The organism is Sphingopyxis sp. (genome assembly GCF_035250425.1).
GTDB lineage: Bacteria > Pseudomonadota > Alphaproteobacteria > Sphingomonadales > Sphingomonadaceae > Sphingopyxis.
This window is the reverse complement of sequence record NZ_DATFFD010000095.1, coordinates 1-54,908: the sequence shown is the minus strand read 5'-3', so window position 1 is coordinate 54,908 and position 54,908 is coordinate 1. Positions and strand designations below refer to the sequence as shown.

The 54,908-nt window shown below is 64.9% G+C and carries 49 protein-coding genes; 27 read left to right on the top strand and 22 right to left on the bottom strand.

The genetic code is table 11. From position 1 onward, the window contains the following. Positions 1-497: 3-isopropylmalate dehydratase small subunit (leuD, locus tag VJ811_RS05785; protein WP_324071320.1), on the bottom strand; the 497-nt coding region annotated here is incomplete at its 3' end. A 191-nt stretch (positions 498-688) separates the two neighbouring features. Between leuD and VJ811_RS05780 the strand changes: the two genes are divergently transcribed. Next, positions 689-1,195, top strand: a complete 507-nt coding sequence (locus VJ811_RS05780; protein WP_324071319.1) for a MarR family transcriptional regulator — start codon at positions 689-691, stop codon at positions 1,193-1,195. A 66-nt stretch (positions 1,196-1,261) separates the two neighbouring features. Further along, complete coding sequence (locus tag VJ811_RS05775; RefSeq protein WP_324071318.1) at positions 1,262-1,837, top strand: NAD(P)H-dependent oxidoreductase; 576 nt, start codon at positions 1,262-1,264, stop codon at positions 1,835-1,837. Here the strand turns inward: VJ811_RS05775 and VJ811_RS05770 are convergent. Further along, complete coding sequence (locus VJ811_RS05770) at positions 1,778-2,278, bottom strand: MarR family winged helix-turn-helix transcriptional regulator (RefSeq protein ID WP_324071317.1); 501 nt, start codon at positions 2,276-2,278, stop codon at positions 1,778-1,780. The two genes, VJ811_RS05775 and VJ811_RS05770, sit on opposite strands and share 60 nt — an antisense overlap. A 144-nt stretch (positions 2,279-2,422) precedes the next feature. Here VJ811_RS05770 and VJ811_RS05765 point away from each other — a divergent pair, with 144 nt between their 5' ends. The 6 genes from VJ811_RS05765 to VJ811_RS05740 all read left to right on the top strand — a co-directional run bounded on the left by VJ811_RS05765 (position 2,423) and on the right by VJ811_RS05740 (position 9,318). Continuing rightward, entirely contained in the window at positions 2,423-4,057 is a 1,635-nt protein-coding gene (locus VJ811_RS05765; protein WP_324071316.1) for a long-chain-fatty-acid--CoA ligase, read from the top strand. Positions 4,058-4,301: 244 nt separating this feature from the next. Then, positions 4,302-5,435, top strand: coding sequence for an alpha/beta hydrolase (locus VJ811_RS05760; protein ID WP_324071315.1), 1,134 nt, complete (start codon positions 4,302-4,304; stop codon positions 5,433-5,435). Between the two features lies 1 nt (position 5,436). Then, on the top strand, positions 5,437-6,414 hold the full coding sequence (locus VJ811_RS05755; protein WP_324071314.1) for an aminoglycoside phosphotransferase family protein: 978 nt from the start codon (positions 5,437-5,439) through the stop codon (positions 6,412-6,414). Continuing rightward, positions 6,411-7,709 carry a phosphopyruvate hydratase gene (gene eno / locus VJ811_RS05750; RefSeq protein WP_324071313.1) on the top strand — a complete coding sequence of 433 codons (1,299 nt, stop codon included), beginning with the start codon at positions 6,411-6,413 and terminating at the stop codon, positions 7,707-7,709. Before VJ811_RS05755 ends, eno begins: the two co-directional genes overlap by 4 nt. Then, positions 7,706-8,626 carry an NAD(P)-dependent oxidoreductase gene (locus VJ811_RS05745; RefSeq protein WP_324071312.1) on the top strand — a complete coding sequence of 307 codons (921 nt, stop codon included), beginning with the start codon at positions 7,706-7,708 and terminating at the stop codon, positions 8,624-8,626. Before eno ends, VJ811_RS05745 begins: the two co-directional genes overlap by 4 nt. A gap of 47 nt (positions 8,627-8,673) precedes the next feature. Beyond that, positions 8,674-9,318 (top strand): alpha/beta fold hydrolase, encoded by a 645-nt coding sequence (locus VJ811_RS05740; RefSeq protein ID WP_324071311.1) that lies wholly within the window; start codon positions 8,674-8,676, stop codon positions 9,316-9,318. A gap of 27 nt (positions 9,319-9,345) precedes the next feature. Here VJ811_RS05740 and VJ811_RS05735 read toward each other — a convergent pair whose 3' ends face one another. Continuing rightward, on the bottom strand, positions 9,346-10,404 hold the full coding sequence (locus VJ811_RS05735) for a 5-methyltetrahydropteroyltriglutamate--homocysteine methyltransferase (protein ID WP_324071310.1): 1,059 nt from the start codon (positions 10,402-10,404) through the stop codon (positions 9,346-9,348). Between the two features lie 79 nt (positions 10,405-10,483). Between VJ811_RS05735 and VJ811_RS05730 the strand changes: the two genes are divergently transcribed. Then, complete coding sequence (locus VJ811_RS05730) at positions 10,484-12,049, top strand: long-chain-fatty-acid--CoA ligase (protein WP_324071309.1); 1,566 nt, start codon at positions 10,484-10,486, stop codon at positions 12,047-12,049. 522 nt (positions 12,050-12,571) lie between these two features. On the opposite strand, the gene VJ811_RS05725 is transcribed toward VJ811_RS05730, so the two are convergent. Genes VJ811_RS05725 through VJ811_RS05695 form a run of 7 tightly spaced genes read right to left on the bottom strand, consistent with a single transcriptional unit; the run spans position 12,572 to position 18,003 of the window. Then, the gene (locus VJ811_RS05725; RefSeq protein ID WP_324071308.1) at positions 12,572-13,165 is read right to left on the bottom strand and encodes a VOC family protein; all 594 of its coding nucleotides are present in this window, start codon (positions 13,163-13,165) and stop codon (positions 12,572-12,574) included. Positions 13,166-13,183: 18 nt separating this feature from the next. Beyond that, positions 13,184-13,801 (bottom strand): glutathione S-transferase, encoded by a 618-nt coding sequence (locus tag VJ811_RS05720; RefSeq protein ID WP_324071307.1) that lies wholly within the window; start codon positions 13,799-13,801, stop codon positions 13,184-13,186. 47 nt (positions 13,802-13,848) lie between these two features. Next, positions 13,849-14,763, bottom strand: a complete 915-nt coding sequence (locus tag VJ811_RS05715; RefSeq protein WP_324071306.1) for an SMP-30/gluconolactonase/LRE family protein — start codon at positions 14,761-14,763, stop codon at positions 13,849-13,851. Beyond that, a complete protein-coding gene (locus VJ811_RS05710; protein ID WP_324071305.1) occupies positions 14,760-15,407 on the bottom strand; it encodes a carboxymuconolactone decarboxylase family protein in 648 nt (215 codons plus the stop codon). The genes VJ811_RS05715 and VJ811_RS05710 overlap by 4 nt, the downstream gene beginning before the upstream one ends. 10 nt (positions 15,408-15,417) lie before the next feature. Beyond that, positions 15,418-15,813: a nuclear transport factor 2 family protein gene (locus tag VJ811_RS05705; protein WP_324071304.1), complete on the bottom strand. Its 396-nt coding sequence runs from the start codon at positions 15,811-15,813 to the stop codon at positions 15,418-15,420. A gap of 10 nt (positions 15,814-15,823) precedes the next feature. Further along, positions 15,824-16,711 (bottom strand): SDR family NAD(P)-dependent oxidoreductase, encoded by an 888-nt coding sequence (locus tag VJ811_RS05700; protein WP_324071303.1) that lies wholly within the window; start codon positions 16,709-16,711, stop codon positions 15,824-15,826. After that, complete coding sequence (locus VJ811_RS05695) at positions 16,708-18,003, bottom strand: MFS transporter (protein ID WP_324071302.1); 1,296 nt, start codon at positions 18,001-18,003, stop codon at positions 16,708-16,710. The genes VJ811_RS05700 and VJ811_RS05695 overlap by 4 nt, the downstream gene beginning before the upstream one ends. Before the next feature lie 69 nt (positions 18,004-18,072). On the opposite strand from VJ811_RS05695, the gene VJ811_RS05690 reads away from it, so the two are divergent. Next, a complete protein-coding gene (locus VJ811_RS05690) occupies positions 18,073-18,879 on the top strand; it encodes an SDR family oxidoreductase (protein ID WP_324071301.1) in 807 nt (268 codons plus the stop codon). A gap of 31 nt (positions 18,880-18,910) precedes the next feature. Here the strand turns inward: VJ811_RS05690 and VJ811_RS05685 are convergent, their stop codons facing one another. Both VJ811_RS05685 and VJ811_RS05680 read right to left on the bottom strand, forming a co-directional pair. Then, positions 18,911-19,621: a glutathione S-transferase N-terminal domain-containing protein gene (locus VJ811_RS05685; RefSeq protein WP_324071300.1), complete on the bottom strand. Its 711-nt coding sequence runs from the start codon at positions 19,619-19,621 to the stop codon at positions 18,911-18,913. A 98-nt stretch (positions 19,622-19,719) separates the two neighbouring features. Beyond that, complete coding sequence (locus tag VJ811_RS05680; protein WP_324071299.1) at positions 19,720-21,984, bottom strand: TonB-dependent receptor; 2,265 nt, start codon at positions 21,982-21,984, stop codon at positions 19,720-19,722. Positions 21,985-22,105: 121 nt separating this feature from the next. Between VJ811_RS05680 and VJ811_RS05675 the strand changes: the two genes are divergently transcribed. After that, positions 22,106-22,612 (top strand): DUF3237 domain-containing protein, encoded by a 507-nt coding sequence (locus tag VJ811_RS05675; RefSeq protein ID WP_324071298.1) that lies wholly within the window; start codon positions 22,106-22,108, stop codon positions 22,610-22,612. 1 nt (position 22,613) lies between these two features. After that, positions 22,614-23,339 (top strand): glutathione binding-like protein, encoded by a 726-nt coding sequence (locus VJ811_RS05670; protein WP_324071297.1) that lies wholly within the window; start codon positions 22,614-22,616, stop codon positions 23,337-23,339. A gap of 204 nt (positions 23,340-23,543) precedes the next feature. Here VJ811_RS05670 and VJ811_RS05665 read toward each other — a convergent pair whose 3' ends face one another. Together VJ811_RS05665 and VJ811_RS05660 are read right to left on the bottom strand one after the other, a co-directional pair. Then, on the bottom strand, positions 23,544-24,248 hold the full coding sequence (locus VJ811_RS05665) for a glutathione S-transferase family protein (RefSeq protein ID WP_324071296.1): 705 nt from the start codon (positions 24,246-24,248) through the stop codon (positions 23,544-23,546). A gap of 4 nt (positions 24,249-24,252) precedes the next feature. Beyond that, positions 24,253-25,416 carry a CoA transferase gene (locus VJ811_RS05660; RefSeq protein ID WP_324071295.1) on the bottom strand — a complete coding sequence of 388 codons (1,164 nt, stop codon included), beginning with the start codon at positions 25,414-25,416 and terminating at the stop codon, positions 24,253-24,255. Between the two features lie 118 nt (positions 25,417-25,534). Here VJ811_RS05660 and VJ811_RS05655 point away from each other — a divergent pair, with 118 nt between their 5' ends. Next, positions 25,535-26,437 (top strand): hydroxymethylglutaryl-CoA lyase, encoded by a 903-nt coding sequence (locus VJ811_RS05655; protein ID WP_324071294.1) that lies wholly within the window; start codon positions 25,535-25,537, stop codon positions 26,435-26,437. Here the strand turns inward: VJ811_RS05655 and VJ811_RS05650 are convergent. Next, a complete protein-coding gene (locus VJ811_RS05650) occupies positions 26,434-27,345 on the bottom strand; it encodes a DMT family transporter (RefSeq protein WP_324071293.1) in 912 nt (303 codons plus the stop codon). The genes VJ811_RS05655 and VJ811_RS05650 overlap by 4 nt on opposite strands. A 207-nt stretch (positions 27,346-27,552) precedes the next feature. Here VJ811_RS05650 and VJ811_RS05645 point away from each other — a divergent pair, with 207 nt between their 5' ends. Further along, a complete protein-coding gene (locus VJ811_RS05645; RefSeq protein ID WP_324071292.1) occupies positions 27,553-28,575 on the top strand; it encodes an acyl-CoA dehydrogenase family protein in 1,023 nt (340 codons plus the stop codon). On the opposite strand, the gene VJ811_RS05640 is transcribed toward VJ811_RS05645, so the two are convergent. Together VJ811_RS05640 and VJ811_RS05635 are read right to left on the bottom strand one after the other, a co-directional pair. Next, complete coding sequence (locus tag VJ811_RS05640) at positions 28,572-29,702, bottom strand: acyl-CoA dehydrogenase family protein (RefSeq protein WP_324071291.1); 1,131 nt, start codon at positions 29,700-29,702, stop codon at positions 28,572-28,574. The genes VJ811_RS05645 and VJ811_RS05640 overlap by 4 nt on opposite strands. 49 nt (positions 29,703-29,751) lie before the next feature. Then, a complete protein-coding gene (locus VJ811_RS05635) occupies positions 29,752-30,498 on the bottom strand; it encodes a helix-turn-helix transcriptional regulator (protein WP_324071290.1) in 747 nt (248 codons plus the stop codon). A gap of 151 nt (positions 30,499-30,649) precedes the next feature. Between VJ811_RS05635 and VJ811_RS05630 the strand changes: the two genes are divergently transcribed. Beyond that, positions 30,650-33,091 carry a TonB-dependent receptor gene (locus tag VJ811_RS05630; protein WP_324071289.1) on the top strand — a complete coding sequence of 814 codons (2,442 nt, stop codon included), beginning with the start codon at positions 30,650-30,652 and terminating at the stop codon, positions 33,089-33,091. Positions 33,092-33,105: 14 nt separating this feature from the next. After that, complete coding sequence (locus VJ811_RS05625; protein WP_324071288.1) at positions 33,106-34,002, top strand: oxygenase MpaB family protein; 897 nt, start codon at positions 33,106-33,108, stop codon at positions 34,000-34,002. Here VJ811_RS05625 and VJ811_RS05620 read toward each other — a convergent pair. Beyond that, a complete protein-coding gene (locus VJ811_RS05620; protein ID WP_324071287.1) occupies positions 33,999-35,696 on the bottom strand; it encodes a D-aminoacylase in 1,698 nt (565 codons plus the stop codon). The two genes, VJ811_RS05625 and VJ811_RS05620, sit on opposite strands and share 4 nt — an antisense overlap. Before the next feature lie 24 nt (positions 35,697-35,720). After that, on the bottom strand, positions 35,721-36,344 hold the full coding sequence (locus tag VJ811_RS05615) for an XRE family transcriptional regulator (RefSeq protein WP_324071286.1): 624 nt from the start codon (positions 36,342-36,344) through the stop codon (positions 35,721-35,723). Positions 36,345-36,486: 142 nt separating this feature from the next. Between VJ811_RS05615 and VJ811_RS05610 the strand changes: the two genes are divergently transcribed. The 10 genes from VJ811_RS05610 (at position 36,487) to VJ811_RS05565 (ending at position 49,147) form a co-directional block, all read left to right on the top strand. Then, complete coding sequence (locus tag VJ811_RS05610; RefSeq protein ID WP_324071285.1) at positions 36,487-38,466, top strand: serine hydrolase; 1,980 nt, start codon at positions 36,487-36,489, stop codon at positions 38,464-38,466. Further along, a complete protein-coding gene (locus VJ811_RS05605; RefSeq protein ID WP_324071284.1) occupies positions 38,466-39,473 on the top strand; it encodes a dipeptide epimerase in 1,008 nt (335 codons plus the stop codon). Before VJ811_RS05610 ends, VJ811_RS05605 begins: the two co-directional genes overlap by 1 nt. 150 nt (positions 39,474-39,623) lie before the next feature. Then, the gene (locus tag VJ811_RS05600) at positions 39,624-40,766 is read left to right on the top strand and encodes a dipeptidase (protein WP_324071283.1); all 1,143 of its coding nucleotides are present in this window, start codon (positions 39,624-39,626) and stop codon (positions 40,764-40,766) included. Between the two features lie 34 nt (positions 40,767-40,800). After that, positions 40,801-42,957, top strand: coding sequence for a TonB-dependent receptor (locus VJ811_RS05595; RefSeq protein ID WP_324071282.1), 2,157 nt, complete (start codon positions 40,801-40,803; stop codon positions 42,955-42,957). 20 nt (positions 42,958-42,977) lie between these two features. Continuing rightward, positions 42,978-44,018: a DUF1611 domain-containing protein gene (locus VJ811_RS05590; protein WP_324071281.1), complete on the top strand. Its 1,041-nt coding sequence runs from the start codon at positions 42,978-42,980 to the stop codon at positions 44,016-44,018. Positions 44,019-44,020: 2 nt separating this feature from the next. Further along, the gene (locus VJ811_RS05585; RefSeq protein WP_414711916.1) at positions 44,021-45,154 is read left to right on the top strand and encodes a hypothetical protein; all 1,134 of its coding nucleotides are present in this window, start codon (positions 44,021-44,023) and stop codon (positions 45,152-45,154) included. Further along, complete coding sequence (locus VJ811_RS05580) at positions 45,151-46,722, top strand: serine hydrolase (RefSeq protein WP_324071279.1); 1,572 nt, start codon at positions 45,151-45,153, stop codon at positions 46,720-46,722. Before VJ811_RS05585 ends, VJ811_RS05580 begins: the two co-directional genes overlap by 4 nt. Next, on the top strand, positions 46,719-47,900 hold the full coding sequence (locus VJ811_RS05575; RefSeq protein WP_324071278.1) for a dipeptidase: 1,182 nt from the start codon (positions 46,719-46,721) through the stop codon (positions 47,898-47,900). Before VJ811_RS05580 ends, VJ811_RS05575 begins: the two co-directional genes overlap by 4 nt. 249 nt (positions 47,901-48,149) lie before the next feature. Next, positions 48,150-48,665 (top strand): hypothetical protein, encoded by a 516-nt coding sequence (locus VJ811_RS05570; protein WP_324071277.1) that lies wholly within the window; start codon positions 48,150-48,152, stop codon positions 48,663-48,665. Then, positions 48,665-49,147, top strand: coding sequence for a DUF421 domain-containing protein (locus VJ811_RS05565; RefSeq protein ID WP_324071276.1), 483 nt, complete (start codon positions 48,665-48,667; stop codon positions 49,145-49,147). The genes VJ811_RS05570 and VJ811_RS05565 overlap by 1 nt, the downstream gene beginning before the upstream one ends. Here VJ811_RS05565 and VJ811_RS05560 read toward each other — a convergent pair. Then, positions 49,144-51,069, bottom strand: coding sequence for a hypothetical protein (locus VJ811_RS05560; protein ID WP_324071275.1), 1,926 nt, complete (start codon positions 51,067-51,069; stop codon positions 49,144-49,146). The two genes, VJ811_RS05565 and VJ811_RS05560, sit on opposite strands and share 4 nt — an antisense overlap. 150 nt (positions 51,070-51,219) lie before the next feature. Here VJ811_RS05560 and VJ811_RS05555 point away from each other — a divergent pair, with 150 nt between their 5' ends. Further along, positions 51,220-53,277: a transglycosylase domain-containing protein gene (locus VJ811_RS05555; RefSeq protein WP_324071274.1), complete on the top strand. Its 2,058-nt coding sequence runs from the start codon at positions 51,220-51,222 to the stop codon at positions 53,275-53,277. 18 nt (positions 53,278-53,295) lie between these two features. On the opposite strand, the gene VJ811_RS05550 is transcribed toward VJ811_RS05555, so the two are convergent. Continuing rightward, a complete protein-coding gene (locus VJ811_RS05550) occupies positions 53,296-54,399 on the bottom strand; it encodes a DNA alkylation repair protein (protein ID WP_324071273.1) in 1,104 nt (367 codons plus the stop codon). A gap of 9 nt (positions 54,400-54,408) precedes the next feature. Beyond that, positions 54,409-54,908 (bottom strand): TolC family protein (locus VJ811_RS05545; RefSeq protein WP_324071272.1); only part of this gene is annotated, 500 nt, incomplete at its 5' end.

The following is a 54,908-nucleotide window of genomic DNA, read 5'->3' as shown; positions in this document are numbered from 1 at the left end:
TCGTCGGGATCGATCTCGAAATCGATCGCCTCGCCCGACGCGAGCCGGATCCGCTGCGCTTCCAGATCGATCTCGATCGGGGCATATTGCGCGAGCATGATTTCATCGCGCAGCTGCGCGCATATTTGATCAGGCAGGCGGATCAGCAGCAGCCCGTTCTTGCGCGCATTGCCCGCGAAGATGTCGCCGAAGCTCGGCGCGATGACACAGCGGATGCCGAAGTCGGCGAGTGCCCACACCGCATGCTCGCGCGAGGAGCCGCAGCCGAAATTGCGGTCGGCCACGATGACCTGCGCGCCGCGGCATGTCGGTTGATTCAGGATGAAGTCGCCCCGCTCGCCGCCGTCGTCCGCGAACCGCAATTCGCGGAAGAGATGTTTGCCAAGCCCGGCTCGGGTGAGCGACTTCATATATTGCGCCGGGATGATCATGTCGGTGTCGACATTGGCGAGCGGCAGCGGGGCCGCGACCGCATTCATCCGAATAAATTTTTGCACGTCACCTCCATTAACTTAGTATTCTAAGTAAATAGATCGACGCATCTTGTCCAACCTTATCGCGGGGTTGGATGGACGATGCGATGCAAGATGGCGACGAAGACAGTTGCCGCGCGAATCTTCGTGTCCTAAGGTTCGTGTTTGCGCGGGCCGACGCCCACCGCCGGGGATCGCGACAGGGGAGCAGGGTTTTGGCCAAGAAAACACAGGATTACCGGCATCCAGCCGAATATTATACCGATCCCGAAAACAGCATCGGCTATCTGGCGCGCGTCGTCTTCCGCTCCTTTTCGCGCCTGCTCGAGCGCCGCACGCTGACGCACGACGTCTCGGCGGGGCAGTGGCGGTTTCTGCGCCAGCTGTGGCGCGAGGATGGCATCACCCAGCGCGAACTCAGCGAACGCGTCGGCATGCGCGAACCGACGACGGTCGTCGCGCTGAAGGGGCTGGAAAAGGCCGGGCTGATCACGCGCAAGAAGACCGCCGACGACCGCCGCAAGACCTTCATCCACCTGACCCCGCATGCGAAGAAGCTCGAACTGATCCTCGCGCCGATGAACGCCGAGATTCACGAGATCGCGACCAAGGGCATGACCGACGAAGAGGTCGAGGTGCTGCAGGAGCTGATGCGCCGCGTCATCGAAAATCTTGGTGATGAAACGCGCAAGCTCGCGGTGCTGTCCGACATCAAGGCCTGACCGCTTGCATTTGCTGTGCGCCCGGACAATAAGTTAGTATTCTAACTATATTGTCCGGGAGGGAAAATGACCAGCATCGCCGTCATCGTCGGCAGCACCCGCGTGGGATCGTTCAACCGCGCATTGGGTGAGGTCGCCGCCGCAAGCCTCGAATCCCAGGGTGCAAGCGTGACGCGCATCGATCTCGCCGCGTTCGACCTGCCGCTCTATTCGGCGGCGCTGGAAGCAAGCGCCTTTCCACCCGACGCGGTGAAGCTCAAGGCGCTTTTCGTCGCACAGGACGGCCTGCTCTTCGTCTCCCCCGAATATAATGGCTCGCTCACACCGTTGCTCAAAAACGCAATCGATTGGGCCTCCCGCCCGACAGGCGACGAGGGGCTTGTCGCGCTGACCGCCTATCGCGGCAAGGCGGCGGCGATCATGTCGGCGTCGATCAGTCCGTTCGGCGGGCTGCGCGGGCTGATGCACCTGCGCCAGATACTCTCGACGATCCAGATGCTGGTGATTCCCGAACAGGTGCTGGTGCCGAATGCGCACGCCGCCTTTGCCGAGGATGGCAGCTTGAAGGAGCCTCTGCCGGCGTCACTGGTCGAAATGACCGCCGGACGGTTGATCGCGGTCGCGAAGGCGCTGGCGGCCTAGCGGCGCGGCGACCGGCCGGTCGATATTGTCGCCCCAGTCGGCCTCGAGCGCCGCGAGCAGCGCGTCGAACTTGTCCTGTCCCAGCCTGGCGGCGATCTGTGCGGTGAGCGCGTCCATCGATCGCTGTGCATCCTTGCGCATGCGCGCGCCGAGGTCGGTCAGCGACACGATCATGTGACGGCGGTCGGCGGGATCGACGTCGAGTTGCACGATACCGAGCCCGACCATCTGGCTGATCGTGCTGTGGATCGCCTGCCGCGATATGCCCAGATTGCGCGCGATGTCCGACGGGCGCACGATACCGCTGACGATATTCGTCATCACCATCGATTGCGGACGATTGACGTCGGGCCAGCCATGATCGTGGAGGCGCGCCTGGAGCCCTTCGTCGAGCCAGCAGAAGCGCTGGAAAAGCGCGATGATAAGCTGGTTGGTGCGCATGGACGCTATGATATGCCCCTGTTGCCGGCGGGGTGCCGACGCCAGCAAGCTAGAAGAGCGGAGCGGGCGAAGCAAGGCAGAGCGGCGTTGCAAAGGCAAAATACTTAGTATACTATCTATTGTGACGAGAATGGAGAGAGGGTCATGGACGGGTTGATGCAGAATGTGCCGCTGACGGTCGACCGGATCATCGATCATGCGGCGAACTGGCATGGCGCGCGCGAGATCGTGTCGCGCGATGCCGAGGGGTGCGTCACCCGCTCGACCTGGGCCGACGTTCATACCGACGCGAAGCGCGTCTCAAACGCGCTGGCCGCCGAAGGGATCAAACCCGGCGACCGCGTCGCGACGATGGCGTGGAACGGCGCGCGGCATCTGGCCGCCTGGTACGGCGCGGCGGGGATGGGGGCGGTGCTCCACACGCTCAATCCGCGGCTCTTCCTCGAACAGATCGCCTATATCGCGAACCACGCCGGCGACCGGTTGCTGATCGCCGATCCGGCGACCGCAGAGCTGGTCGAGCAATTGCTGCCGCAGGTGCCGTCGATCGAGAAGCTGATCTTTTTCTGCGACCGCGCTTCGCTGCCGCAAACCAGCTTTGCCGCGACCGCCTTCGACGACTGGGTCGCCGGCCAGCCAGCCGAATATGTCTGGGGCGGGTTCGACGAAAATGCAGCGTGCGGACTTTGCTACACCAGCGGCACGACGGGCAATCCCAAGGGCGTGCTCTATTCGCACCGGTCGAACTATATCCACGCCCTGATGACCTTGCAGCGCGACGCGCTCGCATTGTCGGCGCGCGATACGGTGCTGCTTGTCGTTCCCATGTATCACGCCAATGCTTGGGGCGTCGTCTATTCGGCACCCGCTGTGGGCGCGAAGCTCGTCTTGCCGGGGCAGCGGATGGACGGCGAATCGATCTATAATCTGATCGAACAGGAGGGCGTCACTTACTCAGCCGCCGTGCCAACAGTGTGGCAGATGTTGCTGCAATATATGCAGGAAAATGGCAAACGCTTCACGACACTGGAGCGCGTTACGATCGGCGGTTCGGCGTGCCCCGAATCGATCATTTGCACCTTCCGCGACGATTATGGCGTCGATGTCATCCAGGGCTGGGGCATGACCGAAACCTCGCCGCTCGGGACGGTATCGGTGCCCAATGCCGCGGTCGCGGGCAAATCCGAAGCCGAGCAGATGGCGTATAAGCTCAAGCAGGGGCGGCTGCTTTGCGGGCTGGAAATGAAGCTGGTCGACGATGCGGGGCGCCGCCTGCCGCACGACGGCAAGACACCGGGGCGGTTGATGGTCAAGGGGCCGACGATCGCGGGCGCCTATTATGGCGGCGAGGGCGGCGACGTGCTCGACGCCGAGGGCTTTTTCGACACCGGCGACGTCAGCACGATCGATGGCGAAGGCTATATGCAGATCACCGACCGCGCGAAGGATGTGGTGAAGTCGGGCGGCGAATGGATCAGCTCGATCGAGATCGAGAATATCGCGATGGGGCATGATGCCGTCGCCAATGCCGCGGTCGTCGGCGTCGCACATCCGAAGTGGGACGAGCGGCCGATCCTGCTGTGCCAGCTGAAACCGGGCGCCGGCGCCTCCGCCGATGACCTCAAATCCTGGCTCGACGGCAAGATCGCCAAATGGTGGATGCCCGACGACGTGCTGTTCGTGAGCGAAATCCCGCTCGGCCCGACGGGCAAGATCGATAAGAAGGCGATCCGCGCCGGGCTGGAGGGATATAAGCTGCCTTTTGAGGCCGACCGCTGATGGAAGTGCCGGGATATTGGTTCACGCGGAGACGCGGAGACGCGGAGCAAAAAGATTCGCGCAGAGGCGCAAAGATCGCAGAGAAGAAGAGAATATGGGCGGCGCAGCCGCCGATCTCCTTCTTTCTCCGCGTCTCCGCGTCTCCGCGTGAACCAAATCTCTGCGACCTCTGCGCCCCTGCGCGAATCTTTTCCGTGTCCCGCCGCCGGCAGATAATCCGATAAATCGACAATCAGGAGAGACGATGATGGTGGACCCCTACGGGATCGAAGGACTGGACGCGCAATTCATCGGGCGCGTTTCGCCGACGGCGCCGCGCATCCAGGCGGGCGGACACCCGTGTCAGGGCATCTATTGGACCGAGGCGGGCAAGCGGCCAAAGGTGGCGATCATCGCGACCCACTATAATGTCGATTTCTCCGAACATTATATCGCGCCCTATTTCGCGCGGCAGGGCTTCGGTTTCCTCGGCTGGAACACGCGCTATCGCGGCGTCGAGGACCAGTTTTTGCTCGAACATGCGGTGCTCGACATCGGCGTCGGCATGAAGTGGCTCAAGGAAGAAGCGGGGGTCGAGCAGATCGTCATCCTCGGCAATTCGGGCGGGGGGTCGTTGATGGGCGCCTATCAAGCCGAGGCGATCGCGCCGACCCTCACCGACCGGCTTCCGGCGGTCGGTGAGGACGCGCTGGCGCGGCTCGTTAAGGGCGACCTCTACATCAGCTTCAACGCGCATCAGGGACGCCCCGAAGTGCTGACCGACTGGATGGACGCGTCGGTGATCGACGAGAATGATCCGGTAGCGACCGATCCCGAACTCGACCCGTTCAACCCCGACAATGGCCCGCCCTATTCGGACGAGTTTATCGCGAAATATCGCGCCGCACAGCGCGCGCGCAACCAGCGGATCACCGACTGGGCGAAGGCCGAACTGAAGCGTTTGAACGATGCCGGCATCCCCGACCGAATTTTCCCGATGTTCCGCTGCTGGGGCGATATTCGCTGCGTCGATCCGTCGATCGATCCGTCGGACCGCAAGCCCAACTGGTGCTATCGCGGCGACCCCGCGATCGCGAACCGCACGCCCAGCATCGGCCGCGCCAACACGATCAAGACCTGGCTCAATATGTGGAGCCTCGAAACCTCGCCGTGCCAGGGGCAGCCGCACCTCGCCAAGCACGACACGCCCGCACTGGTCGTGCAAGGAACCGCCGACACGGGCGTCTTCCCGAGCGACGCGCGCAAGATCTTCGATTTCCTCGGGAGCGCCGACAAGAAGCTCGAATTGATCCCCGGGGCGCATTATTTCGAGGACTCGATCGAAGAACGGCAGAACGCCGCCGACCTCGTCGGCGCGTGGATCCGGGAGAAGCTGTGACGTGACGGCCGACGCCGACATCATCGACGGATTGCGCGACGCCGGGCTGGTGGGCGAGGGCGGCATCGTGCTCGAACCGCTGACCGGCGGCGTGTCGTGCGATGTTTGGAAGGTCGAGACGCCGACGGGGCCGATCGTCGTCAAACGCCCGCTCGAACAGCTTCGCGTCGCCGCCGAATGGCACGCGCCGATCGAACGCGGCCAGAGCGAGGTGCGCTGGCTGCGGCGCGCGCGGGGGGTCGATGCGCATATGGCACCCGAGGTGCTCGCCGAACTGCCCGGCTATGGCTTTGCGATGCGCTTCCTCCCCGGCTCTCCGGTGTGGAAGGACGAACTGATGGCCGGGCGGGTCGATGCCGGTTTCGCGGCCGCGGTCGGCCAAGGGATCGGTGCGGTCCATGCAGCGACCGCGAACAATGATGCCGACCGCGATGCCTTTCCCAACGACGCGATGTTTCGCGCGCTGCGTGTCGACCCGTTCCTGCTTTTCGTCGCCGACCATGACGCCGAACTCGCGCCGCTGTTGCGGGCGCTCGCCGACGACCTCTCATCGCGCAAGATCGCGCTCGTCCACGGCGACGTCAGCCCCAAGAATATCCTCGTCAGCAGCGACGGCCCGGTGTTTCTCGATGCCGAATGCGCCGTCTATGGCGACCCGGCATTCGACATCGCCTTCTGCACGACCCACCTGCTGCTCAAGGCGGTGTGGCTCGGCGACGCGCGGCTGAACGAAGCCGCGGTGGCGCTTGTCGCGGCGTATCGCGGGGCGATCGATTGGGAGGATGCGGACCAACTTCTGCTGCGCGCCGGACAGCTCACCGCCGCGCTGCTCCTCGCGCGCGTCGGGGGCAAATCCCCCGCGCCCTATCTGACCGACCCCGAACATCGGCGCATCGTGCGCGATCAGGCGCGCGCGCTGATCCGGGCGCCGTCGCCGATCGACGTGCTCGTCGCCAACTGGAAAAGGAACCTTGCATGACTTCGCGCATCGCCTCCGTCACCGGCCGCCAGCTTTGGGATTCGCGCGGCCGGCCCACCGTCGAGGCCGAGGTCGTGCTCGAATCGGGCGCGGTCGGGCGGGCGATCGCGCCCGCGGGCGCCTCGCGCGGCGCGCATGAGGCAATCGACCTGCGCGACGGCGGCGCGGCGTTCGGCGGCTTCGGCGTCAATCGCGCGGTCGCCGGGATCGGCTCGGAAATCGCAAGCGTGATCGCGGGCATGGATGCGCGTGAGCAGGCGGCGGTCGACGCGGCGCTTTGCGACCTCGACGGCACGCCGAACAAGGCGCGGCTCGGGGCGAATGCGGTTGTTGCGGTGTCGATGGCGGTGCTCCACGCCGCTGCGGCGGACGCGCGCGTGCCGCTCTGGCGTTATCTCGCGGGCGGGCAAAAGGTGCGCGTGCCGCTCCCCGAAATCCAGATTTTCGGCGGCGGGGCGCACGCCGGTCGGCGCACCGACGTGCAGGATTTCATGGTGATGTGCCCGAAGGCCGGCAGCTTCCGCCGCGCGCTCGAGATCACCGATGATGTCTATCGCGCCGCGGGCCGGCTGATGGAGGCGAAGGGGCCGCTGTCGGGGGTCGCCGACGAAGGCGGCTGGTGGCCGAATTTCGCGTCGAACGAGGATGCGCTCGACACGCTGACGAAAGCAATCGAGGCGAGCGGGCACCGCGCGGGCGAGGAGGTGTTCATCTCGCTCGACATCGCCGCGAACGAGCTGGGCGATGCTTCGGGTTATGATCTGGCGCTCGACGATCGTCGCTTGTCGGGTCAGGAAATGGGCGCGCGCATCATCGAATGGGCGCGTACATACCCCATCCTTTCGATCGAGGATCCGGCGGGGCAGGATGACTGGGACACGATGGCGGCGGTGACCGCGGCGATAGGCGACAAGGTGCAGATCATCGGCGACGACGTGCTCGTTACCAATGCGGCGCGCGTCGAGCGTGCGGGCGATGCGGCGGTGTGCAACGCCGCGCTGATCAAGGTCAACCAGGTCGGCACGGTGACCGAGGCGAAGGCGGCGCTCGACGCTGCGGTCGCGCGCGGTTGGGGCGCGATCGTCTCGGCACGCTCGGGCGAGAGCGAGGATGTCACCATCGCGCATCTCGCGACCGGCTGGGACGCCGGGCAATTGAAGGTCGGCAGCTTCACCCGCTCCGAACGCATGGCGAAGTGGAACGAGATGCTGCGGATCGAGGAAGCTATGGGCGGCGACGCCGAGTTCGCGGGCTTTTCGGCCTTTGCCGGGTCGATCGGCCGGATCGCAGCATGATCGTCCTTCACGCCCGCCCAAGCCCGGGATTCCGTGAAGCGGTCGATGCGATCTTCGGCCCCGGTGTGGTGACGCATGTCGACGAGGCGGCGCCGCTGGACGACGTCGCGAACGAGATCACCGCGCTGCTCCATGTGCTGACGCCCGTGACACCCGAATTTATCGCTTCCGCACCGAAGTTGAAGCTGATCCAGAAGCTCGGGGTCGGGGTGAACACGATCGCGCTCGACGCGGCGCGCGATCATGGCGTCGCCGTCTGCAACATGCCCGGCACGAACAGCCAGGCGGTCGCCGAAATGGCGCTGTCGCTGATGATGGCGGTGCTGCGCCGCACCTGCTTCTTCGACGCGCGCACCCGCGCGGGCGAGGGGTGGACCGCCGATCCGTCCGAACTCGACAGCGTGGGGGAGATCGGCGGGCGCACCGTGGGCCTCGTCGGCTTCGGCCATTCGGCGCAGTTGCTCGCGCCAGTGCTGGCGGCGCTCGGGGCGAAGGTGCTCTACACGGCGCGTAATCGCCACGACGGCCCATATGAATATAGGTCTTTCAACGACTTGATCGCCGAAGCCGATATCGTTTCGCTGCACATGCCGCTCACCGACGAGACACGCGCGAGCGTTGATCCGTTCGCAATGAAGAAGGGGGCGGTGCTCGTGAACACCGCGCGCGGTGAACTGGTCGATGCGGGGCGGCTGGTCGAGGCGCTGACCACGGCCCATCTGCGCGGCGCGGGACTGGACGTGTTCGGCGAGGAGCCGCTGCCGCGGACCAATCCTCTGCTCAGCCTGCCCAATGTCGTGCTCGCGCCGCATATCGCATGGCTGACGCCCGAAACGCTTGTGCGCAGCCTGACCGTGGCGCACGAAAATTGCCGCCGTCTCGCGGCGGGCGAAACCCTTCTTCATCAGGTAGTCTAATGTCTCTCCCTATTGTTTTGATAACCGGTCAGCTTTTAACCGACGCTGTGTGGCAGCCGTTGCTCGATGCGTGGAGCGATCGTGAGGTGATCGTTGCCGATAACCAGAGCGACGACGCGATCGAGGGTTTCGCGCAGCGCCTGCTCGACAATGCGCCGCCGCGGTTCGCGCTGATCGCGCACGCGATGGGCGGCTTCGTCGCTTTCGAGGTGATGCGGCGCGCGCCCGAACGCGTGGCGAAGCTTGCGCTGATCTCGACACTGGCGTCGGCCGATGGTCCCGCGCAGACCATGCGGCGACAGGGCTATATCGACCTCGTCGAAAGCGGCAAGTTCGACCAGGTTGTCGAGGAACGCATCCCCATCCTCTTTCCCGAAGAGAAGCGCAGCGACGCACGCCTGCTCGGCATCGCGCGGAAGATGGCGGCGGATACCGGCGCCGACACCTTCCTCGCGCAGCAGCGCGCGATCATGGCGCGCATCGACAGCCGGCCGCGGCTCGGCGAGATTGCGGTGCCGACCTTGCTGATCTGGGGCGAGGATGACGGCATCACCAGCCGCGCGCATCATGACGAGATTCTGGATGCCATCCCGGGGGCGCGGCTGGAAGTCGTGGCAGGCGCAGGGCATCTGCCGACGGTCGAGGCGCCCGAAGTGGTGGTGCCGCTGCTAGCCGCGTTTGTCGACGCATAATCCCCTCCCGCAAGCGGGAGGGGAGAATTACTTCAACTCCGCCCGCACCAGCGCGGTCCCATCGACCATCGCCTTCAGCTTCGCCTGGCTATGCTCGCGGCTGTGGTATTTCATCCCGCAATCGGGCGCGATCCAGAGCCGTTCGGCGTCAACATAGCGCAGCGCCTCGCGGATGCGGCCCGCGACCACCTCGGGGGTTTCGACGTCGGGTATCGACAGGTCGAGCACGCCGTACATGATCGTCTTGGTCGGCAGCTCGGCAAGGATCGCGGGGTCGAGCCCGGGCTGCGCAGCCTCGATCGAGATCACGTCGATCGCCGAGGCTTCGAGTTCGGCGAGGAAGTCATAGGCTTTGGGCTTCGGACCCGTTGCGCCCGCGCCATGATGCACCATCGCATAACCGAAACAGATATGCAGCGCGGTCGTGCCGCCGACGCCGTCGAGTGCGCGGTTGATCGCCTCGATCGCATAGCTGTTCGCCTCGGCGGCGCGCGCCTGCAAATAGGGCTCGTCGAGCTGGACGACGTCGACGCCGGCGGCGAACAGATCCTTCACCTCGGCATTGACCGCGTCGGCATAATCCATCGCGAGCGACCGCACGTCGGGATAATAGCCGTTCTCGGCCTGCTGCGTCATCGTGAAGGGGCCGGGCAGGGTAAGCTTCACCGGCCTCGTCGAATGGCGGCGGAGGAAGGCCGCATCCTGCGCCTCGATCGGCGCGACGCGGCGGATCGGGCCCGAAACGAGCGGCACCGGATTGGCGTTGCCGGTGCGGTCGATCGCGGTGCCGTGCTTTTCGCGGTCGATCCCCGACAGCGCGGTCGCGAGGCGGTTCGAATAGCTTTCACGGCGCATTTCGCCGTCGCCGACGATGTCGATGCCGACCTCTTCCTGGTCGCGGATCGCCATCAGCGTCGCCGCTTCCTGCGCGTCGGCGAGCCAGGGTTCGGGAACGCGCCACAGTGTCTCGGCGCGGACGCGCGGGGGCAGGCTGGCTTTCAGCGCCGAGCGGTCGATCAGCCAATCGGGCTGGGGGTAGCTTCCGACGATCGTTGTCGGCAGGATGGGGTGGTCGAACAAGGCCATTCCTCTCATTTTTGGGCTGGCCAAACATTTGCTTAGTATTCTATCTAATTCAAGTCGAAACGACGGTTGGGAGAGCAAAATGATCGATCTGGAGGCCATCCGGACGCTGGCGGATATTCCGGCGGCGCAGGCGCGCGTGCGGGGGCAGGCGACCGCGGTGAAATTCGGGGAGCGCGAGATGAGTTTTGCCGAACTCGATGCGCGGTCGAACCGCGTCGGACACGCGCTGATCGCGGCGGGTGTCGCGCCGGGCGACCGCGTCTCTGCGCTGACCAAGAACCATGACAGCTGGTATCCGCTCTTCTTCGGCACCGCGCGCGCCCGCGCCTGTTTCGCGCCGATCAACTGCCGCCTCGCGCCCGCCGAGATCGGCTTCATCCTCGGTGATGCCGGGCCGAAACTGCTGTTCGTCGGCGAGGATTTCTTCGACTGCGCGCTCGCGGCGATTGCCGACCTGGCGACACCCCCGAGGCTGATCGCGCTCTATGGTGAACATCCCGCGTTCGAGCCGTTCGATGCGTGGCTTGGCGAGGCGTCCGCTGCGGTGCTCGCCGATCCGCCGCAACTCGGCGACGATGTGCTCCAGCTTTATACCAGCGGTACGACCGGCCTGCCCAAGGGCGTGGTGCTCACCAATGCCAATTACCGCACCTTCCTCGAGGCCGCGACCGAGGTCGACGGCTTTGCGTATGGCGAGGACGAAACGGTGATGATCGTCATGCCGCTGTTCCACGTCGCGGGCACGAACGTCAGCTTTTCGGGGCTCGCGCAGGGCGGGCGGCTGGCGCTCGTCAAGGATTTCACCGCGGCCGACGCGGTGCGCATGATGCGCGAGGAAAATGTCGCGCACGCCTTCCTCGCGCCGGCGATGATCCAGATGATGCTGCTCCAGCCCGACGCGAACAATGGTGCCTATCCCGCGCTCAAGTCGATCGCTTATGGCGCGTCACCGATCGCCGAGGATGTGCTGCGCCGCGCGCGCGCGATCTTCGGCTGCGACTTCGTGCAATTTTACGGGATGACCGAGTCGGCCGGCGGCGGCTCCTATCTCTCGCCGAGTGCGCATGATTTGCCGGGCAAGCTCACCTCGTGCGGCAAGCCCTGGCCGGGCGCCGCGATGGCGATCCTGGGCGGCGATGGGCGTGAGCTCGGCGAGGGCGAGATCGGCGAGATCGCGATCCGCGGCGGTATCGTAATGAAGGAATATTGGAACCGCGCCGCGGCGACCGAAGAGACGCTCGCGGGCGGCTGGCTCCACACTGGCGACGTCGGCTATCGCGACGCCGACGGATTCTACTACGTCCATGACCGGATCAAGGACATGATCGTCTCGGGCGGCGAGAATGTCTATCCGGCCGAGGTGGAAAGCGCGATCATGGGCTGCCCCGGCGTTGCGGACGTCGCGGTGATCGGCGTGCCTGACGACAAATGGGGCGAAAGCGTGAAGGCGCTGATCGTGCCCGCGGCGGGGGCGACACTCGACCCGGCCAATGTCATTGCCTGGGCGCGGACACGGATCGCGGCGTACAAGATCCCCAAGAGTGTCGAGTTTATCGAAGCGCTGCCGCGCAACCCGTCGGGCAAGGTGCTCCGCCGCGAATTGCGCGCGCCCTATTGGGAAGGGCGCGACAGGGCGGTGGGGTAGTTGGTTCGCTTGGCAGGGCCGGTGTGAGAAGGCCGGCTTTGGGGAGTCAGGCCTTCTTTCATCATCCCGGGCCGGATCCGGGATCCGGTCGGCGCAAGGGCCGCGCGATATCTCAAAGTTCAGGAAAGTTCAGCCAGCCCCATGCGCGCCCCGATTTGGACCTTGCGGCGTGCGGGACGCGCCCGGCCCGCCCCGCCGTGATCGCACCGGCAAGCCAGGCAGCGATCGCTTTGTATCCAACAAATGAAAGAGCCGGACGAAGGCTGGCACAGCCGGATAATGTAGGAAAGGCCTATTTGAAGGCGAGGCCTGCTTTGGGGTGGTGAGCTGCCGTCGCCTCACTTTCCTTCGTCATCCCGGACTTGATCCGGGTCCACGACGACGGCGCAGCCATGGATCGGATGACGATGAAAGGAAGGTCCATAACCGGTCGCACGCGGCCGCTCGCGAGCCTCCGCGCAAAAAAAGAACCCGGCCGAAGGCCGGGTTCAGGAGGAGTTCCCAGTGTGTTTTTGGGAATGTCTATTCGGCGGGCACCGGGTTGCGGCCGGTGATGAAGCCTTCGCGCTTGGTGCCGTCGGCCTGTACCGGATCGTGCGCGACGTCGCTTTCGTCGAAGGTCTTCGTCCACGCCGCGAATTCCAGACAGACGCCGTCGGGATCGAAGAAATAGACCGAGCGGACATAGACGTCGTCGTTCATTTCGGGCGACGACTGGGTCGGCGAATTGTCGTGGTTCAGGATCGGGGTGACCTCGACGCCCTTGTCGACCAGCCGCTGGTAATATTCGTCGAATTTTTCGGCGCGAACATTGATCGCGATATGATTCATCGATCCGTGCGCCGACATGAAATTGCCCCGTGTCGGCAGCGCCTCGGGCGCCGAGATGCCGGGGACCGCTTCGGGCGCGTTCGGAAACCAGAAGAAGGCGAGGCTGTCGCCATTGCCGATGTCGAAAAAGAAATGCTGGCCGCGCCCGCCCGGCAGGTCGAGCGTCTTGACCAGCGGCATGCCGAGGGTGTCGCGGTAAAATTCGACCGTCCGTGCCATGTCCTTGCACACGAGCGCCAAGTGGTTGACCCCGCAGAATTCGAATTCGCTATTTGCTGCAGCCATGATCCGTCTCCTTATGGTTCAATTTGCGTTGACGCTGGGGCGGCTTTTCATCCGCTCGTACCAGCGCACGATGTTGGTGAAGGCGGGATCGATCGGCTGGCCGACCGTCGCGCCGAAATCGAGAAATGCGAACAGCATGATATCGGCGAGGCCGAACGCGTCACCCGCGATAAATTCGCGCCCCGCGATTTGCGTGTCGAGCCATTCGATCCCATCCTGTGCGGTGGCTTTCAGCCCCGTCGCGGCTTCGGGCAGGCAGCGTAGCCGCGACTCGAACAAGGGCAGACCCTCGGCAAAGCGGAAGCCGTTGGTGAGCGGCTCGCAAATCTTGAGGTCGACGCGGCGTGTCCACATGCGCGTCGCTGCGCGCTCTTCGGGCGTCGATCCGATCAGCGTCGGCTCGGAAAAACGCTCGTCGAGATATTCGCAGATCGCGGTAACTTCGCAGACGAAACTGCCGTCGTCGAGTTCGAGCGCGGGCGTCTGCCCAGCGGGGTTCACATCGACATTATAAGGTGCGCGCCGGTTCTCGCCGCCGCGCAGGTCGACGCTGACCTCGGGGATCTCGATACCCTTTTCGGCCATGAACAGCTTCACGACGCGCGGGTTGGGGCCGACGCTATTATAGAATTTCATCCTGTCCTCTCCCGATCCTCTTACCATCTTGCGGCTTAATCGTCAATTTAGTTGACGATTAAGCCGGGGCGCGGCCAACGGACGCGATACAGCATCCCCGTGGTCGACGCCGTAATATAAGCATCGCGCCGGTCGGCGCCGCCAAAGGCGATGTTGGTGACCCCGACATCGGGCAACGGCACGAACTCCGAGCCCCCGCCGTCGGGGTCGAAAATCGTGATCCCGCCCTCGACCATCGTACCGGCGCAGATGCGCCCGCTTTCCTCGATCGCCATGCTGTCGAGCAGGCGAAAGGCGGGCGGGGTGCCGACGAAGCGGCCGGGTGCCCACGGCGGCGGCGGCGCGAGTTCGCCGGGCGCGACAACCTCCATCGCCCAGACACGCGCGGTCATCGTCTCGCTGGCGTAGAGCGTCTTGCCGTCGGGCGAGAGGCCGATGCCATTTGGTCCCATCATGTCGGCGCGCTGGCGGCTGATGTGCGATCCGTCGGCGGCGGCGTGGTAGATCGCGCCATGATCGCGGCCGGTGTCGCGGACCTGGCCATGATCGGTGAACCAGAAACCGCCCTCGGCATCGAACACGATATCGTTCGGCCCCTTGAGCCGCTCGCCTTCGAAGCTGTCGTAAAGCGTCGTCACGGCGCCGGTGGTCAGGTCGACGCGCTGGATCGACCCGCACGCCTCGGCATGCGCGGCGTGGCCGGGGAACAGCAGGCTGCCCGCCTCGATCCATTCGAAGCCGCCATTGTTGCACACATAGGCCGCGCCGTCGGGCCCGATCGCGACGCCATTGGGTCCGCCGCCGAGTTCGGCGACGACCCACAGGCTGCCGTCGGCGAGGACGCGCGTCAGCGTCCCGCGCGCGATCTCGACGAGCAGCACCGACCCGTCGGCCATCGGCACCGGGCCTTCGGGAAAGCGCAGCCCCGTCGTGACGACTTCGGGCGCGCCGAAGCCGCTCATCCGTTGGCTGGCCGCGGGGCGCTGAGGAAGTCGGCGGCGTTGAAGCCTTCGGGCGCCGCGACCTCGACGATCGGATCCTCGCGCGCGTCAAATTCCATGCGCAGCGCGCGGGTGATCACCGCGTGCATATCATAGAGGCAGGTGATGTAGGTGAATTCGAAAATCTGCTCGTCGTTCCAGAAAGTCTTGAGCTTGTCGAACACTTCGAGCGGCACGCGCCCGCCCGCCTGCGCGAGGCAGTCGGCATAGGCGAGCACGGTGCGCTCCTGCTCGTCATAGCAATCGGCAACCTGCCAGTGCGCGATGGCGGCAATCTTCTCCTCGCTGACGCCAAGACCGCGGAGCGACTTGCAATGCTGCGAGAAAACGAACTGGCTGCCCTTGACCCAGCCCGCGCGCGTCTGGCCAAGCTCGCGCAGCACCGGGTCGATCGTACGTGCAGGATTGCGGTACACCGCGAAGCCTTTCACCGCATGTTCGAAGATGTCGGGCGACAGTGCAAACACCGTCCACCAGTCGCCGGGCGTGCCCGTCGCGGTGCCGGGCTCGGCGACCGGGTCGCGATCACCGAACAGGCGGTTGTAATAGGCGAGAACCGTCTCGTCGGTGACTTCGGACCGGGGAACCTGGCGCAGGACGGGCATGGCTAACTCCTCAGACGTTCGCGAATTTGCGGAATTCGGCGACATGCGCGCTGTCGAAATATTCGTCGAGGCGGGTGATCTTGCCATTCTCGACCTGGCAGATGATCGCGCAGGGCAGGCGGACTTCGCCCTCGTCATGGACGCGCTTACCCTTCAGAACATGCTGCTGGACGAAGCCGCCGGGGAAAGTGGTCAACCGGCGGTCGGCATATTCGCGGTCCTTGATCCGCGCGACCATGCCGGTCAGCGTCTGTGCGGTCTGCGCCGGCGTCACGATCGCCTCGTCGGTGTTGTGCCAGATCTCGGCGTTGGGCGTGAAGCTGCCCTGCATTGTTTCGATGTCGCCCGCCTCGATCGCGTCGAAAAAGCGCTGCGCCATTGCGCGGATGTCGTCCTGCTCTGCCATGATGCTCTCCTTATGCTTTGGCGCCGAACATGCGGCCGCCATTGGCCGCGATCAGCCCGTCGATATCGTCGCCCTTGTACGCCGGATCGGCGGAGGGGCCGAAGGACGACAGCATATCCTGCGTCACCAGTTCGGCCATCGCCTTCCATTCGGGGTGGGTGAAGATCCAATATTCGCCCGCCTCGATCGCCTGCACCACGCGCGTGCCTATCTTGTCGGGCGACATGCCGCCCGCGAGCACGCCTTGCATCGCCTGGCTTGTCGCCGCCGCCTTTCCGACTTCGACCTCGACCGGGCGAAGATCACGCGTCGTCTCGACGATCCGCGTCGCCGACATGCCGGGCATCAGCACCGAAATATCGACGCAGGTTCCGGCGAGCTCGTTGCGCAGCGCCATCGCGATGCCGAGCGTCGCATATTTGGAGCTGATATAGGCGACCGAGATCGGCGGCGGCACGATCGCGACCATCGAGCTCGTGATGACGAGGTGCGACGCCTCGCCGCTCGCCTTCATGTCGCCGAGGAAGGTGCGGCAGGCATAGAGATGCGCGTGGGCGTTGACGGCATAGTTCCAGCGCCAGACGTCGGTGTCATATTGCTCGAACGGGCCCGAACCGCCGCCGACCCCGGCGTTGCTGAAGAGGATGCGCACGGGTCCGAAGGTTCGCGCCTGTTCGCCAGCCACGGCCCAGCTGTCCTCGCTGGTGACGTCGAGCTGGAGACCGAGGGCGTTGGCGCCGTCGCTGCGCAAGGTCGCGGCGGCTTCCTCGACGCGGTCGGCGTCGATGTCGGCGAGGATTATCGACGCGCCCTTTGCGGCCAGCGCCTTTGCGGTCGCAAAGCCAAGCCCGCTCGCGCCGCCGGTGACGAAGGCGGTCTTGCCCGCGACATCGGTCATTCGGCGAAATCCTTTTCAAGATAGCGCGTCATGCGGAACTGCGCGATGCCTGCGGCGGCGGCGAAGGGCATCAGCGCCATCAACGCCCAGCGCAGGCTGTCGACGCCATGCGTATCCTTCAGCGCGTCGCTGACGATCCCGGCGAACAGCGGGCCGAGCCCGAGGCCGACGATGTTGAACATCAGCATCAGCACCGCGGCGGCGGTCGCGCGGCTGCGCGGCGGGGTGAGGTTCTGCACCAGCGCGAGCGCCGGGGCGACATAGGCGGTACACGCCGCCATCGGGATCAGCATCAGTGCGAGCGAGAGCTGCCATGTGTCGACGAGCAGCGCGGCGATGAAGGTCGGGATCAGCACCGCGGTCGCGAGCGCGGGGATGGTGCCATAGGCGCGCGCCGAAGTTTTGGCGCGGTGGCTGACGAGCCAGCCGCCGCCGAGGATACCGATGCCGAAAGTGATGCCCGCGGCGGGCGCGAACCAGGTCGCCATCGCCTCCAATGGCATTTTCTGCGTGCGCATCAGAAAGGCGGGAATCCAGTTGAGCATGCCATAGCTGACGAAGGCGGCCAGCCCGCTGCCGATCATCACCATGCGCAGCGACGGGCGGCGGATGAACATCGCCAGGCTCTGGCTGAACGGCACGACCTCGTCGGCGGGTTTGTGCAGGTCCATCTGGCCGCGCGCCGGTTCGCGCACCAGCCAGATGAGCAGCGGCGCGACGAGGATGCCGACAAGGCCAATAACGAGGAAGGCGTTACGCCAGCCGATATTCGCGGCCGCCCACGCGCCGAAAGCTGCGCCGACGAAGACGCCGAAAGGGCCGTTGAGCGTGAAGATGCCGATCGCCAGCGGGCGCTGCGCGGGCGGATAAAGGTCGGCGATGACTGAAAGCGACGGCGCGGTGCCGCCCGCTTCGCCCGCGCCGACGCCGAAGCGCATCAGCGAGAGTTGCCAGAAATTCGATGCGAAGCCGCACGCTGCGGTAAAGCCGCTCCACACGACGCACGCGATGCCGATCAGCTTCACGCGGTTCCAGCGGTCGGCGATCATCGCGACGGGAACCCCCATGGCGGCATAGAAGAGCGCGAAGGCGAGGCCGGTGAGCAGCCCGAACTGCGTGTCGCTGAAATCCATTTCGGCGCGGATCGGTTCGACGAGCACCGACAAAAGCTGACGGTCGACGAAGTTGATCGTGCCGACCACGAACAGCATCGCGAGCGCGACGTTGCGGCGCACGGCGAGGCCGCGGTCGGACGCTATGGCGCCTCCATCGAGGGCAGTCGCCTCTGTCATCACACTCTCCAAAAACGCACGAGTCTTCCCGTTGCAAAAATACTTAGATATTTAAGTTTATCTGTCAATGTGCTTTACGATAACGGCAAGGCCGACGGGAGAGAAGAGATGGATATCAACGGCAAGAGCGCCATTGTGACGGGCTCGGCGGGCGGCATCGGCCGCGCGACCGCGGTGATGCTCGCCAGCCGCGGCGCAGCAAAGGTCGCGCTCGTCGACGTCAACAAAGCGGGGCTCGCCGAGACCGCGCGGCTGGTCGAGGCGGAGGGGGCACGGGCGAGCGTCCACACCCTCGACCTGTCGGACATTCCCGCGACCGAAGCGTGGTTCCGCGCGCATGGCGACGTCGACATCCTGCACAACAATGCCGGGGTCGTGTCGGGCCTGCCGCAATTTCCCGACGTCGATGCCGCGCGCATCCGCTGGATCATCGACGTCAACATCACCTCGCTCGTCGCGGCGACGCAGATTGCGGTGCAGGCGATGCGAGCGCGCGGCGGCGGGGTGATCGTCAACACCGTGTCGACCGTCGCGCTCGGCACCGGATTTTACGACGCGATGTATGCGACGACCAAAGCGGCGGTGATGATGTTCACGCGTTGCTGCGCGCCGTTGAAGGACGAATGCAGCGTCCGTGTCGTGGGCATGTTGCCGGGGCTGGTCGACACGCCGATCCTCGATACGACGGGCGCGGGCGGCAAGTCCGAATGGATGGAGGCGGTACTCGCGAACAATGAGGCGTGCCGGCCGGAGGATATCGCCGGGGGCGTCATGGCGCTGATCGAGGACGACAGCCTCGCGGGCGGCGACTGGGTCGCGGTGCGGCGGCTGAACGGCCAAGTCGAATATCAATGGGGGCACGCCGATACGGTGTAATCTCCTCCCGCAAGCGGGAGGGGAGAAATGGTCACCGCCTCGGCGCTTCCAGCATATTCTTCCCGAACAAGTTCGACCATTGTTCCTCGGTCAGTACCGGGCGCGCGCTCGACAGGTTCGCGGCGTTCTTGACGCCGGTTCCCGCCATCACGGCGGGGCGCTCGCCGATGCGTGCGAACCAGTCGGCGACCGCGGGATAGTCATCGAGCGTCAGTCCGATCGCGCGGATTGCGCGCGTCCATGGCCATGCCGCGATGTCGGCAATGCTATATTCTTCAGCAAGATAATCGGCCTCGTTCAGACGGCCGTTGAGGACGTGGAGCAGGCGCAGCGTCTCGTTGCGATAGCGCTCGACCGGATAACTCTGCCCCTCGGGCGCATAGCGGATGAAATGATGCGCCTGTCCCTGCATTGGGCCGAAGCTCGCCATCTGCCACATCAGCCATTGCTGCGCCTGCGATCGGCGACGCGGACTTTCGGGGAGCAACTGGCCACTCTTTTCGGCCAGATAGAGCAGGATCGCGCCGCTCTCGAATATGGGCAAGGGCGCTCCGCCGCCGATCGGATCATGATCGACGATCGCGGGCAGGCGGCCGTTGGGATTGATGCGCCGATATTCGGGGGTCAAATGATCGCCCTCGAGCATGTTCATCGCGAGCAGCTGATGCGGCAACCCGACTTCTTCGAGCATGATCGACACTTTGTGGCCGTTCGGCGTGGGCGTGAAATAGACGTCGATCATCGCGCTTCACCCCTTACACAGGTCACGACCGCGATCGCCGCTTCCCCCGTCGAGGAAAGCTTCGATCGCGGCCGATCCCTGGGACATCATATTCGAACCTAGAACTTGATCCCGGCCTCGACCGAAATATTGCGCGTGGGTTCGAGATAGAGGATCGCGCGCGGCGCCGCGGTGATCGGGGCGGGCAGGTTGAACGCGCTGCCGACCGTCTTTTCGTTGGTCAGATTCTTGCCGACGAGCGCGACGTGCCAGCGGTCGTCCTGATCGGCGAGCTGGACGCGAAGGTCGAGCTTCGCATAGCCGCCCTGGACACCGAAGATCGGGCTCTGGTTGTCCGAGTTGAAATATTTCGACCGCGCCGACGCGACGCCGGTGATGTCGAACTTCAGGTCGCTCGACAGGTCGAACCGTGCATGTGCCGTCACGCTTCCCGTATATTTCGACGAATAGGCAACAGGGTAACCGGCAAGGTTATTGTTCGCGACGTGGTTCGGTTTCGTCCGATCGGTCTCTGCGGGATTGCAAACCGACAGCGGCTGGCTGGCGAGACAGGCCGCGCCCGGATAATTGTCATATTTGATATCCGAATAGGCGGCCGACGCGCTGATGTCGAAATTGGGGCTCGGGAAGATGCTGAGCGATCCTTCGAGCCCCTTCGACGTCGCCGCGGCGGCATTACCGGTCAGATAGCTCGAGATTGCGGGCTGATACACCGAAACCTGCAGGTCCTTGAACTTCGTGTGATAGGCCGAAAGGTTCGCGACGACCTTGCCGTCGAACAGCGTCGACTTGATGCCGGCCTCGAAATTCTCCGACTGCTCGGGTTTGAAGGTGAAGGTCTCGCTTTTCGTGCCGAGCGTATTCGAGACGAAGCCGCCCGATTTCGACCCGCGACCCCATGTCGCATAGACCATGATGCGCGGCGCGATGTCATATTGCAGCGTCACCGACGGATCGACATTGCCTTCGCTGATCGAGCCCGTGGCACTCGAGATCGGGCGCAGCGCGAAGGGGCCGTAGACGAGCCGCGATGCGAAATCGCCGTCCTTCTTGGTGTGGCTATAGCGGAGGCTGCCGATCGCGCGGAACGCGTCGCTGATATTGAACGTCGCCTGGCCAAAGACCGACCAGGATTCGGCCTTTTGCCGGAAGATGCTGTCGATGCGGCCGAAATAGTTGAGCGCCGCGATGTTGAAGCCCTGAAATTGCTCCAGCGTGTAATCGGACTTGTCGTAATAGGCACCCGCGATGAATTCGAAGGTCTTGCCGGTCGGCGACAGGATGCGGATTTCCTGCGAAATCTGGTCGAAGCGTTCGGGGAAGGCGTTGTAGACCGAGTTGGCGGTAACCGCGCCGCCGCTGTTCGGGATCGTCTGGTCGAAGCCGTTGACGATCTTCGACTTGAACCAGCTGTAGCCGGTGACCGAGGTCAGCGTGAAGTCGCCGAGCGCGAGATTGCCGACGCCCGAGACCATCACCGACTTATTCTTGTTGCCTTCGTCACCGAGCGCCGAGCGTTCGAGATAGCGCGTCGTTTGCGGATCCTGGCCGCTGGTCAGCGGGCTCGACACGGTGATGCCGCCGATGACCGTCCGCTTTCCATATTCGACCTTCGCCGTGTAATCGAAATTGTCCGACGGTTCCCATTTGAGCGTCAGGCGCAGCAGCTGCGACTTGATTTCGGGATCGTCATGATCGGTCGCGCGGTTATAGATATAACCGTCCTGATTGACGATCTTGTACGCGAAGCGCGCGCCGAGCGTGTCGCTGATCGGACCCGACAGATAGCCCGAGAAATCGGTGCCCTTATGGTCGAAGTTATAGAGGCCCGTGATCGCGCCTTCGAAATCCTTGGTCGGACCGGCCGACACGACGCTGACCGCGCCCGCCGCGGTGTTCTTGCCGAACAGCGCGCCCTGCGGACCGCGCAGCACTTCGACGCGCGCGAGGTCGAAGAAGGGCGCCTGCGCCTGCCGGTTGCGGCCGGCGTAGATGCCGTCGACATAGAGCGAGACCGACTGGTCGAAAGCGAAGTTCGCCGGCGGCGAACCGAAGCCGCGGATATAGATGACGTCGTTGCCCGCGGTCGACTGGACGAACACGTTCGGCGTGTAGTTCATCACCGCCTTGATATCGCTGGTGTTGAATTCGGCGAGCTTGGCGCCGCTCACGACTTCCATCGAAATCGGCACGTTCTGCAGATTCTGTTCGCGCTTTTGGGCGGTGACGATGATTTCGTTTGCGTTGCTGTCGTCGACGTCCGCCGTGTCGGCGGGGGCTGCCTGCGCCATCGCTGGTGCGGCATTGGCAAGCATCGCGATCGCCGCCACGCCGGACAGCAGGAACTGGTTATGCGCCTTCATCTTCACCCTCCCATAGAGCTTGTGTCGCGGTCCCGGAAAGCCTTCCGATCCGTCAATCTGATTGACCCTTAGTATACTAATGGTTTTATGCTTGTCCATAGGCAGGAAGAGGATTCGCATCATGAACGAAGAAAATAGGCAAACGGCACCGGTCGCATTGGCGACGCGTCATCTGTGCACCGTCGAGTTCGAGGTCGGGGGCGGGATCATCGGCATCGGCGCGTCGCCCTTCGGCGATCAGCGGCTCGGCTATATCAGCGGCGGCCGATTTTTCGGGCCGCGCATCAATGGCATAGTGTTGCCGGGCGGTGGCAACTGGTCGCGCGGCGGGCGGCTTGGCGACGATGCTTCGGTCGGCACGTTCGACGCGCGCGCGGTGTGGCAGACCGACGACGGCGACCTCATCTATCTGAGCTATACCGGACGCAACATCATTCCCGACGATGTGCGTGCGACCTTCGCCGATCCGGCTGTCCCCGACGCCGACGCGTCGCGATACTATCTGCGAATCGCGCCGGTGTTCGAAACCGCGAGCGCGAAATATGGCTGGCTCAATGGCGTGCTGGCGGTGGGCGTCGGCGAGCGCACCGATTTCGGCGTGCGCCATGTGATCCACGAGGTGCTGTGAGATGATCGACCTTCATTATTCGGCGACGCCGAACGGGCAGAAGATCGCGATCATGCTCGAGGAAACCGGCGAGCCTTATCGCGTCATTCCGTATGATATTTTCGACGGCGACCAGCTGACCGCCGCGTTCGGACGGATCAACCCGAATCACAAACTGCCGGCGATCGTCGATCAGAATCCGGCAGGCGGAGGTGACCCGATCATCATATTCGAGTCGGGCGCGATCCTGCAATATCTCGCCGAGAAGAGCGGGCGCTTCCTGCCCGCGTCGGGCGCAGCACGCGCGGCCACGCTGTCGTGGCTAACCTGGCAGGTCGCAGGTCTCGGACCGATGGGCGGGCAGGCGAGCCATTTCCTGCGCTATGCCCCGGCGGGACAGGATTATGCGGTCGAACGCTATACGAAGGAATTGAAGCGCCTGCTGACCGTGCTCGAAAAGCGGCTGGAGAAGAGCGCCTATGTCGCGGGTGACGATTATAGCATTGCCGACATGGCAATCTGGCCAGGCCGGGCGTCGGCGTTCGTCATGGGCATGGGGCTCGACGAATGGCCCGCGATGCACGCATGGTTCGAACGGATCCGCGAGCGCCCGGCTGTCGCGCGGGCGATGGCGCGCGAAGATCTGAAGGCGCCGGCGAAATATATCGGGCGACACCAAAAGCTCGACGACAAGCAATGGTCGAACATGTTCGGCGACGCCAACCATGCGGCAGTGAAGGGTGATTGAAGCCAAGGGATCGGCCGAGCGTTTGCTTTCGACCGGAGGCGGACGCCCCGCTTCTAATACCTCGTCATTCCCGCGAAAGCGGGAACCCAGGGCAGGTCAGCCGACGGACGCTCTGGGTTCCCGCCTTCGCGGGGATGACGAAGATGGGTGATGGCAGCTCACCGCCCCATAGCCGTCAACCGCTTGCCCGCTTTGCCGACCGTCTCAGCGCTTCGCGTGCTGACGGTCGCCCCACAGGATCGCGCGATGCTCGTCGGTGAAGCCGGTGAGGCCGCCCTCGATCGTCTCGGCGCGCGCGACGCCGACCGTCATCCCTTCGGCGACCGCCGGGCGTTCGAGCATCGCCGCGCCCCAGCGATCGACATTCGGGAAGCGCCCGGCCTTTTCGATCAGCTGACGCCGCAGATAGGGCAGGGTCGCCATGTCGGCGATCGTATAATCCTCGCCCGCGAGCCAGGGGGCGTCGCCGAGGCGCTTGTCGATCACCATCATCAGCCGGTCGACCTCGCGGCTGTAGCGGGTGATCGCATATTCATGCCGATCCTTCGCGTAGTGCGTGAAATGCGCTTCCTGCCCGAACATCGGGCCGACGCCCGACACCTGGAACATCAGCCATTGCCAGCAGATCGCGCGCTTCACCGGATCGGCGGGCAGGAAACGCCCGCTCTTTTCGGCGAGATAGAGCAGGATCGCGCCGGTTTCCCAAAGCACGAAGCCCGGCCCTTCGGGACCGTCGTCGTCGACGATCACCGGCGTCTTGTTGTTCGGGTTGAGCGCGAGGAACTCGGGGGTGAGCTGGTCGCCCGCGAGAATGTCGATATATTCGAGCCGCCATTCGAGCTCCATTTCGAGGAGCGCGATCGCGATCTTGCGCGCATTGGGGGTGGGGCCGCCATAGAGCGTGATCATCGCGTCAGGCCTCCCGTCCGAGCCAGCGTTTCAGCACGTCGGCGCTATCCTGCCCGACCGTCAGCGGGGCCGGGCGGCGGACGCTGCCCGGTGTCGCCGACAGTTTCGGAAACACGCCCTGCATCGTGACCTCGCCAAATTCCTTATCGGCAACCGTCACCAATGCATCGCGCGCGGCGAAATGCGGGTCGCTCATCATGTCCTCGGCATCGAAGACGCGGCCGGCGGGAACTCCCGCCTCGACCATCTTCGCTTCGAGTTCGGCGATCGTCAGTGCGCTCGTCCATTCGCCGATCAGCGCGTCGAGCTCCTCCTGCCGCATCCCGCGCGCGCGGTGCGTCGCATAACGCTCGTCGCTGGCGAGTTCAGGCTGGCCCATCGCGGCGGCAAGGCGCGCGAAGACGCCGTCCTGATTGGCGCCGATCAGATATTCGCCATCCTTGCACGGATAGACGTTCGACGGCGCGATCGCGGGCAGGGTCGATCCGGTGCGGCGGCGCTTGGTGCCGCTCGCCGAATAGTCGGACACGGTCGATTCCATCACCTGCAGCACCGCTTCATAGAGCGCGGAATCGACGATCTGGCCTTCGCCCGTCTTGCTGCGATGGTGAAGCGCCGCGAGCGCGCCCATGCAGCCATAGGTCGCGGCGAGCGTGTCGCCGATCGATACCCCCATGCGCGCGGGCGGCAGGTCGGGATAGCCGACGATGCCGCGCCAGCCGCCCATCGCCTCGCCGATGCCGCCGAAACCCGCGCGTGCGGAGTAGGGGCCGGTTTGACCGTAACCCGACACGCGCACGACGATCAGTCCGGGGTTGGTCTTGCGCAATTCGGCGGGGTCGAGGTTCCATTTCTCGAGCGTGCCCGGACGGAAATTTTCGATCAGTATGTCGGCCTTGGCGATCAGCTCGCGCGCGAGCGCCTGACCTTCTTCCGAGCGCAGGTCGACCGCGACCGAATATTTGTTGCGCGCGATCACGCGCCACCAACTCGGTTTGTCGCCCTGGCCCCAGTTGCGCATCTGGTCGCCGGTCCCCGGCGATTCGAGCTTGACGATCTCGGCGCCCATGTCGCCGAGGAGCTGGCCGCAGAAGGGACCGGCGATCAGCTGCCCCATCTCGACCACCCTGATGCCTTCCAGCGCGCCCCCGCTGCCCGTCTCGCTCATATCGTTCCTTTCGCGGCCGACTCTGGTAAGACGACCTGCCTCGCCCATGGTCTTTGTATACTTAGAATGCTATGTAATTTTCAACCTGCTAAATGACTCGGGATAATCGGGACGCAAGATGTTGAAAAATCATGCTGTGGAACTGGTCGAGGTCGGCCCGCGCGACGGGCTGCAAAATGAAGCGGCGATCGTTTCGACCGCCGACAAGCTGGCGCTGATCCGCCGTGCGATCGATTATGGTGTCCGCCGTATCGAGGTGACGAGCTTCGTCAACCCGAAGAAGGTGCCGCAGCTCGCCGACGCCGAGGAGCTGGTGGCGATGCTGCCGGGGCGCGACGATGTGACCTATATCGGGCTCGTGCTCAATCGCCGCGGCGCCGAGCGCGCGCTGGCGACTGGGCGCATCGACGAATTGGGTGCGGTGTGCGTGACGAGCGACAGTTTCGGCATCCGCAATCAGGGGCAGAGTTCGGACGAATCGCTCGCAGCCGCGATGGAGATCGTCGCGCTGGCGAAGGCCGCCGGACGCGGCGGACAGATCACGATCGCGACCGCCTTTGGCTGTCCGTTCGAGGGCCACGTCGCGATCGACCGCGTCGTCGAGATGGCGAAGCGCGCCGCCGACGCGAACCCGCGCGAAATAGCACTCGCCGATACGATCGGCGTCGGTGTGCCCGCGCAGGTTTCCGAGATGGTGGGACTCGTGCGCGAAGCGGTCGGCGACCTGCCGGTGCGCGTCCATTTCCATAATACACGCGGCACCGGCATCGCGAATGTCTGGGCGGCGGTGAACGAAGGCGCGGCCACCGTCGACGCCTCGCTCGGCGGGCTCGGCGGTTGTCCCTTCGCACCCGGGGCGGCGGGCAATGTCGCGACGGAGGATGTGATCTACATGCTCGAAAAGAGCGGCGTCGAAACGGGTATCACGCTGCCGCAGGTCGTCGAGGCGGCCGGATGGCTTACGGGCGTGATGGGCCGTCCGCTCCCGGCGATGGTCAGCAAGGCGCCCGCCTTTCCCTAAAAGGTCGCGAGCAGCGCCATCGCCACGCCGGCGACGACGAGCAGCAGCCCGACGATCTCGTGCCAGCGCACCGGCTCGCGCAGATAGAAATGCGCGAAGCCGATCGTAAAGACGACCTCGACCTGTCCGACGATGCGCACCAACGCCGCGGGCGCCGCCGCGAAGCCGATATACCAGCATGCCGAACCGAGCGCCGACAGCAGCCCGACCTGGCTCGAATTGCGCCACGTCCGGAAGACCGAGCGAAGCGTGTCCCGATCACGCAGCGCGACCCATAGAAGGTGCAGTCCGGTCTGGATCGCCATCACGACCACGAGGGTGACGAGCGCCGATCCGATCAGGTCGACGCCATCGAGTTCGGCAGTTGCGAGCTTCACCGCAATCGCCGCGAGTGCGAACATCGCCCCCGCACCCAGCCCGCAAAGCGCGGCAGGCTGACCCAGCGCCCGCCATATCTCGCGCGCCGAAACCCCGCGTCCCGCCAGCGCGAGCACCAGCACGCCCACCACCCCCGCAACGATCCCGATCCATGCGAGCAGCGGCAGCCGCTCGCCGAGGAACAGCGCCGTGACGAGCGCCGCCTGCACCGCCTCGGTCTTCGAAAAGGCGGTGCCGACGACGAAGCCGCGATGCCCGAACGCCATGATCAGCAGGATCGTCCCCGCCATCTGCGTGACCGCGCCCGCGAGGGCGAAGCCCGCGAAAGCGGTCCCGAACGCGGGGACCGCTTCGTGCCCGATCGTCAGCCAGATCGCGGCGAAGGCGAGGGCGAAGGGCAGGCCATAGAGATAGCGCACCAGCCCCGCGCCGCTGACACTGAGCTCGGCGCGAAGCCGCTGCTGGAGCGCGGTGCGCCACGCCTGGAACAGGCCGCCGAACAGCGAGGCGGGAAGCCAGATCGGATTCATGCCGCTCGCCGCCCGTGCATCTTATCTTCGACTCGTATCGCCCTGTGCATGCGGCGCCATGCAATAGTTTTAATACTAAGTATACGGCGTGCGCCGATGCTGCCCGACCTGTTACGCCAATCAGCTAGACCCGCGGCGCGGCAAGTTGCAGGACAGGTGCGGGAGAGCAAATGACGCACATATATATAGCCGGGCCGGCGACCTGACATGGCCGAACTCGACCTGCCGCTTTCGGATGAGCAACAGATGCTGCGCGATAGCATCCAGCGCTTCCTCGCCGACAATGCGCGGCCCAGCTGGCGCGAGCTTTCGGAGTCGCTCGGGCTAGCCGGGATCGCGCTTCCCGAAAGCGTTGGCGGTTTTGGCGGCGGTCCGATCGATATTGCCGTCGTCATGGCCGAGCTGGGGCCGGCACTCGCGGGCGCCGACTGGCTTTCGCACGTCGCGGCGACGGCGTTGCTGGCGCGGGTCGTACCCGATCATCCGGCGCTGGCTGATCTCGCGGTGGGCCGCCGCCGTATCGCCATCGTCTGCACGGCTTCGACCGCGGCGATGCCCGTCGTCGATGGCGAGCTGGCTCGCGGCAGCGCGGCACTGGTTGCAGGGGCGGCCGAAGCCGATTTGCTCCTCCTCGCGAGCGACGAGGCGTTGCTGCTCATCCCCGCCGATGGCGACAAGGTCGAACAGCGGCATCGCATCATGCACGACGGCAGCGTCTCGGCAGACCTTGCCTTCACGCTCAAGCCCGGCGACACCACTTTGCTCGCGAGCGGTGACGCCGCGCGGCTGTGGGCCGACTATGCGAACGACCTGATCCTTGCGGCGCGCTGCGCCGAAGCGGCCGGCCTGATGCGGCGAATGATTGCCGACAGCATCGATTATCTCGGCCAGCGCAAGCAGTTCGGCACGGCGATCGGCCGCTTCCAGTCGCTGCGTCACCGCGCCGCCGACATGCAACTCGCGGCGATGAAGGCGACGGCGCTGACCGAGGAAGCGATCCTCGCGGTCGATCGGGATCGCGCCGACCGCGCACAGGCGGTCAGCGCCGCCTGCATCGAGGTCGGCGACGCGGTGCGCCGCGTCGGCGAGAGCGCGGTGCAGATTCACGGCGCGATGGGGCTGACCGAAGAGCTCAGCCTCGGCGGCCATTTCAAGCGCGCGCTCGCGATTGCGGCGGCATTCGGTCCGCGCGCCGGTCATCTTGCCCGCTTTGCCGAGGCGGCTGCCTAACCGAGCATCGTCCTTGCGATCAGGTCGCGCTGGATCTCGTTCGATCCTGCGTAAATGGTCGCCGCGCGGTCGTTGAGATAGCGTGGCACCGCGACCGCGAGGTCGGCGGGCGTCTGCCCGTCGGCGTCGGCCCACGCGGCGTGGCCCGCGATTTCGCACGCAAGCGTGTCGATACGCTGCGCGGTTTCGGTGCCCAGTATCTTGAGCGCCGAGGCATAGAGCGCCGGGCTGCCGCCAACGCCGCGCATGGCCTTCATCTCGAGCGCCTGCAGCGCCTTCAGCGTCACCGCCTCGCGGTCGAGCTGCGCGCGCAGCACCGGGTCGATGTCATCGCGGGCGCGCAGCCGTTCGAGCCGTCCGATCAGTCCCGGCGCATATTTGCCGCCGCGCTCGAAGGTCAGCAGATGTTTCGCGACCGACCAGCCCTCATTCTCGCCGCCCAGCCGGTTTGCCTGCGGGACGCGGACGTCGTCGAAGAACACCTGATTGAACTCATGATCGCCCGCGAGCGTACGGATCGGCTCGACTATGATCCCCGGCGTCGCCATGTCGAGCAGCAGGAAGCTGATCCCCGCCTGCGGCTTGCCTTCGTTCGATGTGCGGACGAGCGCGAACATGCGGTTGGCGAAATGCGCGTGCGTCGTCCAGATCTTCGACCCGTTGAGAATATAGTCGCTACCGTCCGCGGTCGCGCGCAGTTGCAGCGCAGCAAGGTCGGACCCCGCGCCGGGCTCCGAAAAGCCCTGGCACCAATAATCCTCGCCCGACAGGATGCGCGGCAGATAATGGGCGCGCTGTTCGGGGCTGCCATAATGCATGATCACCGGCGCGACCATCTTCAACCCCATCGGCGCGAGGTTGGGCGCGCCGGCGCGCGCGCATTCGGCGGCGAAGATATAGCGTTCGATTTCGCTCCAGCCGGGGCCGCCAAATTCGGCGGGCCAATCGGGCGCTGCCCAGCCATGCGCGTGCAGGATACGCTGCCAGGGCAACGACACGTCGGGGTCGATAAAGACGCTCGTCGCGCGTGCGGCGCCCCGGCGGATGTCGTCGGTCAAATTCGCGGTCAGGAAGGCGAGAACCTCATCGCGAAAGGCGGCGAGCGCCGGGTCATTCAGCATGTCCATGCCCCGGACTTGTAGGTCGCGGTAAGGCGGAGCCAAGCTGGCACCTGCATCAGGCGGCGCGCGCGCCGACGAAGCCGAGTCCCGCGGCGATCTGGATCGACTGCGCGCGCCCGGTCGCGCCGAGCTTTGCCGCCGCGTTGCGCAGGTGGAACCGCACGGTCGATACCGACAGCGTCAGGATGATCCCGATCTCGCCATCGGTCTTGCCCGCCGCCGCCCAGCGCAGGCACTGGACCTCGCGGCGGGTCAGCGTCTGCGGCACGGTGGCGTTGCGCGGGCGGTCGCGTGCTTCATTGTGCGTCGCGACGAGTTTGAGCGCGAGATTATGCAAGTCGCCGGCGTGTTTTGTGAACAGTGCTTCGACCCCGACGGGTTCGCGCGAGCACCAGAAGACCGCGCCGACCAGTCCGCGCGGCAGGTGGACCGGCGCGATGATCGCCTCGCCGAAATTGGGGGTATTGCGGGCCTGCGAACAGTCGACCGCTTCGAGCAAATGGGTTGCGCGCCAAGTGCCGAGGCGGCCGTCGCTATAGTAAAAGGGCTCGGCGACGAGCCGCGCCGCGGTCAAAAAAGCGAGTTGCAGCGCCAACTTGCGATCGCGCCAATAGGCATAGCTGGGGTCGACCCAGTGAAAGCTGGTTTCGGCATAGGGGCGGCCCTCCTCGTCGCTCATCGGCTCGGGGTCGCCAAGATCGGCCTGCGCCGCGACGAAGGGCAGGCCGATCGCGTCGCCCGCTGCCTGCACCGCCGCGATCAGCGCGGGCATTTTTGCCCAGCATTCGCGCTGATGATCCATGCTCCGCTTTTCCCTCCGCTATCCTGACACAGGTGTCAGCTTGTCCGGCCGGCCGCAATTCTATGTTCTGGCACGGTCCGGCTTCGCGCGACGCTCGCACAAAGACGAGCCCGGCGACAAGCTGTTTGAGGGAGGATGAGTGATGAAGGCAATGCGTATTTTCTTGGGCGCGGGTTCCGCGATGGGTCTCGCCCTGACTGTGCCGGCGTTCGCCGCCGAGGAAGCGCCGGCCGATGCAGTCGCGGCCGAAGGCGACATCATCGTCACCGCGCAGCGCCGCGCCGAATCGATGAACGACGTCGGCATGGCGATCCAGGCGGTCGATGGCGCGACGCTCGAAAATCTGCGCGTCACCGACATGCGCGACCTCACCACCGTGGCGCCGAGCTTCACCGTTTCGCAAAGCTATCAGGGCGTGCCGACCTATACGCTGCGCGGGATCGGCTTCAACACCATCAACCTCTCCTCGACCTCGACCGTCGGTACTTACGTCGACGAAGTCGCCTATGCCTATCCGATCATGAACACCGGCCCGGTGATGGATCTCGAGCGCGTCGAGGTGCTCAAGGGTCCGCAGGGCACGCTCTATGGCCGCAACACCACCGCCGGCCTGATCAACTTCATCACTGCCAAGCCGACCGACAGCTTCGAGGGCAGCATCAAGGCCGATCTCGGCAATTATCAGACGTACAATATCGGCGGCCATATCTCGGGTCCGCTCGGCGAAGGCATCGCCGCGCGCATCGCGTTTCGCAGCGAGAATAGCGATAAGGGCTGGCAGGTCAGCAATACCCGCGACGAACGGCTTGGCGAGGTCGAGAAATTGGGTGTCCGAGGCGCGCTCGCGATCGATCCGGCGCCGGGCACGCATTTCGACCTGTCGGTGACGTGGTGGCGCAACAGGTCGGATACCGTTGCGGGGCAGGGGATCGGTTTTACCCCGGCGACCAACCCCGTCGGCGGCACCAGCAACTCGCGCTTTTTCAACGCACCGGGGCTCGCGACCTACCTCGCGAACAATTTCCCGACCAAGGCGAGCCAAGCCGACTGGGCGCCCGAGGCGAACCGTTCGGCCGATATCGGCACCGGACTCGGCCTCGACGGCCCGCTCGCCGAGGATAATCGTTTCTGGGGGCTGAAGCTGCGCTGGGATCAGGATCTGGGCGATACAATGAAGCTCGTTTCGCTCACCAGCTATAACGACTTCAAGCGCAACGCGCTCTCGGACTGGAGCGGTGCACCGTTCGAAATCTTGCTCCAGAACACCGTCGGGCGGATCAAGAGCTTTGCGCAGGAATTGCATGTCGAGGGCGAGGCGGGCGCGGTGAACTGGCTCGTCGGGGGCTATTATGCGAACGACCGCATCATCGATTCCAACCGGACCTTGCTCGGACAGAATGCGAACGTCGGGCTGATCCGTGCCGCCGGCGCGCCGCTGCTCGCGAGCCCGATCTTCAACTCGGGCGGCTACACACCACTGCAGCTCAGCCAAGCCTTCCGCACCTATGAGGATTTCGGGCGCATCCGCACGAAGACGTGGAGTGTATTTGCCAACGCCGACGCCGAATTGACCGACCAGCTCAAGCTCACGGTCGGGGTGCGCTATACCGAGGACAAGCAGCGCTACAACGGCTGTTCGCGCGACTTCAATGGCAATATGCTGCCCAACGTCAATGTCGTGAACCGCGCGCTCTACCTGCAAACCTATGGCGTGCTCGCGCCGCCGATTTCGCAGGGTCAGTGCAACACCTTCGACCCCGCGACGGGCACGTTCGGCGAGGTCCAGTCGCTACTCAAGGAAGACAATGTCGCGTGGCGCGTCGCGCTCGACTGGTCGCCGAACGACGACACCTTGCTCTACGCCTCGGTGTCGCGCGGTTATAAATCAGGGACGACGCCGATCAACGCCGCGAACCTCGCGCGCCAGAATGCGCCGGTGAAGCAGGAAAAGCTGACCGCCTATGAAGTGGGCGTGAAGGCGACGCTCGCCGACCGCGCGGTGCAGGCTAATCTTTCGGCCTTCTATTATGATTATCGCGACAAGCAGATCAGCACCTATTTCGCCGATCCGATCTATACCGCACTGTCGAGGCTGGATAACGTGCCCGACAGCGAGGCTTACGGGGTGGAGGGCGAGCTGACGATCCGCCCGGCGACGGGGCTGACGATCGCCGCCAACGCGCTGTATCTAAAGACGCGGATCAACGACTACAACGGCACCAATGCGGCGGGGCAGCCGCAGAATTTCGACGGCGCCGAATTCATCTACAGCCCCAAATTCCAGGGCAGCCTGACGCTCGCCTATGACAGGCTGGTCAGCGATACGGTCAACCTGACGGGTGCGGTCAGCGCGCGTTACCAGAGCAAGTCGAACACGATCTTCGAGGATCTCGATCTCTACAAGGTCGACGCCTATGGCACGGTCAACGCCAGCCTCGGCCTGAAGGACGAAAGCGGCTGGTCTGTGTCGCTATGGGCGAAAAACCTCTTCGACAAATATTATTGGTCGGCGGTCGCCAGCAATGCCAATGTTGTTGTGCGTTTCGCCAACCAGCCGCGAACCTATGGCCTGACTTTGGGTTATGATTTCTGAAGGAGGCAGTCAGCGTGGTGCGCCCGCCGATGCAGAGTGAATATCTGGGGACGGCGATCGATTTCGCCGCGCCCGTCGGCGAGCCCGCATTGCTCGCGCCCGACAGCGTCCAGTGGCGCGTCTACAAGAACCCGATCGCGCTGGGCATCGGCGGCATCGCCGCGGTGCTGCTCGAATTCGCCGAGCCGCGAATCCGGTCTGGGGTATGGGACCATTCGACCTACAAGGCCGACCCTATCGGCCGCTCGCGCCGCACCGGGCTGGTCGCGATGCTCGCCTGTTATGGTCCGGCGAGCAGCGCGAAGGCCGTCATCGGACAGGTGAACCGCCTGCATGGTAAGGTGAAGGGCGAAACCCCCGACGGCGGCAAATATCGCGCGCTCGATCCCGTGCTGCTCGACTGGGTCGCGGCGACCGCATCCTACGGTTTCCTGATGGCCTATGACCGCTTCGTCCACCGGGTCAGCGACGCCGACAAGGACCGCTTCATGGCCGATGGCGACGCGATCGGGCGCGAGTTCGGTGCGCGGCATACGCCGCCGACGGTCGCCGCCTTCATGGATATGATGGACGAGCTCGAACCGCGCTTCGAACCGCACCCGATCATCTTCGAATTTCTCGATATTATCCAGTCGGGCCGCGCCGCCCCGGGTGTGCCGCGCTTCCTCCACCGTGCGATCGCGCGCGCGTCGGTGTCGCTGCTTCCGGGGCATATCCGGCGTAAGCTCGATCTCGGCCCGCGTTATGATCTGACGCGGCTCGACCGCACCGCGCTGCGGCTCGCCGGACGGCTCGCCGACCGGCATGTCGACCGCGCGGCGCCGCATTGTCAGGCGAGCGTCCGGCTCGGTCTGCCGCATGATTTCCTGTTCAAATCACCCGCCGAACAGCGGCGCCTGCTCGCCGCCTAGCTGCAGCGATTAAAGCCCGCGCCGCGCACGGCGCGCCCCGGGGTCGCGCCGCTATGCTCGCCGTTCAGCAACACGCCGACGCCATTGACGAATACATCGCGCATCCCGACCGAATATTGGTGTGGTTTTTCGAAGGTCGATCGATCACCGATCGTCGCCGGATCAAAGACGACTACGTCGGCATAATAGCCGGGCTTGAGCGCCCCGCGATCCTTGATGCCCAGGTTGGTCGCGGGCAGGGTGGTGAGCCGATACACCGCCTGTTCGAGCGGGATCAGCTTCTCGTCGCGCACGTAACGCCCGAGCAGCCGCGCGAAATTGCCATAGGTGCGCGGGTGCGAGCCCGATTTCAGGAACACGCCCTCGGTCGCTTGCGACGCGGCATCCGAGCCAAAGCTCATCCACGGCAGCTGGACCTGCTTGCGGACATTATCCTCGGACATCAGGAAATAGACGGTGCCGACGCGCGAGCCGTCCTCGGCGACGAGGTCCATCGCGGTTTCCTCGGGCGATTTGCCGCGCATCGCGGCGACCTCGGCGAGCGTCTTGCCGGTCAGCGGTTTCAGCGCGTCATTCTTGAACCCCGACAGGATCATCTTGTCGGCGCCCGCGCCGAAATAGAGATTTTCCCAGTCACTGCCCGGCTGCTTCATCTCGGCGGCGACGCGCGCGCGGATCGCGGGATCCTTCAGCCGCTTGATCCATTCTTCGAGCCCGCCCGCCTGCACCCACGTCGGCATCGCGGCATCGAGCCCGGTCGCGCCCGCGGTATAGGTGTACATGTCGGTCGTGATCTTCAGCCCTTCGGCGCGCGCGTCCTCGATCTTCTTCACGATCGTATCGAGCTTGCCCCAGTTGCCGCGCCCCGCCATCTTGAGGTGATAGATTTCGGCCGGCGCGCCCGAGCGGCGCGAAATGTCGATCAGTTCGTCGACGGCTTCCTCGATGCGGTCGCCTTCGGAGCGTATGTGGCTGATATACATCCCGCCGCATTTCGCGGCCTCGCTGGTCAGTGCGACCAGCTCGTCGGTCTCGGCATAGGAGCCCGGCGCATAGATGATCGAGCTGCCGACCCCCATCGCGCCATCGTTCATCGCCTGCTTCACCAGCGCGCGCATACGGCCGAGCTGTTCGGGCGTCGGGTCGACATCGCCTTCGCCCAGCTCGTGGACGCGCACCGTCGCGGCGCCGACGAAGCTCGCGACATTGGTCGAAACGCCGCGCTTTTCCAGATAGGAGAGATAGTCGCCGAGGCTGGTCCACTCGATCGGATATTTGATGTCGCCCTGCCGTTCGGTTTCCAGGGTCTTCATCGTGGCGTTCATCGGCCCCATCGACCAGCCTTCGCCCATGACCTCCAGCGTGACGCCCTGCCTTATGTCGCTCTGGCTCTTGGGATCGGCGATCAGCGACTCGGTCGCCCAGCTCAGCATGTTGATGAAGCCGGGCGCGACCGCCATGCCCTTGGCCGCAACCTCGGTCTTCGCGGTGCCGTCGACCTTGCCCACCGCGACGATGCGGTCGTCCTTGATCGCGACGTCACCGACGACCGGCGGCTTGCCCGATCCGTCGTAGATCGTCCCGCCGCGGATGATCAGGTCGTAGGCAGGCGTCTTCGCGGCGACCGATGCCGACAGCAGCATCGAACTGCACAGCAGCATCAGGGAAGGGGCGAACGACCGACGCAATGCCATCTGTTTCTCCGCGGATAAGGTGTTTTAGCCGTGCAGGCTCATCAGGCTGTCCATCAGCCCGTCGTCGGCGCTCGAACAGACGCCGAGTACCAGCGCCTCCTCGAAACCCTCGGCGACGACATAGGCGTGGCCCATCGACGAATCGAGGTAGATGCCTTGGCCGGTCTTGAGCGCGACCGGATCGTAAAATTCGGTGTGAATTTCGACCTCGCCTTCGAGGACGAAGATGAACTCCTCGCCCTGATGCCGGACGAGGTCGCCGAATTCGCGCGCGCTGTGCGCGCGGATTCGCGTGATGATCGGGATCATCCGCTTTTGCCGCAGGTCGGTGCACAGATAGTGATAGTCGTAATTGTCGGTGGTGACGCGCACCGCCTGGTCGATCGTGCCGATGCTGCGGCGTCCGGTTACGCGGGGTGCACTATCCCCGTCATCCTCGGCGAACAGGTCCGACATGCGGATGCTCAACCGCTGGCTAAGCTGCTGCAATTTGTCATAGCTGAGCGTCAGCCGGTCGTGCTCGACCTTCGACAATGTCGACACCGGGATGCCCGATTTCGCGCTCATTTCCTTGAGCGTCCAGCCGTTTCGCGAGCGAATGCCCTTCATCACCGTGCCGAGCGTCGGCGGCGTTGAGCGATCCGCCATTAATTTTTCCATTCCATATTTGACAATTTTCCAATCAGGATCATTATGTCCCTATCGGGCCAATAGATGTTGGTCCCTTGGTAAGGGGTCGCGCGGCTTGCTGCAAGGTGTGACAGGCCGCGATAAAGAAAAGGGGAAAGCGATGCGATTGATCCGTAAGGCGATGATCGGGCTGGCGGCACTCGCCGCGCTGCCGTTGGCGGCGCAGGGGCCGGTGCCGGCGCCGGCCGCGAAGAAGGCCGAGGCTGCGGCGGTTCCGCCCGCGAAAACTGCGGCGGCGCCCGTCGCGCTCGACGCCAAGGATCTCGAAGCGTGGATGGACGGCTATCTGCCCTATGCGCTCGAACGCGCGCGCATTCCGGGCGCTGTCGTCGTCATCGTCAAGGACGGTGAGGTCGTGCTGCAAAAGGGCTATGGCTTCGCCGACGTCGCCAAGCGCGCGCCCGTGCTGCCCGAAACCACGCTGTTCCGGCCGGGATCGGTGTCGAAGCTCTTCACCTGGACTGCGGTGATGCAGCAGGTCGAGGCGGGCAAGATCGATCTCGACAAGGACGTCAACGCCTATCTCGATTTCAAGATTCCGCCCTATGAGGGCAAGCCGATCACGATGCGCAACATCATGACGCACACCGCGGGTTTCGAGGAATCGATCCGCCATCTGATCAGCAGCGATCCGGGGGCAGTGATGGCGCTGAAACAGCAGATGCCGCTGGCGCTTCCCGGCCGGGTGTTCGCGCCCGGGACGACCCCCGCCTATTCCAATTATGCGACCGCGCTCGCGGGCTATATCGTCGAACGGGTCAGCGGCGAGCCGTTCGACAATTATATCGAAAATCATATCTTCACGCCGCTCGGCATGACGCATTCGACGTTCCGTCAGCCGCTGCCGGCGCGCCTCGCGCCGCATATGTCGAAGGGCTATCCCGACATCACCCAAAAGCCCGAGCCGTTCGAAATCGTCGTCCCGGCCCCCGCGGGCAGCCTGTCGGCGAGCGGCGCCGACATGGGCAAGTTCATGATCGCGCACCTCAATGACGGCGCGGGGCTGATGAAGCCCGAAACCGCCAGGATGATGCATGATTTCAAGGCGCCCGGCGTCGGGCCGCTCAACAGCATGGCGCTCGGTTTCTACGAACAATGGGTCAACGGCCGCCGCGCGATCGCGCATGGCGGCGATACCGTCTGGTTCCACAGCTATTTGTGGCTGTTCCCCGATGCCGACATCGGCCTCTACATCTCGATGAACAGCGGCGGCAAAGCGGGCGACGCGGGCGCGGTGCGCAGCGCTTTGTTCTACAACTTCGCCGACCGCTATTTGCCCGGCACCGAAAAGCCCAGAACCGTCGATGCCAAGACCGCCGTGGCACACGCGCAAATGATGGTCGGCAATTATGTCAGCAGCCGCGGCAGCTTCACCAATTTCGCGAGCCTGTTCGGGTTGCTCGGGCAAGCGACGATTTCGCTGACCGAGGATGGCAAGATCACCTTGCCCGCGCTCGACGGCCTTGGTGCCGGCGCGCGCGACTGGGTCGAGGTCGAGCCGTTCGTCTGGCGCGACACCGGCACCGGCGAACGCCTTGCCGCCGAGGTCAAGGACGGCCGCGTCATGCGCTGGAGCATCGACGCCGGTTCGCCCTTCATGGTGTTCGAACCAGCCCCCGCCGGCGTCAACGCCGCATGGCTCAACCCGGCGCTGATCTTCGCATTCGGCATCATCCTGCTCGCCGCGCTGGCGTGGCCGGTGCGGGCGCTGGTACGGCGGAGCTTCAAGGCGGACTTTGCGCTCGAGGGCAAGGCGCGCCGGGCGTATCGCCTGTCGCGCATCTTCGCCTGGCTCGCGATCGGCGCGCTCGCCGGCTGGATCGGGCTGGTCGCGGCCTTCTCGGCCGATATCGGCACCCTCGGCGGCCCGCTCGACTGGCTGATCCACCTGTTGCGCATCGTGACGCCGCTCGCCGCCTTCGGCCTGCTCATCACGGCGGGCTGGCATCTGTGGCTCGGCATCAAGGACAAGCGCCGCTGGACGATGAAGCTCGGCGCGGTGCTGCTGATCTTCGCCGCGATGGTGCTCGTCTGGGTAACGCTCGCCTTTCATCTCTACGGCTTCGGGATGGTCTATTGATGGCGACGCAAAGCACGCGGGAACTGACGCTCGACCTTCGGGTCGAGCGTTTTCCCTACCACCAGCCGTTCCGCATTTCGGGGCATGTCTTCACCGAGACCGCGCTGCTCGTCGCCGAGCTTTCGGACGGGACGCATGTCGGACGCGGCGAAGGCGCCGGGGTCTATTATCTTGGCGACGATATCGAGCATATGCTGGCCGAGGCGACGCGTGTTCGCGGTGCGATCGCAGGCGGCGCAACGCGTGCGGATCTGCAACAGCTCCTCCCTCCGGGCGGCGCGCGCAATGCGCTCGACTGTGCCTATTGGGAACTGGAAGCGAAACAGGCCGGAATTCCGGTCTGGGAACTCGCCGGGCTGAGCTCGCCCAAGGCGCTGCGCTCGACACTGACGCTTGGGGCCGACCGCGCCGAAACGATGGCGAAAGCCGCGCTCGCGATCGATCCCGAGGCGCCCGTCAAGGTCAAGCTCACCGGCGACCTTGCCGACGATATCGCGCGCATCGTCGCGATCCGCACCGCGCGGCCGCACGCGTGGATCGGCGTCGACGCCAACCAGGGCTACGACATCGCGACGCTCGCCGAACTGCTGCCCGTGCTGGTGTCGACGCGCGTCGCGCAGCTCGAACAGCCGCTAAAGCGCGGGCGCGAGGCCGATCTTGACGGGCTCAAGCGCCCTTTGCCTTTCGTCGCCGACGAAAGCGCGCTGTCGCTCGCCGACACCGCCTCGCTCGTCGGACGGTTCGACGTAGTGAATATCAAGCTCGATAAATGCGGCGGGCTGACTGAGGGGCTGGCGATCGCGCGACAGGCGAAGACGCTGGGGCTCGACGTCATGGTCGGCAATATGATGGGCACCAGCCTGTCGATGGCGCCATCCTATCTCGTCGGCCAGCTTTGCGACATCGTCGATCTCGACGGACCGACCTTCCTTGCGCGCGATCGCATGCCGGGCGTCGATTATCGCGGCGGGATGATCCACTGCCCGGCCGAGATATGGGGCGGCTAGCCGTTCGGCCGTCCGCCCTCCGTCGTAGCCCCAGTCATCCAAGCCCATGCCGGATGACGAATGAAAATGACAATATGATGTCCTAAATGGGTTGACAATTTTCTGATTAGGACAATAGTCTGCAACTGAAACTATAAAAGGGAGGTTGGAATGACGGGGTCATTTCCAATGACGCGCCGCGCGGCACTCGCGGGCGCGGTCGGGGTCGCTTTGTCCGCGCCGATGATCAATCGCGGCGCTTTCGCCTTTGCCGCGGCGCCCGCGCGCACCTATTCGCGCCGGGCGGCCGATCTCGTCGCCTCGTCGCTCGTCATCGACATGCTCGCACCGCTCAAGATCACGCTCGACGCGAATTATGTCGCGCACGGGCTGACCGACTCCGAAGCCGCCGAGTTCAAGGCGAGCGGCATCACTGGCTTTCACAACGCCTACGGCCTCGGTGGCCCCGGCGCGAAGGCGCAGGCGCTCGAATTCCTCGCCGGCTGGCAGGGCTTCGCGGGACGCAACAGCCATGTCTTCACGCTCGTCGATACCGTGGCCGATCTCGACCGCGCCAAGGCGGAGAAGAAATGCGCGGTGATCATGGGCATCCAGAATGCCGAGCATTTTGAAAAGATTGAGGATGTCGCACTGTTCCGGCGGTTGGGCCTGCGTTGCGCGCAGCTCACCTATAACACGCAAAATCTGATCGGATCGGGCAGCACCGAACGCGTCGATGGCGGCATCAGCGACTATGGCGCGGCGATCATCGCCGAGATGGAAAAGCAGCGCATGCTCGTCGATGTGTCGCACTGCGGTGACAAGACAACATTGGACGCCATCGAAATCGCCAAGGGGCCGATCGCGATCACCCACAGCAACGCCTGCGCGCTGGTCGACCATCCGCGCGTCAAGACCGACGCGGCGATCAAGGCGCTCGCGGCGAAGGGCGGGGTGATGGGCATCACCGGGGTGCGCATGTTCGTGCGCACGACCGATCCGACCAACGTCGGGCATATGGCCGACCATATCGACCATGTCGTCAAGCTCGTCGGGATTGATCATGTCGGAATCGGCTCGGACGCCGACCTCAACGGCTATGACGACATGAAGCCGGACGAATATGCCGCGCTCAAGGGCAGTTACAAGGGCAGCTACGCCTTTCGCGACAAGATCGACATCGACGGTTTCGACCATCCGCTCAAGACCTTCGATCTCACCGAGGAACTGATCCGCCGCAATTATTCGAACGAAAATATCCGGGCCGTGCTCGGTGGCAATTTCCGCCGCCTGCTCGCCCAAGTCTGGGGGTAAGACAATGAAACAGGGACTCTTTATTGCAGGAAGCATGGTCGCGTTGATGGCGGCGATGCCGGCACAGGCGCAGGAAGCCGCCGCCGTCGAGGCGTCGGGCGAGATCGTCGTGACCGCGCAGAAGCGCACGCAGAATGTGCAGGATGTGCCAATTTCGATCGCCGTCGTCAGCGGCGAGGATCTGCAGGAACAAGGCTCGGCCTCGCTCGTCGACTATGCGGGCTATGTTCCCGGCATGAATGTCAGCAATGGCGGCACGCCGGGGCAGACGACGATCACGCTGCGCGGGGTCGCACCGCTCAACGCCGCCCAGACCGTCGGCATCTATCTCGACGATGCGCCGGTGGGGTCGAGCGCGATCTACAATCGCGCCGGGCAGTTCACGATCGACCTGATGCCCTATGATCTCGAACGGATCGAAGTGCTCAAAGGGCCGCAGGGCACGCTTTATGGCGCGAGCTCGATCGGCGGCCTCGTCAAATATGTGACCGTCCAGCCCGATACGCGCGAGTTCAAGGTTCGCGCGGGCGTCGAAGGCTTCGCGATCAAGGATGCCAGCGGTCTCGGCTGGGGCGGGCAGGTATATGTCAACGCGCCGATCGCGACCGATACACTCGCGATTTCGGGCAGCTTCGCGTGGCGCAAGACGCCCGGCTGGGTCGACAGCGTCAACAATGCCGGGCTCACCGACCAGAATGATTATGAACAGCGCGGCGGCCGTGCCGCGCTGCTGTGGCAGCCGACCCCCGAACTCAGCGTGAAGCTCGCCGGCATCTGGCAGTCGCTCGATTCCGACGGCAACGGCATTTACGCCGCCGATCTTACGGGCAAGCGGCTCGGTAACGGCCATTCGTACAATAATTATGTGCCCGAAAACTATGACATCGATCTCGACTATTATTCGGCGACGATCGATTATGATTTCGGCGCCGCGACGCTGACCTCGGCGACGACGTACAGCAAGACGCAGAGCGCGCAGGTGCAGGACGCGAGCTATGCGTTCGGCGTGCTCTTTCCGCTGCTGACGGGCGGCGCGATTCCACCGGGCATCACGCCCTTCTATCTCGATCTCGGGCTCAAGAAATGGACGCAGGAAGTGCGGCTTGCTTCGCCGAGCGGCGGGCGCTTCGAATGGCTGATCGGCGGCTTCTACACCGACGAGGAGACGAGCAATGCGCAGCTCGTCCGCTCGTTCGACATGGCCGGAAACCCGATCGCGCCGCTCGATCCGCTGGCGATCGTCGGCCTGCCTGCGACGTACAAGGAATATGCGGTCTTCGCCAACGCGACCTTCAAATTGAGCGAGCAGTTCGAGGTGACTGGCGGCCTCCGCTGGGCGCGCAACGAACAGACCTTCACACAGATCAGTTCGGGCGCGATCGTTCCGACCGCCAATGATCCGGGCGAGTCCGCCGAGAGCGTCTGGACCTTCTCGGTCAGCCCGCAGTTCCACATCAATGAGGATGCGATGCTCTATGCCCGCGTTGCGACGGGCTATCGTCCTGGCGGCCCGAACGTGATTGTCCCCAATGTGCCGCCGAGCGTCGATGCCGACCGCATGACCAATTATGAAGTCGGGCTGAAGGCCGATTTTGCGGGCCGGATGGTCACCGTCGACGCCGCCTTCTTCTGGATGGACTGGACCGATATCCAGGTCACGCGCGCGTTCGGCGGCGTGTCGGGCGGCGCGAATGGCGGCAAGGCGACGAGCAAGGGTTTCGAAGGCAGCCTTGCGCTGCGTCCGGCGCCGGGCCTGACGATCAGCGCGACTGGCAGCTACACCGACGCGACGCTGAGCGAGGATGTCCCCGACATCAGCGGCGTCAAGGGTGACCGCCTGCCCGCGGTGCCGAAATTCAGCGGTGCGCTGCGCGCCGATTATGAATTCGAACTCGGCGGCGGCAACAAGGGCAGCTTCGGGGCCGGCATTCGCCACGCGGGCAACCGCCTGTCGCTGGTCGAGAGCGATCCGCTCGTCGCGCGTGCCAAAGCCTATACGTCGGTCGATCTCAACGCCTCGGTAACCCTCGGCGATCACTGGACGGTGCGCGCCTATGCGCGCAATCTGTTCGACAACAAGGGTGAGATGGCGCGCTCGACGCTCGCCGACGGGCTCAACCGCCCGAGCTTCCTCGCGATCTCGCCGCTGCAGCCGCGAACGATCGGTGTTGCTCTCGACATGGCCTTCTGAGCGAATTGGAGTTGGACAAGATGAACGCGCCTATCGGCAGTCTGGCCGACAGCATGACCCTGCCGCAGCCCTATCTGCTGTTCCTCGGCGACACGACCGAGGCGGGCTATGCCAAGACCGCTTTCGGTTTGGCGGATTGGGCCGCCGACCGCTGCGTCGGCGAGCTCGCGATCACTGGCTGCACCGTAACCACCGGCCTGCCGCGCCTGTCGCCCGCCGAAGCGCGCGCGGCGGGCGCGCGGTCGCTGGTGATCGGGGTCGCCAACCAGGGCGGAGTGATCGCGGGCAGCTGGGTCGCCGCGCTGGTCGAGGCGATGGAGGCCGGGCTCGACATCGTCAGCGGTCTGCACGTCCGGCTGGCGAGCCTTCCCGTGCTGGCCGAGGCGGCGAAGCGTACCGGACAGCGACTGATCGACGTGCGCACCCCGCCGCCGTCGATCCCGATCGGCAATGGCCGCAAGCGCAGCGGCAAACGGCTGCTGACCGTCGGCACCGACTGCGCCCTCGGCAAGAAATATACCGCGCTCGCGCTGCACCGGGCTTTCGTCGAGCGTGGCCTCGATGCCGATTTTCGCGCGACGGGCCAGACGGGCATCATGATCGCCGGCGGCGGCATGCCGATGGACGCGGTGATTTCGGATTTCGAGGCGGGGGCGGCGGAGATGCTGAGCCCCGACGCGCCGGACATACACTGGGACGTGATCGAGGGGCAGGGGTCGATCTTCAATCCCGCTTATGCCGCGGTATCGCTGGGCCTGCTTCATGGCAGCCAGCCCGACGTGTTCGTCGTCTGCCACGACCCGGCGCGCAAGCTGATCCTCGGCATGGAAAGCTTTGCTTTGCCTTCGATCGAGGAGGTGATCGATCTCACCATCCGGCTCGGCAGCCGCACCAATCCGGCGATCCGCTGCGGCGGGGTGAGCCTAAACACTTCGGCCTATGACGCCGTCGGCGCCGAAGCTCTGATGGTGGCCGAGCGTCAGCGGCTGGGACTTCCAGTCACCGATCCGATCCGCGGCGGCGCAAGCTTCGACGCGCTCGTCGAAAATATTCTCGCGTGAGTGTGGGCGAGACGGGCGGCGGGTCGAGCTGGTTCCAGCGCTACCTGCTGCCCGGATTTGCGTTGAAGGCCGTCATCATCGGCGGCGGCTATGCGACGGGCCGCGAACTCGCCGAATATTTCGTGCCGTCGGGGCCGTGGGGCGGGCTCGCCGCCATGCTGCTCGCGACGCTGATCTGGAGCGTCGTCGCGGCGTTGACCTTTGCGCTCGCGCTCAAACTCGGTGCCTATGATTATCGCAGCTTTTTCAAAGGGCTTCTTGGCCCTGCCTGGGTCGCGTTCGAGGCCGCCTATATCATCTTCGTCGTCCTGATCCTCGCGGTATTCGGCGCGGCGGCGGGCGCGATCGGCGCCGCGACCTTCGGCTGGCCCGAAGTTTCGGGATCGGTGCTGCTCGCGGTATCGATCGTCGCGGTCACCGCGTGGGGGACCGGCGCGGTCGAGCAGATGTTCAAATATGTCTCGATCCTGCTCTACGCGGTCTATGGGCTGTTCCTGATCCTCGCGCTCGCCAGCTTCGGCGGGCTAATCGGGCAGGGGTTCGCGAACGCGCCGCCGCCGTCGGGCAACTGGATGGCGGGCGGACTCACTTACGCGAGCTATAATATCGTTGGCGCGGTAGTGATCCTGCCCGTGCTGCGCCACCTCAGGCATCAACGCGATGCCATCGTCGCCGGGCTGATCGCGGGGCCATTGTCGATGCTGCCTGCGATCCTGTTCTTCGTCGCGATGATAGCCTTCTATCCCGCGATCGGCGACGAGACGCTGCCGTCGGACTTCCTGCTTCGCCAGATGACGGTGCCGGGTTTCCATGTCCTGTTCCAGGTGATGATCTTCGCCGCGCTGCTCGAAAGCGGGGCGGGCTCGGTTCATGCGATCAACGAGCGTATCTCGGGCGCGATCGAGAGCCGCGGGCGGAAGCCGCTCACCCCCGGCGCGCGCGCTGTGATCGGCGCGGTGATCCTCACCGGCTGCATGTTCGTCGCGGGCGAGATCGGCCTCGTCGACCTGATCGCCAGCGGATACCGCTTCCTCGCCTGGCTGTTCCTTGCCGTTTTCGTTCTGCCGCTCCTCACCATCGGGACGTGGCGCCTGCTGCGCCCGTCCACCGCTCCCCAAATGGAGGCTTTGCCATGAAACGCCTGCTTGCCCTGTCGCTGATGCTGTCGGTCGCCGTGCCCGCATGCGCCGAACCGCCCGCCGATATCGGTGAGAGCGTCGAGGCGCTGCGCAAGAATGTCGGCGCGGCGGGCGTGTCGATCGCGATCGTCGAGGATGGCAAGACGACGCTCTCGCGCGGCTGGGGCGTACGCAAGCTTGGCGAGCGCGCGCCAGTCGACGCGCAGACGATCTTCCAGACCGGTTCGACCGGCAAGGCGATGACCGCCGCGGCGCTCGCGATCCTCGTCGACGAGGGCAAGATCGCGTGGGACGACCCCATCATCAAGCATATGCCGTGGTTCCGCATGTACGATGCTTGGGTGACGCGCGAGATCACGATCCGCGACCTGCTCGTCCACCGCAGCGGGCTCGGGCTGGGGCAGGGCGACCTGATGTTCGTTCCGCGCACGCACCTGACACGCAAGCAGACGGTCGAGCGCGTCGCCTATCTCAAACCCGTAACGAGTTTCCGCTCGGCCTACGCCTATGACAATATCCTCTATGCGGTTGCCGGCCAGCTGATCGAAGAGGTCACCGGACAGACGTGGGAAGTCTTCATGCGCGACCGGGTGCTGCGCGCCGGGGGCATGAAGAATGCGACGAGCGACAGCGAGGATCGTTTCCGCATCGCGAACCGCAGCTGGCCGCACGCGCGCCTTTCGGGCGCGCTCCGTGGTCTCGGGCCGCAGGAGGCGCTGAACGAGCGCGACGAACTCGGCCGCAACGGCGCCCCGGCGGGCGGGCTTGCATTGAGCGCTGAGGACATGGCGGCATGGCTCAAAATCCAGCTCGCGCACGGTGCGCTTCCCGACGGCAAACGCCTGTTCAGCGAGGCGCAGGCGGCCGAAATGTGGGCGCCGGTCACCCCGATGCCGATCACCCAGCTGCCCGATGCACTCAAACCCGCGCAGCCGACCCAGCAAGCTTATGCGTTGGGTTGGCAGGTGCAGGATTATCGCGGCCACCGCATCGTCCAGCACAGCGGCGGGGTGTTCGGATCGATCACGCGCGTCGTGATGGTCCCCGACAAGAATATCGGCTTCGCGATCATGATGAACAGCGAGGACAGCGGGATGATGCTCGGCCTGACCTATGACCTGCTCGATCATTATCTCGATCAGCCCGATTATGGCTGGATCGCGAAATGGGAGGATTGGTATCAGGAGCGCCTTGCGGGCGGGGTCGAATATCTCAAACAGGCGCAGGCCTCGCCGGTCAAGTCGGGGCCGTCGCTTGCGCTCGCGGGCTACGCCGGACGTTACCGCGACCCCTGGTATGGCGACATCGTCGTCGGTTCGAGTGCGAAGGGTCTCACGATCGATTTCACTTCGACGCCGCGGATGGCGGGGCGGCTCAAACATTGGCAGTATGACAGCTTCGTTACCGACTTCGACGATCGCGCGATCGAACCCGCTTACGTGACCTTCGCGCTCGACGCCGATGGCAAGATAACCGGCGTGACGATGAAGGCGGTAAGCCAGATCGCTGACTTCAGCTGGGACTATCACGATCTCGAGCTGAAACCCGTGGAGGACAAGAAGTGAAGCGTTTCGCAATCCTGCTGACCGCAACCGTGCTCACCGCCTGTTCGCCGGGCGGCGACAAACCGAAGGCGGCGCCTGAAGCGCCGCTGCACAGCCGGATGCTCGTGCTCGACACGCACCTCGACACACCGCTCCATTTCGAGCGTGCGGGCTGGAGCTTCGCCGACCGCCACGGCCAAGCCGACGACATGGCGCAGCTCGACATTCCGCGGATGAAGGATGGCAATCTCGATGGCGGCTTCTTCGCTATCTATACCGAGCAGGGGCCACTGACGCCGAAGGGCTATGCCGATGCGCTCGCCTTCGCGCGCAAACGCTCGGACCTGATCGACAAGACCATCGCGGCGAATTCGGGCACGATCGCACCCGCGCTGACCGCGGCCGACGCGCTGCGACTGAACAAGGAAGGCAAGCTGATCGCCTTCAAGTCGATGGAGAACAGCTATCCGCTCGGCGAGGATCTGTCGCTGCTCCAGCTATTCTACAACAAGGGTCTGCGTCTCGCAGGGCCGGTGCATTCGAAGGACAATCAGTTCGCCGACAGCGCGACGGGCGAGGGGCGCTGGAAGGGGCTGAGCCCGCTCGGCGAAAAATGGGTGGCGGAGATGAACCGCCTCGGCATCGTCATCGACGCGAGCCATTCATCCGATGCCGCGTTCGACCAGATATTGGCGCTGTCCAAATATCCGATCCTGCTCTCGCACTCGAGCCTGCGCTCGGCCTACGACCACCCGCGCAATCTCGACGAGGGACGATTGAAGGCGCTCGCGGCGAAGGGCGGCGCGATGTGCATCTCGACGATCTTCATGTCGGAAATGAACATGTCGCCCGCGCGCGCCGAACTGTTCGGAAAATATGAGCGGATCGGATCGCTGTCGCCCGCCGGGCAGGCCGACCTCAACCGCCAGTGGCGCGAACTCGACAAGGCCGAGAAGCTCTGGGCGGCCGATTTCGACGCCTATATGAAGATGGTGCTGCGCGCGATCGAGGTTGGCGGCGTCGATCATATCTGCTTCGGCGCCGACTGGGACGGCGGCGGCGGCCTGCCGGGCATCGAGGATATTTCAGCGCTGCCCAAGGTCACCGAGCGGCTGAAGGCCGCGGGTTATTCCGACGCCGACATCGAAAAGATGTGGAGCGGCAATATCCTGCGGGTTCTGGCGGCGCAGGGCCGATAGAGGAATTCCGCTTCGCCAGGATGACGATTTGCTCAAGAATGATCGCGATCAGCCCGGAAACTGCTTGATTCAGCGATGTCGCCGCGCGCCTGCGCCACCATGTCGCGGATGATCGATATCGCAACCTGATCGAGCGCTTCGCGGAACGAACCGCCGCGCCAAGCGTCCAATAGGCGCCCGTTTCTGATGGAGGCGGGCGTCCTCGGCTATTGCGGCCGCAGGACGTTAGCGATCAGGCCGGAGGATCGGATGCAGGCGCTGGAAGGACTCGACGCCAAGCCAACGCACCAACGCCTGTGGGACCGGCACGCCAGCCCGATCTCGGTCCTCATCCTCGGCGGCCTGTTGCTGGCGGCGGGCCTCGGCTTTGCCGGCGGGCAGCCCAGCCCGCCGCGTACGGCCGATTGGAGCGCTGCGCGCCTGACGGTGAAGACGCCGACGATCATCCGCAACGGCGAGTTCTTTGAAACCGACATCACGTTGACCGCCGACGTCCCGCTCGACGATGCGGTCGTGGCGGTGTCTCCCGCGCTCTGGCAAGACATGACCGTCAACACGATGATCCCGGCCCCCGCCGAGGAGAGCTTCGAGGACGGCCGTTTTCATTTTTCCTACGGCCCGCTGGACGCCGGCGACAGCCTCCACATCAAGATCGATGGCCAGATCAACCCGCCGCTCTTCGCGGGAACCACCGGCGAGATCGCGGTCTTCGACGGCAAGCGGCGCATCGGCACGATGCCGCTTTCGATCAAGGTGCTGCCCTGATGGATATCGTCCTTCGCGCCACAGTGATGTTCTTCATCCTCTTCCTGCTGATCCGGCTGCTCGGCAAGCGCGAGCTCGGCCAGATGACGCCGTTCGAATTCGTCGTGCTCGTCGTGCTCGGCGACCTGATTCAGCAGGGCGTGACGCACAACGACTTCAGCCTCACCGGCGCGACGCTCGCCATCTGTACCTTCGCCTTCTGGGCGCTGGTGCTCAGCTGGACCGCCTATCTGTTCCCGCGTGCGAAGGACCTGCTCGAAGGCGCGCCGCGCGTGATAGTGCGCGACGGCGAAATCGTCATCGAAAATCTGCGGCGCGACCGGCTGACGCGCGACGAGATATTATCCGAAATGCGGCTCGCCGGGATCGGGCGGATGGCCGATGTCGCGTGGGCGATCCTCGAGCCGCAGGGCAAGATGAGCTTCATCAAGAAGGACGATCAGGCGGCGCAGCAGCAGGACCGCGACGACCCCGCGAACTAATAGATCGGCGTGATCTGCATCTGCGGCAGCGGCCGCGGCGTCCCGTCGCTGAGGTCGGGGCCGAGGTCGTCCCAATCCTCGCCGCGCAACACGAGTTCGCTGAACAGGCTCTGCGCGGCGGTTTGCGCCTCGGCCGATCGGAATTTATACGAAACCGGCGGCGGCGTCCCCGTGCGCACTGTCGCAAAGGCCGCCTCATAGGCGGGGATCGGCGGAACGACTTTCGCGCTGGCGGCGATCCGGATCGTGTAGCGCTGGAGGCCCGAGGCGACGTTCCGCCACCGCACCCAATAATGATTGTCGAAGGAGAATTGGTACAATCGCTCGCCGGCGACCGTGCCTTTCAACGAAATGCTGTCCAATATGTCCTGCGACATGTCGAGGTTCATGCCGCCCTCGACCTTGTCGAGCGCGACGTGGACGATCCGGTCGCGCTGCCCCGGCGCGCGCGACTGCAACAGGTCGCGCCAGTTCTGCATCGTGCTGATGATGCCGAACACGAAGCCGGACACCTCGGCCAGCGCGAGCGGCCTGGCGATCGAGCTATAGCTGCGCTGCCAGCCGCGATTGTTGTGCAGCGGCAGCCACACCGCGGCCTCTGCCTGGTCGCGCGGATTCCGGGGTTCGGGATTCTCGACCTGCGGATCATCACTGCCTTGCGGATAGACAAGGTTGATGGCGAAGGTCGGCCAGCGCGGCAGCGGCGCGTCGAACAGGTGGAGCGGGAAATTGCTCGAAACGCCGCCATCGGAAAACCAGCAGATGCGGAAACCCTCGATCAAGGAGAGCGGCGCCTCGCCGCCGGTGGCCAGGCTGTCGGTGCTCTGGCTCAGCGTCGTCTCCTTGGCGTCCTCGCCGTCGTCGACTGCGTCTCCCTCGGTCTCGCCGCGGAGCGTTCGCCTCCCGACGGGCTCGTGGAGCGGCACCGCGCTGATCAGCAGGGGAAAGCTGAGGCTCATCCGCATCGCCACCAGCACCGGCATCCGGCCCTTGCCGGGCAGGCGGTAATAGTCTTTTCCGCCGACCCGATCGGGCGAACCCGCCATCGCGACCATCGCGTCGACGACCGGTTTTGGAAACAGCATGTCGAACTCTTCGCGCAGGAACCAGAAAGACGCGTCGGTAAAGGGCAGCGTTCGCGGCTCGTGATGCGACACGCCCGTGGTAATCATCTGCAGCGAGATCGCCGTTTCGGTGTTCGGCTCACCCGGATAGCGCGGCGCGAACCAGAGATCGTCGAACAGCAGCGGTTCGGAGGGAGCTTTGCCCGACAAGGATTGCAGGACCTCGTGCAGCCATTCGGTCAGCGCCGGCTTGCCATCCTTTCGCACGCTCAGGCCCGAACAAAGCCCGAGCAGGTTGCGCCGCGTGACGCGCGCAACGCGCAGCACCGCGGCAATCGCGGCGCCGAGATAGGCGCAGATCGCCGACGGCAACAGCACGGCGGCAACGCCGGCCGTACCCGCGAGCCAGTACCCGCCCGCGAGGAACAGGCCGAGCAGAAGCAGCGCTTCGAGCGGCGCGATCGCCACCACGGCCACTGCGGCCGCCAAGGTCTTGTGCAGCACCCCCGCATTTCCGGCGAGCGTGACAATCAATCGATAGGCATTGCGCCCGCCGCGCGCGGGCTGGAACAGGCTGAAGATGAACCCCTGCGACGACAATTGCGCCGCAACGCGTTCGAGCCCCGCAAAGCCGAGCGTCTGGGGGCAGGGCGACGCCGATCCTGATGCCACATGCCTGCGGTCGCCCAAGGCTGCCGCCGCAGTGGCGGCCGCGGCGATCGCGCCCGCCGATGTTCCGCCGATATTCTTGAATCGGAAATCGCGCGCGAGCGCCAGGACGGCGTTCGGATAGACGATGCCGCTCGTGATGCCGCCCTTCATCACCAGGTCGCAATAGCGGGTGGCTGCATGGCTCATGTCATCGCTCTCCGGACGGGCTGGGCTTTTTCTTTTCTTATCCCGGCGCGCCGATCAAGTCGCTGTCCTTCTTGAGGAATAGGGCCGACCGGACGCACCATATAACGCAATTGCTTATGCTGTGTTGGGGCTGTAATACGGGTGCTGCGCATGAAATGGTTCCGTAAACCCGAAGGCCCCGATCCCACTCTCGCCGCGACGCCGGGTGGCCCGTTCGCCGATATTGCAGCGCCGCCGCCCATTATGCCCGAGACACACGGGCGCAAATGGATGCGCCGCATCTCGCGCGGCTTCGCGATCTTCTGCGTGACTTTCATCCTGCTCGTCGGCTGGCTCGCGCTCACCGCACCGCTTTCGAAATCGCTCGAACCGATCGCGCCGCCGCAGATCACCTTGCTCGCGTCCGATGGCACTCCGATCGCGCGCATCGGGGCGATCGTCGACACGCCGGTGAAGGCGGCGGATTTGCCCAAGCACGTCACCGGCGCCTTCCTCGCGATCGAGGACCGGCGCTTCTATACGCATTGGGGCGTCGACCCGCGCAGCATCGCGCGCGCCGTCTGGAGCAACGTCACCGGCGGACGCACGCAGGGCGGCAGCACGATCACCCAGCAGCTCGCGAAATTCACCTTCCTGACGCCAAAACGCACACTCGGCCGCAAGGCGCGCGAGGCGCTGATCGCCTTCTGGCTCGAGGCGTGGCTCAGCAAGGACGAGATCCTCGAACGCTATCTTTCCAACGCCTATTTCGGCGACAATACCTATGGCCTGCGCGCCGCCTCGCTGCATTATTTCTATCGCCAGCCGGAGAAACTGACCCCGGCGCAGGCCGCGATGCTCGCCGGGTTGGTGCAGGCGCCGTCGCGCCTCGCGCCGACCAAAAACCCGGACCTTGCCGAAAAGCGCATGAAGCTGGTTCTGAACGCGATGGTCACGACGGGCTATCTCACCGAGCAGGAACGGAAGGCGCTGCGTACCCCGCGCATCGACGTGCGCAGCCGCAACACGCTGCCGACGGGCACCTATTTCGCCGACTGGGCGCTGCCCGCGGCGCGCAAATTGAGCGACGTCGGCTATTCGCGTCAGACGATCGCGACGACGCTCGACGCGCGGTTGCAAGGCGTCGCGCGTCGCGTGACGGGGCGCGCGGGGCTGGGCAAGGCGCAGGTCGCGCTCGTCGCGATGCGCCCGAACGGCGAGGTCGTCGCGATGATCGGCGGCAAGGATTATGCGGCGTCGCCCTTCAACCGCGCGACACAGGCGCGGCGCCAGCCGGGTTCGACGTTCAAGCTCTTCGTCTATCTCGCCGCGCTTCGTGCGGGCTGGGACCCCGACGACATGATCGACAACAGCGCGATCGAGACCGGTTCCTATCGCCCCAAAAATTCGGGCGGCGCCTATTCGAAGGAAATCAGCCTCGAAGACGCCTTCGCCTCGTCGAGCAATGTCGCCGCGGTCCGCCTGCTCCGCGAGGTCGGCGATGACAAGGTCATCGACATGGCGCGCGACCTTGGGGTGACCGCGCCGATGGCGAAGGGCGACCCCAGCCTCGCGCTGGGCACGTCGAGCATGACCTTGCTCGAACTCACCGCCGCTTATGCCGCGGTCGCGGCGAACAGCTATCCGGTCGAACCGCACGCGTTCGAGGCCGAGGAAAAGGGCTGGTTCGAGAATTTGATCTCGGGCCCGTCGAGCTTCGGGTCGAGCGAGCATGAGGACATCGAACAGATGCTGCGCGCCGCGGTCAATCGCGGCACCGGCCGCGCCGCGCGGCTGCCGCAGGCGAATTTCGGCAAGACCGGCACCAGCCAGGACAACCGCGACGCGCTGTTCGTCGGTTACGCCAACGGGCTCGTCGTCGGCGTGTGGATCGGCAATGACGATAATACACCGCTGCAAGGCATCTCGGGCGGCGGTTTGCCGGCGCGCATCTGGCGCGATTTCATGACCGAGGCATCGGGCAAAAAAGCGGCGCCGCGACCGAAGAGGGTCGTCGACCCGACCGGCCCCGTCGAGCCGCTCGATATTCCCGACATCGGCGACATTCCGATCGGCGACCGGACGCGCATCGGCATCGAGGGCGGCGATGCGGTCATCACGACCGAAATCAACGGCAGCCGGATCGACCTGCGCCTGCCGATGCAGGAAGGGCGTCCGCCGCCCGAGGTCACGGCCGAGCCGCCACCTCAACCCGTGCCTCCACGTTAGGTCGATTGTCGGCCGAAGTCAGTCCGTCACCGGAATATCGAACGCGGCGGTCGCCATCGTCTGACCATTGACGATCAATTCGACTTCATGCCGGCCGGGATGATGTCGCCGCGTACTGAAGTCGCGGATTGTCTGGCTGATGCCGAGCGACGCGGTCTCCCTCGCCGCAAGTTCGAAGGTTTTCAGCTTGAAGACCTTGGCGGCGCTCTTGCCGCCCGCGCGCGCATAATGAACGCGATAATCGACCACCAGCCGCTGATTTTCGGATGAATCCGATGCAAGGTCGGCCTTGATGGCAATCCGGTCGCCAAGATGGACCGCCGACGGGGCGATGCTGAAATCGCGCACGCTTACCGCGGCGCCATGGCCGACCCCAATCAGCGCCAGGGCGGCGGGATCGCCTTTCTTGATCAGCGTGCGCAGCGCATGGCGGATGATCCAGGCGGTGCGTGCGTCGTCCTGCGGCCACGCCGCGAGGCGGCCCAGCAGCCATTCGGGCCGGTCCTTGGCGATATCGTTCAGATGATTCGCGACCGATTTGCGCACATAAAGGCTGGGATCGGCCTTCAACATTTCGAGTATCGGCGCCGCCAGCGTCGGATCGGCCTTCAGCGCGGGCACGCGCGCTGCCCATGGCAAGCGTGGCCGCGCGCCTTCGCTCGCGAGCCGGCGCACATGCTCGTCCGCGCTGCCCGCCCACTGCCTCATCGTCGCCAGTGCGCGCGGCGTATCCGCCGCCAGGAACGGGCGGATCGCAAATTCCGCCGAGCCGAAGCGCGTCAAGTCGGCGAGCGCCTCCATCGACCGGTCGAAATCATTCAGCCCGTATCGGGCGACATATTCGGTGACCGCCATCGCCTGAAACCCATGGGTGAGCCGGGGCGCCATCGCGCGGACGATATCGAGCGCCACCGCATAATCACCAGGCAGCGCCGTATGGAGAGCATCGGCGATATGGCGCACGCGCTCCATGATCGACAGCGCATCGAGCCCGGCCAACGCCGCGGATAAAAAGACCGGGCGATCGAAGTGTGGTGACGCCGCCACGCCCGCATCGCCAATCGTCTCCAGTGCTTGCGGGTCCAGAATATCCTTGAGCAGGGCGGGGGTTTCTTCGGTCATCGCAGCGCCTTACCGCCGCTCGACCAATCCGCCGCCCAGCGCGACATAGAGCGTCACCAGATTGTCGACCTGCGCCCGCCGCAGCTCGATCAGCGCCTGTTCGGCGGCGAACAAATTGCGTTCGGCGTCGAGTACTTCGAGATAGGTCGATACGCCTTCGCGATACCGCTTGCGCGCGAGGTCAGCGATCCGCCGCTGCGCGAGCGTGCCGCGTTCCTGCGCCTCGACCTGGTCCGCCAGATAACGCCGCCCGGCGAGTGCGTCGGCGACCTCGCGGAAGGCGCCCTGCACGGTGCGCTCATAGGTCGCAACCGCGATATTCTCGCGCGCCTCGGCGACGGTCAGATTGCCCTTGTTCCGCCCGAAATCGAAGATCGGCAGGCTGATCGACGGGCCGAAGCTCCAACCGAACCCATCGTTGCTGAACAGGTTATCGAGCGAACCCGAAGCGAAGCCAAGGTTACCGGTCAGCGAGATCGACGGGAAGAAGGCGGCGCGCGCGGCGCCCA

What these genes read in the sequence shown, in the direction of transcription:
- VJ811_RS05775 (WP_324071318.1), top strand. Translation starts at nt 1,262, where the DNA reads ATGACCAGCATCGCCGTCATCGTCGGCAGCACCCGCGTGGGATCGTTC.
- VJ811_RS05770 (WP_324071317.1), bottom strand. Translation starts at nt 2,278, where the DNA reads ATGCGCACCAACCAGCTTATCATCGCGCTTTTCCAGCGCTTCTGCTGG.
- VJ811_RS05765 (WP_324071316.1), top strand. Translation starts at nt 2,423, where the DNA reads ATGGACGGGTTGATGCAGAATGTGCCGCTGACGGTCGACCGGATCATC.
- VJ811_RS05760 (WP_324071315.1), top strand. Translation starts at nt 4,302, where the DNA reads ATGATGGTGGACCCCTACGGGATCGAAGGACTGGACGCGCAATTCATC.
- eno (WP_324071313.1), top strand. Translation starts at nt 6,411, where the DNA reads ATGACTTCGCGCATCGCCTCCGTCACCGGCCGCCAGCTTTGGGATTCG.
- VJ811_RS05745 (WP_324071312.1), top strand. Translation starts at nt 7,706, where the DNA reads ATGATCGTCCTTCACGCCCGCCCAAGCCCGGGATTCCGTGAAGCGGTC.
- VJ811_RS05735 (WP_324071310.1), bottom strand. Translation starts at nt 10,404, where the DNA reads ATGGCCTTGTTCGACCACCCCATCCTGCCGACAACGATCGTCGGAAGC.
- VJ811_RS05730 (WP_324071309.1), top strand. Translation starts at nt 10,484, where the DNA reads ATGATCGATCTGGAGGCCATCCGGACGCTGGCGGATATTCCGGCGGCG.
- VJ811_RS05725 (WP_324071308.1), bottom strand. Translation starts at nt 13,165, where the DNA reads ATGGCTGCAGCAAATAGCGAATTCGAATTCTGCGGGGTCAACCACTTG.
- VJ811_RS05720 (WP_324071307.1), bottom strand. Translation starts at nt 13,801, where the DNA reads ATGAAATTCTATAATAGCGTCGGCCCCAACCCGCGCGTCGTGAAGCTG.
- VJ811_RS05715 (WP_324071306.1), bottom strand. Translation starts at nt 14,763, where the DNA reads ATGAGCGGCTTCGGCGCGCCCGAAGTCGTCACGACGGGGCTGCGCTTT.
- VJ811_RS05710 (WP_324071305.1), bottom strand. Translation starts at nt 15,407, where the DNA reads ATGCCCGTCCTGCGCCAGGTTCCCCGGTCCGAAGTCACCGACGAGACG.
- VJ811_RS05705 (WP_324071304.1), bottom strand. Translation starts at nt 15,813, where the DNA reads ATGGCAGAGCAGGACGACATCCGCGCAATGGCGCAGCGCTTTTTCGAC.
- VJ811_RS05700 (WP_324071303.1), bottom strand. Translation starts at nt 16,711, where the DNA reads ATGACCGATGTCGCGGGCAAGACCGCCTTCGTCACCGGCGGCGCGAGC.
- VJ811_RS05695 (WP_324071302.1), bottom strand. Translation starts at nt 18,003, where the DNA reads ATGACAGAGGCGACTGCCCTCGATGGAGGCGCCATAGCGTCCGACCGC.
- VJ811_RS05685 (WP_324071300.1), bottom strand. Translation starts at nt 19,621, where the DNA reads ATGATCGACGTCTATTTCACGCCCACGCCGAACGGCCACAAAGTGTCG.
- VJ811_RS05680 (WP_324071299.1), bottom strand. Translation starts at nt 21,984, where the DNA reads ATGAAGGCGCATAACCAGTTCCTGCTGTCCGGCGTGGCGGCGATCGCG.
- VJ811_RS05675 (WP_324071298.1), top strand. Translation starts at nt 22,106, where the DNA reads ATGAACGAAGAAAATAGGCAAACGGCACCGGTCGCATTGGCGACGCGT.
- VJ811_RS05670 (WP_324071297.1), top strand. Translation starts at nt 22,614, where the DNA reads ATGATCGACCTTCATTATTCGGCGACGCCGAACGGGCAGAAGATCGCG.
- VJ811_RS05665 (WP_324071296.1), bottom strand. Translation starts at nt 24,248, where the DNA reads ATGATCACGCTCTATGGCGGCCCCACCCCCAATGCGCGCAAGATCGCG.
- VJ811_RS05660 (WP_324071295.1), bottom strand. Translation starts at nt 25,416, where the DNA reads ATGAGCGAGACGGGCAGCGGGGGCGCGCTGGAAGGCATCAGGGTGGTC.
- VJ811_RS05655 (WP_324071294.1), top strand. Translation starts at nt 25,535, where the DNA reads ATGTTGAAAAATCATGCTGTGGAACTGGTCGAGGTCGGCCCGCGCGAC.
- VJ811_RS05650 (WP_324071293.1), bottom strand. Translation starts at nt 27,345, where the DNA reads ATGAATCCGATCTGGCTTCCCGCCTCGCTGTTCGGCGGCCTGTTCCAG.
- VJ811_RS05645 (WP_324071292.1), top strand. Translation starts at nt 27,553, where the DNA reads ATGGCCGAACTCGACCTGCCGCTTTCGGATGAGCAACAGATGCTGCGC.
- VJ811_RS05640 (WP_324071291.1), bottom strand. Translation starts at nt 29,702, where the DNA reads ATGGACATGCTGAATGACCCGGCGCTCGCCGCCTTTCGCGATGAGGTT.
- VJ811_RS05635 (WP_324071290.1), bottom strand. Translation starts at nt 30,498, where the DNA reads ATGGATCATCAGCGCGAATGCTGGGCAAAAATGCCCGCGCTGATCGCG.
- VJ811_RS05630 (WP_324071289.1), top strand. Translation starts at nt 30,650, where the DNA reads ATGCGTATTTTCTTGGGCGCGGGTTCCGCGATGGGTCTCGCCCTGACT.
- VJ811_RS05620 (WP_324071287.1), bottom strand. Translation starts at nt 35,696, where the DNA reads ATGGCATTGCGTCGGTCGTTCGCCCCTTCCCTGATGCTGCTGTGCAGT.
- VJ811_RS05615 (WP_324071286.1), bottom strand. Translation starts at nt 36,344, where the DNA reads ATGGCGGATCGCTCAACGCCGCCGACGCTCGGCACGGTGATGAAGGGC.
- VJ811_RS05610 (WP_324071285.1), top strand. Translation starts at nt 36,487, where the DNA reads ATGCGATTGATCCGTAAGGCGATGATCGGGCTGGCGGCACTCGCCGCG.
- VJ811_RS05605 (WP_324071284.1), top strand. Translation starts at nt 38,466, where the DNA reads ATGGCGACGCAAAGCACGCGGGAACTGACGCTCGACCTTCGGGTCGAG.
- VJ811_RS05600 (WP_324071283.1), top strand. Translation starts at nt 39,624, where the DNA reads ATGACGGGGTCATTTCCAATGACGCGCCGCGCGGCACTCGCGGGCGCG.
- VJ811_RS05595 (WP_324071282.1), top strand. Translation starts at nt 40,801, where the DNA reads ATGGTCGCGTTGATGGCGGCGATGCCGGCACAGGCGCAGGAAGCCGCC.
- VJ811_RS05590 (WP_324071281.1), top strand. Translation starts at nt 42,978, where the DNA reads ATGAACGCGCCTATCGGCAGTCTGGCCGACAGCATGACCCTGCCGCAG.
- VJ811_RS05580 (WP_324071279.1), top strand. Translation starts at nt 45,151, where the DNA reads ATGAAACGCCTGCTTGCCCTGTCGCTGATGCTGTCGGTCGCCGTGCCC.
- VJ811_RS05570 (WP_324071277.1), top strand. Translation starts at nt 48,150, where the DNA reads ATGCAGGCGCTGGAAGGACTCGACGCCAAGCCAACGCACCAACGCCTG.
- VJ811_RS05565 (WP_324071276.1), top strand. Translation starts at nt 48,665, where the DNA reads ATGGATATCGTCCTTCGCGCCACAGTGATGTTCTTCATCCTCTTCCTG.
- VJ811_RS05560 (WP_324071275.1), bottom strand. Translation starts at nt 51,069, where the DNA reads ATGAGCCATGCAGCCACCCGCTATTGCGACCTGGTGATGAAGGGCGGC.
- VJ811_RS05555 (WP_324071274.1), top strand. Translation starts at nt 51,220, where the DNA reads ATGAAATGGTTCCGTAAACCCGAAGGCCCCGATCCCACTCTCGCCGCG.
- VJ811_RS05550 (WP_324071273.1), bottom strand. Translation starts at nt 54,399, where the DNA reads ATGACCGAAGAAACCCCCGCCCTGCTCAAGGATATTCTGGACCCGCAA.